Source organism: Geodermatophilus sp. SYSU D00758 (genome assembly GCF_054049955.1).
On sequence record NZ_JBJGYK010000021.1, the window covers coordinates 1 to 56584 of the forward strand.

Genomic DNA, 56584 nt, shown 5'->3' on the forward strand with positions numbered 1-56584 from the left:
CGCGCTCGTCCACCCCCGGACCCCGGCCGGGAGTGGACGAGCGCGCACGCGCCACCGACCCCCTGCGACCGACCTCCCGGCGAGCAGCGGTACCACCGCGGACGCCGACCTGGCTCCTCGCGCCGGTCAGCCGCCGATGCCGCGGGCGCGGGCGGCGGTGACCACCAGCTCCACCACGGTCTCCAGCGGCAGGCAGGTGCTGTCCACCACCAGGTGGTAGCCGCGCGGGTCCGACGGCTCGCACCGGTAGAAGTGGCGCACGTAGGCCTCGCGGGCCGCGTCGTTGCCGGCCATCTCCCGGCGCACCTCCTCCAGCGGCCGCCCGGTCCGCAGCACGGCGAGCTCCAGCCGCCGCTGCGGCGGGCCGTCCAGGCGCACGTGCAGGGCGTCCGGCCGGTCCCCGAGGACGAACGCGGCGGCCCGGCCGAGCACCACGCCACCGGGCCCGTCGGCGATCTCGGCCAGGACCCGCTCGGTCTGCTGCCGGAAGGACCGCTCGTCGGGCAGCGCTGCCACCGGGACCACGCCACCCACCGGGTCCGGCATCGTCCCGAGCGAGGCCACCAGCCGCCAGAGGCCGCGCAGGACCCGCTCGTCGTTGGCCTCGGCCTCGGCGACCGGGACACCGAGGCGCCCGGCCACCTGCGCCGGGATCGCCCGGTCGTGGAAGGTCAGCCCGAGCCGCTCGGCCACCGCCGGGCCGACCTCGGCGCCACCGGACCCGTACGAGGCCGACACCGTCACGACGCCCACGGTCCACCTCCCTCCTGCCCCGCGGGGCGCAGCTCCCGGCCGAGGAACACCGCCCCCGGCGACTCCGCGTACACCCCGTACCCGGGGACCGGGCCGTACCCCAGCGCCGTGTAGAGCGCCAGGGCCTCCGGCTGCCGGTTCCCGGAGTTGAGCACGACCGCGCGGTGGCCCGCCCGCGCCGCGCTGGCCTCCAGCTCGGCCATGAGCACCTGGGCCAGCCCGCGGCGGCGGAACCCCGGCGCCACGTAGACCCGCTTGACCTCCACGACCCCGGGGGTGTGCACCCGCCAGGCCCCGCAGCCGGCCGGCCGGCCCCCGACCTCGGCGACGAGGAAGAGCCCGGCCGGCGGGTCGAACTCCGCCGGGTCGACGACCGCCTCGTCCGGGCCCCCGTAGCGGGTGACGTACTCCTGCTGCACCGCGGCCACCAGGCTGCGCGCCACCGGGTCGTCGTAGGGCACGGCCCGCAGGCGGACGACGTCCCCGCCCGGCAGCAGCGCCTCAGCGGAAGTGGGCATGACCGGTCCCCCCTGCCCCGACGGCCGCGGCGACCGCTGCGGCCGGTTCCCCGTCGACGGTCACCGCGCCGCCGCCCGGCGCCTCCCGCACCGCCCCGACGGCGGCCCAGCCGGCGGGCAGCTCCGTCCCGGCCGGGAAGGTGGCCAGCAGCGCGTGGTCCTCTCCACCGGTCAGCACCCACGCCAGGGGGTCACCGCCGAGCGCGGCCGCCACCTGCTGCAGCGGGCCGGTCGGCTCGAGCGTGGCCCGCACGAGCGCGGCCCGGTCGACGTCCACGACCACACCGCTGCCCTCCGCGAGGTGGCCGGCGTCGGCGAGCAGGCCGTCGCTGACGTCGCACATGGCGGTGGCGCCGGCGCCGGCGGCGGCCGGGCCCGCGCCGTACGGCGGCGTCGGCCGGCGGTGCGCCTGCACGACGGCGACCGGGCTGGAGAAGCCGCGGCGGAGCACCGCCAGCCCGCAGGCCGACCAGCCCAGCCGCCCCGCGAGCGCCAGCACGTCACCGGGGCGGGCCCCGGAACGCAGCACCGGCGCCCGGCCGCCCAGGTCCCCCAGCGCGGTGACCGACAGGACGACGGCGCCGCTGCCCGGCGCGGTCGCGACCGTGTCGCCCCCGACCACGGCCGCCCCGAGCGGTGCGCACTCGGCGGCCAGGCCCGCCGCCACGCCCTCCAGCCAGGTGGTCGCGGTGTCGGCCGGGCAGGCCAGGCCGACCAGCAACGCGGTGGCCACCCCGCCCATCGCCGCGACGTCGGCCAGGTTGGCCGCGGCGGCCTTGTGGCCGATGTCCTCGGGCGAGGACCAGTCGCGGCGGAAGTGCCGGCCCTCGACCAGGACGTCGGTGGTGGCGACCACGCGGCCGTCGGGAGCGCGCAGCACCGCGGCGTCGTCCCCCGGCCCGACCTCGGCGACCCGCGCCCGGCCGGCCCGGGCCACGACCCGGGCGATCACGCCGAACTCCCCGACGACGCGGACGCTGTCGGCCGGGTCGTCGCGGGGCACGAGCGGACGGGGCCGTGTCACCGGCTCCTCCCGCCCGCTGGGGTAGGTTGCCGAGGTGTCCGCCGGCCTGCGCGGACGTCGCACCGGCAGCGCTGCCCGAGGAAGGGTCTCCCGTGGTCCACGCCTACATCCTGATCCAGACCGAAGTCGGCAAGGCCGCCCAGGTCGCCTCCACGATCAGCGGGATCGCCGGGGTGACCAAGGCCGAGGACGTCACGGGCCCCTACGACGTCATCGTGCGCGCCGAGGCCGAGACGGTCGACGAGCTCGGCCGGCTGGTCGTGGCCCGGGTGCAGTCGGTCGACGGGATCACCCGCACGCTGACCTGCCCCGTCGTCAACATCTGACCGCTGAGCGAGCAGCCTCCCCCGGCGCCCGGCGGGCGCGGTCGGCCCGACGACCCGCTGCGCCGGGTGGCGATCGTGGCCCTGGCCGTCAGCCTGCCGCTCGTGCTGGCGCTGGCCGTCCTGCTGCGGATCACCGCGGACGACCCGGAGGACGGCGACGCGCCCGCCGAGGTCGCCGGTGCGCCCGCCACCGAGCGGGCCGACCTGCCACCGCTGGACGTCGAGGTCCCCGAGCTCTCGCCCGAGACCGAGGCGGCCTGCCTCGAGCTCATGGAGGCCCTGCCGTTCGAGCTGGCCGGCGAGGTGTCCCGGCCGGTGCGCTCCGAGCGGCCCGTCGCCTACGCCTGGGGCGACCCACCGGTGGTGCTGGTGTGCGGCGTCGACCGCCCGGAGGGCTTCGTCGCCGACTCGCCGCTGATCCAGATCAACGGCGTCCAGTGGTACGTGGACACCTCCGACCCCGGCGAGATCGTCTGGACGGCGGTCGACCGCCCGGTCTACGTCCAGGTCACCGTCAGCCCCGACACCGACAGCGCCCCCGTGACCGCGCTGGGCCCGGTCATCGCCGGCACGCTGCCCGCCCAGGAGCTCGACCCCGGCCCGTGACTCAGCGGGGCGGCAGCAGCGCCAGCTGCGCCTCCACCACCGCGGTGACCTCCGCCGTGGCCGCCTCCAGCGTCCCGGCCACCGCGCTGACCCCCACGCTGAACACCCCGTGCGCGCACCAGGCGAAGGCCGCCGGGCCGGCCAGGTCCGTCGCGGGCGGCGGCTGGTCCACGGTCAGCAGCGCGCACCCGCCCGGCAGGTGCGGCGGTGACTCCCGCAGCACGCCGTCGTAGTGCTCGGCGTCGTTGCCGGCCAGGTCGGCCGCGTAGGCCCCCGCCCCGGCCCGGGTCTCGAACTGGTCGACGAAGACGCTGGTCAGCTGCTCGGGGCCGGTCCCCCAGAACCGCTCCCAGCCGTGCCGGTAGCCGTAGTCGTGGAGCACCTCCCGCTCCCGCGCGGGGTCGTCGGCGTAGGCGGCGAGGTCCTCGGCGGACTTCTCCCCCGCCGGCGGGTCCAGCTCGGCGTCGGGGATGCGCGGCAGCCCGGAGTGCACGGCGTCGACGATCAGCTCCTCGAGCTCGGCCGGGGCCGCGGGCGGGGGCGCCGGCGGGGCGGCGGTGGCCGAGCCCTCGACGCTGGAGGTGCACCCGGTGAGCAGGGCCGCCAGGACCGGCAGCACCACCCCTGCGCCGACCGCCCCGCGCGGCCGGGTCACCTGAGCGGCGTTCCGTCGGCCGTCGGGAGCCGGCGGGCGAGCGCGGCCGCCACCAGCCGGTCGACCACGGCCGGCGCCTCGACCCCGCTCACCGACCACATCCGCGGGAACATCGAGATCGGCGTGAACCCCGGCATCGTGTTCACCTCGTTGACCACCAGCCGGTCGGCGCCGTCCGGGCCGGTGCCGAGGAAGAAGTCCACCCGCGCCAGCCCCTGGCACTCCAGCGCGAGGTAGGCCCGGCAGGCGGCCTCCTGCACGGCGCGGGTCTGCTCCGGGGTCAGCCGCGCGGGGACGTCGAAGTCGACGGCGTCATCGAGGTACTTGGCGGTGAAGTCGTACCAGTCGGTGCCCGGCCGCAGCCGGATCTCGGCGGGCAGGCTGGCCTCCGGCGGCCCCCCACCCGGACCGGCCAGCACGCCGCACTCGATCTCGCGCCCCGGCACCGCGGCCTCGACGACCACCTTCGGGTCGACGGCGGCGGCGGTGGCCACCGCCTCGGGGAACTGCGCCCAGTCGGTGACCCGGCTGATGCCGATGCTCGACCCGGCCCGGGACGGCTTGACGAACACCGGCAGGCCCAGCCGCTCCCGGGCGGCGTCGTCCAGCGCCGCGGGATCGGCGGAGAGCCCGCCGGAGGCGTCCCGGAGGACGACGTGGTCGCCCTGCGGCAGGCCGGCGGCCGCCAGGAGCTTCTTGGTGACCTCCTTGTCCATCGAGGCGGCGCTGGAGAGGACGCCGGAGCCCACGTAGGGCAGCCCGCTCATCTCCAGCAGCCCCTGGATGGTGCCGTCCTCGCCGAAGGCCCCGTGCAGCACCGGGAAGACGACGTCCACGCGGACCACCGGGCCGCCGTCGAGGGGCAGCAGCCCGCGGCCGGAGGGGTCGCCGACCAGCGTCACCGGGCGCCCGCCGCGCACCTCGGGCAGCTCGCCGTCGACGATCGCCATCCGCTGGCCGGGCTCCGGCAGCACCCACCCGCCGGCGCGGGTGATCCCGACCGGGACGGTCTCGTAGCGGTCCGGGTCCAGCGCGTCGAGGACGGCGCCGGCGGAGACGCAGGAGATGGGGTGCTCGGCGCTGCGTCCGCCGAAGACCACCGCGACGCGCAGCTTGCCTGCCTGTCCGCTCATCGCGGCCGACCCTAGTCGAGGCCGGCGCCGGCCCCGGCGCGACGGGCGGACCCCGGCGGGCCTGTGCGACCCTCGACCCCCATGCACGCTCCCGCCGCCGGGCCGGCCCCGGCTCCGCTCGGGCTGCGCCTGGCCGGTGCGGCGGTCCACGCCTACACGGCCGCCGGCTCGGTCCTCGGCCTGCTCGTCGTGCTCGCCGCCGTCGAGGGCGAGGCGGTGACCGCCCTGTGGCTGCTCCTCGCCGCCCTCGTCGTCGACGGCACCGACGGGACGCTGGCCCGCTGGGCGCGGGTGAAGGAGACGATCCCCTGGTTCGACGGCGCCCGCCTCGACGACATCGTCGACTACCTCACCTACGCCTTCGCCCCCGTCGTGCTGCTGTGGACCACCGGGTCGCTGCCCGGCGGCGCCACCGGGTGGGTGGTGGCGGCGCTGCCCCTGCTGGCCTCCTGCTACCAGTTCTGCCGGGTCGACGCGAAGACCGACGACCACACCTTCCTGGGCTTCCCGAGCTACTGGAACGTGGTCGCCTTCTACGCCGTCGTCCTCGACGTCCCGCCCGGGGTCGTGGCCGCCGTCCTCGTGGTGTGCTCGGTGCTGGTGTTCGTCCCGGTGCGCTACCTGTACCCGTCGCGGACGCCGGTGCTGCAGGGGCTGAGCCTGGTGCTGACCGCGGGCTGGGTGGTCACCTACGTCGTCCTGCTGCTGCAGTACCCCGACCCGTCGCCGGTGGTGGCCGTGCTGTCGCTGGCCTACGTCGCGTACTACCTGGGGGTCAGCCTGTGGCTCACCGCGCGGGCGGCGGCCCGCCGCCGGCAGGAGGACGGGGACCGCGCGGCGTAGGAGGCGGTACCCGCGTCGCCCGGCGCCTGGCGTGGGCAGAGCTTCCCGGGCCGCGGGTCAGCGGGTCAGCGGGTCCAGGGAGCGCGCAGCACCAGCTCGACGTTGCGGTCGGTCGGGCGCCCGGACAGCCCGGCGTCCAGCCCCGACCACGGCACGTTGGCCGCGAGCTCGCGGTGCAGCGACGCCAGCCCGAGCGGCCGGCGCGCCGCCGGCTCGAACGGGCCGGGCGGGCGGGCGGGGCTGTCGTGGTCGACCATCGTGCAGACCAGCGAGAGCGTCCCGTCGCCGTTGTCGAGCAGCTCGACCAGCCGGGCCTGACCGGGCCAGTCGACGACCGCGCAGGTGGTGACCTCCCAGAACCCGCCGCCGGGCTCGCCCGGCGCCGGCCACGGGCGCACCTGGCTGACGTGGGTGTGCCCGTTGAGCCACAGGACCACGTTGGGGTGGCGGTGGAGCACCGCCCGCAGCTCCGCGCCGCCGAGCGCGCAGGCCTCCTCCCCCGGGCGCAGGGGGTCCTCCCGCGCCAGCGTCGAGGACCCGTGGTGCGAGGTCAGGACCACCAGCCGGTCCTCGTTGCCGGTGCGCACGAGGGTCCCGTCGGGGGCCCGGTACGCCGAGGAGACCTCCCGCAGCCGCTCCTCCAGCCAGCGGCCCTGGACGGCGTCCAGCGAGCCGTCCCCGCCCCCGGTGACCCGGGTGGTGTCCAGGCAGATCACGCGGACGCCGGGCAGCCCGTCCCAGGCGTAGTAGGCGGTGCCGTCGCGCAGGTTGTCCCCGGTGAAGCCGTGCCCGGCCGGCTCGCCGCCGTCGGCCAGGTGCGCGGCCACGAACTCGCGCCGGCCGATGAACCGGCGCCCGGCCAGCGCGGCGACCGTGCGCGCCCCGGCCGTGGTGAAGGCCTCCGAGGACCGGGTGAAGAGGGCCAGCGCGTCGTCCAGCTGCACGTCCGGGCCGATCTCGACCGGCTTGCGGCCGGCCGGCAGCAGCTCGGCCAGCGCCGGCGTCGGGACCCCCACCCCGGCGACCAGCGCCTCGTGGTTGCCGTGGCAGCCCAGCCACGGCAACCGCAGCCCCTCGGCGACGAACGGGGCGAAGGCCGCCGCGAGCAGGCCGGGGCGGTGGGGGAAGCCGTACCGGGCACGCCACAGGTCGGGCTCGCCGCCGCCGTCGGGCCGCCAGAACAGGTCGTGCGGCCAGCCCACCGCCTGCACCCCGTCGTAGGCGGTGAGGCCGGCGCCCGGGGAGACGGGGCCGCCGCCGAGCACGTCGAGCAGGAGGGTGAGCTCGTTCCACTGCGCGTTGTCGATGGCGTCCCCCGTGGTGAGCACCACCTGGACCGGGGAGCCGGTCGCGGGGCCGCCGCCGACGCGGTTGAGCGTGCGCACCAGCGCCTCGACGGCGTGCGCGGTGATCGCCTCCTGCGGCCGGTGCATCGGCACGAGCGCGCGCATGCGGGGGTCGGCGAAGTGCCCGTGGAAGTACTCGAACCGGGCCGGTGAGCAGACGTCGGCCAGCTGCAGGTCGGTCACGTGCGCCAGGCAGGCCCGGGCCCGGCGGCCGGTCCGCGGCGGCGTCCAGGTGGGGCCGACGAGCTCCCGGCGGGTCAGGTGCGGCTCGCCCGGGTGCCAGTCGAGCGCGCGGTAGTCGGTGTCGCGGCCGCGGCGCAGCACGGGCCCGGCGCCGAGCACCCGGTCGAGGGTCGTCCCGCTCACGGCGTCAGCGGGGACCGTGGGCGGCGTCGAGCGCGGCGGCGAGGTCGGCGACGAGGTCGGCGGTGTCCTCGATGCCGCAGGAGAGCCGGACGAACCCGGGCGGGACGGCGTCCCCGCCCCACTGCGCCCGGCGGTCCAGGGTGCTGTGCACGCCGCCGAAGCTGGTCGCCGCCGTCCAGAGCCGGCTGGCGGCCAGGAGCCGGCCGACCGCGGCCTCGTCGGCCAGCTCGGCGGAGACCACCCCGTTGGGCCGCAGCATCTGCCGGGCGGCCAGGGCGGACGAGGGGTCCCCGGGCCGCCACGGCCACCGGACGCCGGTCACCGCCGGGTGCCGCGCCAGGAGGTCGGCGACCGCGGCCGCGGTCTGCGCCTGGCGGGCCAGCCGCAGGTCCAGGGTGCTCATCGAGCGGTGGCCGAGCCACGCCTCGAACGGGCCGGGCGTGCCCCCGGTGCGGTCCCGGAAGCCCCTGAGCCGGGCGTGCAGGGCCTCGTCGGCGGTGCTGACGTGCCCGAGCAGCAGGTCCGAGTGGCCGGTCAGGGCCTTGGTGTCGCTGGCGACCGTGATGTCGGCGCCCAGCGCCAGCGGCTTCTGCCCCAGCGGGGTGGCGGTGGTGTTGTCGACGGCCAGCACCGCGCCGGCGGCGCGGGTGGCGGCGGCGACCGCGGCGATGTCGCAGACGTCCAGCAGCGGGTTGCTCGGGGTCTCCAGCAGCACCAGGGCGGCCCCCTCGAGGTCGCCCCGGGCCGCCGCCGCGCCGATCTCGGGCGTCGCGACGGTCTCGACCCGCAGGCCGAGGCGCTCGAGGTCGTCGCGGGCGAGCAGGCGGGTGGCGTAGTAGCCGTCCGCGGGCAGGACGACGCGGTCGCCGGCGCGGACCGTGGCCAGCAGCACCGCGCTGATCGCGGCCATCCCGGTGGCGAAGGACAGGCAGCGGCCGCCGTCGAGCTCACCCACCGCCGCCTCGAAGGCGCGCAGGGTCGGGTGTTCCGTGCGGGCGTAGGCGTCGGCGCCCCCGGCCCGCGGCGGGGCGTCGGCGAGGTGGAAGGGGGCGGCGAACACCGGGGACGGGCGCAGCGGCGCCCCGGCCACGGGGTCCGGCTCGCCCGCGCGCACCGACCGGGTGCCGTCCCCCCAGCCCGGGTCGGTCACCGCTGCTGCGCCAGGTCTCGCGTCCTCACTGCGGCTCCCTCACTCGGGCTTGGCTTCCCGGGACATGATCTCCTTGACCATCTGCGCGGCCGTCGCGCCGTCGTGGCAGACCCGCACGACGGCCTCGGTGAGCGGCATGTCGACCCCGTGCGCGCGGGCCAGGTCGAGCACCGGGCGGCAGCTCTTGACCCCTTCGGCGGTCTGGCGGGTGGCGGCCTGCACCTCCTCCAGCGACATCCCGCGGCCCAGGCGCTCCCCGAAGGTGCGGTTGCGCGACAGCGGCGAGCTGCAGGTGGCCACCAGGTCGCCCAGCCCGGCGAGCCCGGCGAAGGTGGTCAGCTCGGCACCCAGGGCCAGGCCCAGCCGGGCGGTCTCGGCCAGGCCGCGGGTGATCAGCGAGGCGCGGGTGTTGTCACCGAAGCCCAGGCCCTCGGCCATGCCGGAGGCCAGCGCGATGACGTTCTTGACCGCGCCGCCGAGCTCGCAGCCGACCAGGTCCTGGTTGGTGTAGGGCCGGAAGTACGGCGTGTGGCAGGCGGCCTGCACCTGCGCGGCCCGCGCCGCGTCGGCGCACGCGACGACGGTGGCCGCGGGCTGCTCCTCGGCGATCTCCCGGGCCAGGTTCGGCCCCGAGAGGGCCGCCACCCGGTCGGGGCGGGCGCCGGTGACCTCGCCGATCACCTCGCTCATCCGCTTGGTGGTGCCCAGCTCGATGCCCTTCATCAGCGACAGCAGCACCCCGTCGGGGGGCAGCAGCGGCGCCCAGTCGGTCAGGTTGGCGCGCAGCGACTGCGAGGGGACGGCGAGCACCACCAGCCCGGCGCCGTCCAGCGCCTCGGCGGGGTCGCTGGTGGCGCGCAGCCGGCCGGGCAGCCGGATGCCGGGCAGGTAGTCGGGGTTCTCGCCCCGCTCGGTGATCGCCGCGGCCAGCTCCGGCCGCCGGGCGTGCAGCACCACCTCGGAGCCGGCGTCGGCCAGCACCTTGGCGAACGTCGTCCCCCAGGACCCGGCGCCGAGCACCGCCGCCCGGGTCACGCGGCGTCCCCGGGGAGGTCCCCCGGCAGCGCGCGGCCGGGGCGGCGGGCGAAGACCGCCGGGGCCGGCTCGCCGCGCAGCTCGGCGAGCTGGTCGCGCACCTGCACCATCATCCGGTCGGTCACCGCGCGCAGCAGGTCACCGGTCAGCGGGCGACCGGCCCGCACCTCGGCCCGGAGGTCGTCGAGGTCCAGCGGTGCGCCGACGAGGTAGTCGACGGGGGTGCGCAGCCGCAGGTGCAGCCGCTTGGTGTGGTAGTCGTGCAGCCGCTGCGGACCCCACTGGGCCACGGGCAGGACGACGGCGTCGGTGGTCAGCGCCAGCCGGGCGACCCCGGTGCGGGCCTCCATCGGCCACCAGTCGGGGTCCCGGGTGACGGTGCCCTCCGGGTAGATGATCACGACGTTGCCGGCCTCGAGGTCGGCGCGGGCGGCGTCGAGCGACCCGCGGGCGTCGGCGGTCCCCCGAGCGACCGGGATCTGCCCGGCGGCGCGCAGGATGCGCCCGGCCGTCCCCCGGAACACCGAGGCCTTCGCGAGGAAGTGCGGGACCCGGCCGGCGTCCCAGACCAGCCGCGCGCAGGAGAGCGGGTCGAGGACCGACACGTGGTTGGCCACGACGATCACCGGGCCGGTGCGCGGGAAGCGCTCGACGTGCCGGATGCGGAGCCGGAACAGCAGCACGGTCAGCGGGTAGACGACGAGGACGCACAGCCACAGCGCCGGCGGCAGGGGCCGCCGGGTCCGCCACCGGTTCGGCGTCCGCCCACCCCGTGCGACCGGGGGTCGTCCCTGGCTCACCGGCACCTCCTCGCCCACGCGGGCCCGTCCCGGGTGCGGCACCGGGCCCATCGACATCGGGCCCATCATTGGGCCTCACCCGGCCCGAGCGCTGCACCGGGTCCCCCGCGGCCCACGACGTCGGCCACCGGTGTGCTCACATTGTGGCCGTGATCGAGTGGTCGGTCGTCGTCCCGGCGAAGCGGCTGGCGCGCGCCAAGACGCGGCTGGCCCCGCTCACCGACGCCCTGGGCGACCGGACCGGGCGCGCGCACGCCGACGTCGTCCTCGCCCTGCTCGCCGACACCGTGGCCGCGGCGCTGGCCGCGACCGCCGTGGGTGCGGTCCTGGTGGTGACCGACGACCCGGCCGCGGCCGACGTCGCCACCCGGCTGGGGGCCCGCACGGTGCCCGACGAGCCCGACGCCGGCCTCAACCCGGCGCTGGCGCACGGGGCGCGCGCCAGCGGGGCGCGGGCGGTCGCCGCCCTCTCCTCCGACCTGCCCGCGCTGCGCGCGGCCGAGCTGACCGCCGCGCTGGCCGCGGCCGAGGCGGCGCCGCGCTGCTTCGTCGCCGACGCACCGGGCACCGGGACGACGCTGCTCACCGCCCGGGACGCACCGCTCGCGCCGGCGTTCGGGGGGGACTCGGCCACCCGGCACCGGGCCGGCGGCGCCCGGGAGCTCTCCGGGGACTGGCCGGGGCTGGCGCGCGACGTCGACACCCCCGCCGACCTCGAGCAGGCCCTGGCCCTGGGCGTGGGGCGGCACACCGCCGCGCTGCTCGGCGACGCCGACCTGCGCCGATCCGGGCTGCGGCTGCTGCCGTTCACCTGACTGCGGCACGATGACCCCGTGCCTCCTGCCCGCCCGGCCCCGGCCGACCGCTTCATCAACCGCGAGCTGTCCTGGCTCGACTTCAACGCGCGCGTGCTGGAGCTCGCCGAGGACGAGTCGCTGCCGCTGCTCGAGCGGGTGAAGTTCCTCGCCATCTTCGCGAGCAACCTCGACGAGTTCTTCATGGTGCGCATCGCCGGGCTCAAGCGCCGGCACAGCACCGGGCTGACCGTCCGCTCCCCCGACGGGCTCACCATCCGGGAGCAGCTGGCCCGGGTCACCGAGCGGACCCGCGAGCTGGTGCACCGGCACTCCGACGTCTTCACCAAGGACATCACCCCGCGGCTGGAGGAGGCCGGGGTCCGCATCGTCCACTGGGACGAGCTGGCCGACACCGAGGCCAAGCGGCTGCGCGAGTACTTCCGCGACCAGGTCTTCCCCGTGCTGACCCCGCTGGCGGTGGACCCGGCCCACCCGTTCCCCTACATCAGCGGGCTGTCGCTGAACCTGGCGGTGTCGGTGCGCGACCCCGACACCGGGGCGCCCCGGTTCGCCCGCCTCAAGGTGCCCAACAACGTGCCGCGGTTCGTGCCCGTGGGGGCGCCCGACGACGAGGCGACCTTCCTGCCGCTCGAGGACCTCATCGCCGCACACCTGCCGCAGCTGTTCCCGGGCCTCGACGTCATCGACCACCACCTCTTCCGGGTCACCCGCAACGCCGACCTGGAGGTCGAGGAGGACCGGGACGAGGACCTGCTGCAGGCGCTGGAGCGCGAGCTGGCCCGCCGCCGGTTCGGCCCGGCGGTGCGGCTGGAGGTCGCCGAGCCGATGGACCCGCAGATCCTCCAGGTGCTCATGTCGGAGCTGGAGGTGGACCCGGAGGACGTCGTCCACGTGCCCGGGCTGCTGGACCTCGCGGCGCTGTGGGGCCTGTACGACCTCGACCGCCCGGAGCTCAAGGACGAGCCGTTCGTGCCGGCCACCCACCCCCGGCTCTCCGAGGGCGAGACCCCCATGAGCGTCTTCGCCACCCTGCGCGAGGGCGACGTGCTGGTGCACCACCCGTACCACTCGTTCGCCACGAGCGTGCAGCGGTTCATCGAGCAGGCCGCCGCGGACCCGAACGTGCTGGCGATCAAGCAGACGCTCTACCGGACCTCCGGCGACTCCCCGATCGTCAACGCGCTCGTCGAGGCGGCCGAGGCGGGCAAGCAGGTCGTCGTCCTCGTCGAGATCAAGGCGCGCTTCGACGAGGAGGCCAACATCAGCTGGGCACGCGAGCTGGAGAAGGCCGGCTGCCACGTGGTCTACGGCCTGGTGGGCCTCAAGACGCACTGCAAGACCGCGCTGGTCGTGCGCCGCGAGGGCGGGGTGATCCGCCGGTACTGCCACATCGGCACCGGCAACTACAACCCGAAGACCGCGCGGATCTACGAGGACCTCGGCATCCTCACCGCCGACCCCCGGGTCGGCGCCGACCTCACCGACCTGTTCAACACCCTGACCGGCTACTCGCGGCAGACCACCTACCGCACCCTCATGGTGGCCCCGCACGGCATCCGCCAGGGACTCGTGGAGCGGATCCGCCGCGAGGCGCGCAACGCCGCGGAGGGCCGGACCGCCGGCATCCGGATCAAGGTGAACTCGCTGGTCGACGAGGAGATCATCGACGCGCTCTACGAGGCCTCGGCCGCCGGCGTCCCCATCGAGCTGCTCATCCGCGGCATCTGCGCGCTGCGCCCCGGCGTCCCCGGCCTGTCCGAGAACGTGCGGGTGCGCTCGATCGTGGGCCGCTACCTCGAGCACTCCCGGGTCATCAACTTCCGCAACAACGGCGAGGGCGAGTGGTGGCTGGGCAGCTCGGACCTCATGCACCGCAACCTGGACCGGCGCGTCGAGGTCCTGCTGCGGGTCTGCGACGAGTCGACCCAGGCCCAGCTCGAGGACGTCTTCGACGCCGCGATGGCCGACGGGGTCCGCTGCTGGGAGCTCGGGGGTGACGGCACCTGGCGGCGCACCGGCGAGCGGGACTACCAGGCCGCGCTGATGGCGGCGGTCGAGCATGCCGGCTGAGTCCCCGTCCGGGACCCGCCCCGCCCCCGGGACCGTCGTCCGGGCCGGCGGGGGTGCCGTGTGGCGGCCCGGCCCCGACGGGGTCCTGGAGACGGTGCTCGTGCACCGGCCGCGGTACGACGACTGGTCGCTGCCCAAGGGCAAGCTGGAGGACGGCGAGCACGCCCTGGCCGCCGCCGTCCGGGAGGTGGCCGAGGAGACGGGGCTGGCGGTCGTGGCCGGACGGCGCAGCGTGCGCACCGAGTACCCGGTCGAGGCGGGCACCAAGCGGGTCGACTACTGGCTCATGCGGGCTGTCGGCGGCGAGTTCACCCCGTGCGACGAGGTCGACGCGCTGCGCTGGCTGCCGGTCGAGGAGGCCCGCGCGGCGGTCAGCCACGAGGCCGACCGCGCCGTGCTCGACGACCTGACGCGCACCGACGTCCCGCGGGAGCCGGCGCTCCTGCTCGTGCGGCACGCCCACGCCGGCAGCCGCTCGGAGTGGGACGGCCCCGACGAGCTGCGCCCGCTGTCGACCAAGGGCCGGCGGCAGGCCCGGGAGCTCGCCGCGGCCCTGCCGCTGTTCGGGCCGCGGGAGCTGCTCAGCGCCCCGCGCACCCGCTGCCGGGAGACCCTCGAGCCCCTCGCCGAGGCCCTGGGCCTGCCGGTGGGCGAGCTCCCCGAGCTGGGCGAGGAGGAGTTCGCCGCCGACCCGCAGGCGGGGCTCGCGGTGGTCGACCGGCTGCTCGAGCCCCGGACCGACGGCGGGGTGACCGTGGTGTGCAGCCAGGGCGGGGCGATCCCGTCGGTGCTGGTCGGCCTCGGGGTGCGCTTCGCCGGCGTGGGCGGTGCGCTGTGGCCGCCGGCGGCGAAGGGCAGCACGTGGGTGCTCGGCGGCCGCCCGGGCGCGCTGTCGGCGGACTACTACCGCGACTTCGGCCCGGACGGCGACGACCCGGCCCGCTAGCCGCGGGCGGGCAGGGCGGTGGGCAGCCAGGGCCGGCGCGCCGCCTCGTAGGCCTCGATGTCGGCCAGGTGCCGCTCGGTGAGGCCGACGTCGTCGAGCCCCTCCAGCAGCCGCCAGCGGGTGTAGTCGTCGATCTCGAACGGCACCGTCGTCGACCCGTACGCGACGGTCCTCGACCGGACGTCGACGGTCACCGGCGTGGTGGGGTCGGCCTCGACCGCCTGCCACAGCGCCTCGACCTCGGGCTGGGGCAGCAGCACGGTGAGCAGCCCGGCCTTGGTCGAGTTGTTGCGGAAGATGTCGGCGAACCGCGAGCTGATCACCACCCGGAACCCGTAGTCGAGCAGCGCCCAGACGGCGTGCTCGCGCGAGGAGCCGGTGCCGAAGTCGGGCCCGGCGACCAGGATCGAGGCGTCGGCGTGCTCGGGCCGGTTGAGCACGAAGTCCGGCTCGTTGGTCCGCCAGGCGATGAAGCACCCGTCCTCGAACCCGGTCCGGGTGATCCGCTTGAGGTACTCGGCCGGGATGATCTGGTCGGTGTCGACGTTGGTCCGCCGCAGCGGGGCCGCGGTACCGGTGTGCGTGGTGAAGGCGTCCATGGCGAGGGCTCCAGTCGGGGTCAGACGCCGGCGGTGGCCAGGTCGGCGGGCTCGAGGTCGGCCGGGGCGGTGAGCCGGCCGGTCAGCGCGGTGGCCGCCGCGACGGCCGGGCTGACCAGGTGGGTGCGCCCGCCCTTGCCCTGCCGGCCCTGGAAGTTGCGGTTGCTGGTGGAGGCCGAGCGCTCCCCCGGCTTGAGCTGGTCGGGGTTCATGCCCAGGCACATGGAGCAGCCCGCGCCGCGCCACTCGGCGCCGGCGTCGAGGAACACGCGGTCCAGGCCCTCGGCCTCGGCCTGCGACTTGACCGCGACCGACCCGGGGACGACGAGCATGCGGGTGCTCGGGTCGATCCGCTTCCCGCGGAGCAGCTCGGCGGCCACGCGCAGGTCCTCGATCCGGCCGTTGGTGCAGGACCCCAGGAAGACGGTGTCGACCTCGATCTCGCGCAGCGGGGTGCCCGGGGTCAGGCCCATGTAGGCCAGCGCGCCCTCGACGTCGCGGCGGTCGCCCTCGTCGGCGAAGTCGGCCGGGTCGGGCACCCGCCCGGAGATGGGCAGCCCCTGGCCGGGGTTGGTGCCCCAGGTGACGTAGGGCGTGAGCGACGCGGCGTCGATGCGGACCTCGTGGTCGAACACGGCGTCCTCGTCGGTGCGCAGCGTCGACCAGTACTCGACCGCGGCGTCCCAGTCCGCGCCCTGGGGGGCGTGCGGGCGGCCCTTGAGGAAGTCGAAGGTCGTCTGGTCGGGGGCGATCAGCCCGGCCTTGGCGCCGGCCTCGATCGACATGTTGCAGATCGTCATCCGGGCCTCCATCGACAGCTTCTCGACGGCGCTGCCGCGGTACTCGATGACGTGGCCCTGGCCGCCGCCGGTGCCGATCTGCGCGATGACGGCGAGGATGACGTCCTTGGCCGAGACGCCGGGCGGCAGCTCGCCGTCGACGGTGACCGCCATCTGCTTCGGCCGGTACTGGGGCAGCGTCTGCGTGGCCAGCACGTGCTCGACCTCGCTGGTGCCGATGCCGAACGCCAGCGCGCCGAAGGCGCCGTGCGTGGACGTGTGGCTGTCCCCGCACACGATCGTCATGCCCGGCTGGGTCAGCCCGAGCTGCGGGCCGATGACGTGCACGATGCCCTGGTCGCGGTCGCCCATCGGGGCCAGCCGGATGCCGAACTCGGCGGCGTTGCGGCGCAGCGCCTCGACCTGCGCCCGGCTGACCGGGTCGGCGATCGGCGCGAGGATGTCCAGCGTCGGGACGTTGTGGTCCTCGGTGGCCATCGTGAGGTCCGGACGCCGCACCGTGCGGCCGGCGGCCCGCAGCCCGTCGAACGCCTGCGGGCTGGTGACCTCGTGCACCAGGTGCAGGTCGATGAAGAGCAGGTCCGGCTCGCCCTCGGCGCTGCGCACCACGTGGGCGTCGTACACCTTCTCCGCCAGGGTCTTCGGCACGAGGGTCCCCTCCTGGGTCGTCGTCGCGCCCACCGGCTGGCCTTCTCAGACAGTGGGATGCGAGTATTGCTCTGTGGGACAGCCTAACCCCGTCGCCGTGCTCGACAAAGCCGTGTCCATCCTCCGCGCCGTCGCGGCCGAGCCGGCCACCCTCGCCGAGCTGGTCGAGCGGACGGGGCTGCCCCGCGCCACCGCGCACCGGCTGGCGGTGGCGCTCGAGGGCCACCGCCTCGTCCGCCGCACGGCCGCCGGCGCCTGGGCACCCGGACCCGGGCTGGCCGAGCTGTCCCGCGGGGTCGCCGACCTGGCCGACATCGCCGGCCGGCACCTGGTCGTGCTGCGCGACACCAGCGGCGAGAGCGCCCAGTTCTACGTGCGGGACGGCGCCACCCGGGTGTGCGTCGCCGCGGCCGAGCGGGCGCACGGGCTGCGCGACACCGTCCCGGTGGGCGCCCGCCTGCCGATGACCGCGGGCTCGGCAGCGCACGCCCTGCTCGCCTTCGCGCCGGTGGACGAGGTCACCCCGCTGCTGCCCGCGGCCAGCTTCACCGCCCGCACCCTGCTCGACGTCCGGCGCCGCGGCTGGGCGCACAGCGTCGCCGAGCGCGAGGCCGGCGTGGCCTCCCTGTCGGCCCCGGTCCGCGACGCCGCCGGCGGGGTGCTCGGGGCGGTGTCGATCTCGGGACCGGTCGAGCGGCTGGGCCGCCGCCCCGCCCCCGAGGTGGTCGGCGCGGTCCTGGAGGCGGCGGGCGCGATCTCCCGCGCCGCCCGCTGACGAGGGGACCCCGCTCCTCCGCGCCCCGCGGGGCCGGCTCCCGGGGTCAGTGCGCGGGCGGCCGGCCGTCCTCCTGGTCCCCGGTCACGTCGGCGCCCTCGTCGACGACCACCGGCCGCAGCCGCGACCAGAGCGCGAAGGCCAGCGCGAACACGACCATCGCGATCCCGGCCCAGAGGTTGGCGTTCACGTCGCCGGTCTTCTCGCGGTCGGCCGGCGAGTCGGCGAACAGCCCCATGAGGACCAGCACGACGCCGTAGAAGCCGATGAGGGCGGCGATGACGTTGCGGACGTCGAAGGCGCCCGCGGCGCGGGAGCGCCCGCCGCCGTCGTTTCCCGTGGACATGTCCCGAGCTCCTCTCACCGGAAGACCACGTTGAGCGCGACCACCATCACCAGGGAGATCCCGGCGAGCTTGGTGGGCGACTGGTACCAGGGCAGCCGGTGGGCGTCCGGGTCGGTGCGCTGCTCCTTCGGCGTCTCGGAGTAGACCAGGCCGACCAGTTCCCGGGCGGGCTTCGGCCGGGTGACCATCGTGACCGCGACGCTGACGACGATGTCCACGACGAAGGCCGCCCCGGCCGCGACGAACGCCGTCCCCTGGCCCGGCAGGTCGAACACGCCGGTCTCCGAGAGGACGAAGACGACGATCGCGGCCAGCGTGCCCGACACCAGCCCGGTCCAGCCCGCCGTCGGGGTCATCCGCTTCCAGAACATGCCGAGGATGAACGTGGCGAACAGCGGGGCGTTGAAGAAGCCGAACAGCGTCTGCAGGTAGTCCATCAGGTTCTGGTAGCCCGCCGCGATGAGCGCCGTCCCGATGGCGACGACCGTCGCCCCGACCGTGGCCCACCGGCCGACCACCAGGTAGTAGTGGTCGGGCCGGTCCTTGACGACGTAGGTCTGCCAGAGGTCGTAGCTGAAGACGGTGTTGAAGGCCGAGACGTTGGCGGCCATGCCGGCCATGAAGGCCGCCAGCAGCCCGGCGATGGCGACCCCCAGCAGGCCGTTGGGGAGCACGTCGCGGACCAGGCCCAGCAGCGCCTCGTTGTAGGACAGGTCGCTGTCCTGGCCGGCCTTGAGCTGCTGGATCTCCGGCACCAGGATGCCGGCGATCAGGCCCGGGATGACGACGATGAAGGGGACGAACATCTTCGGGAAGGACCCGATCACCGGGGTGCTGCGCGCCGCGGACATCGACTTGGTGGCCATCGCGCGCTGGACCTCGACGAAGTTCGTCGTCCAGTAGCCGAAGGAGAGCACGAAGCCCAGCCCGAAGACGATGCCCACGGTCGACCAGACCGGGCTCTCGAAGCCCGACAGGTCGGTGGCCGGCCAGGAGGACAGCTGCTCGGCGCCGTCGGTGGCCGTGACCTCGTCGATCAGCCCGCCGATCCCCCCGACGCGGTGCAGCCCGATCAGCGTCAGCGGCAGCAGGGCGGCGACGATGACGAAGAACTGCAGCACCTCGTTGTAGATCGCCGCCGACAGCCCGCCGAGGGTGATGTAGCTGAGCACCACCGCGGCGGCGACGATGAGCGAGATCCACAGCGGCCAGCCGAGCAGCGCGTTGACGATGGTCGCCAGCAGGAACAGGTTGATCCCGGCGATGAGCACCTGCGCGAGGGCGAAGGACAGCGCGTTGACCAGGTGCGCCCCCGTGCCGAACCGGCGCCGCATGAACTCCGGGACGCTGCGGACCTTGGACCCGTAGTAGAAGGGCATCATCACGATGCCGAGGAACAGCATCGCCGGGACCGCGCCGACCCAGAAGTAGTGCATGGTCGACATGCCGTACTGGGCCCCGTTGGCCGACATGCCGATGATCTCGACGGCGCCCAGGTTGGCGGAGATGAACGCCAGCCCGGTCACCCAGGCCGGCAGGCTGCGGCCGGAGAGGAAGAAGTCGAGGCTGTCGGAGACCCGTCGTCGGGCGGCGAACCCGATCATCAGGACCACGCCGAAGTAGACGGCGACGAGGAGGTAGTCGACGAACGAGGCGTCGAGGCGGAGCGCGTCCACGGGCGGAGACCTCCGGTGCTGGGTGGTCAGTCGAGTCGGTGGGCCCCCGGAGACGGCGTGACGGCGAAGGTCCGCGGCGCTGTGTACCCCTCCGCGGCGAAACGATCTGTGATCGCGGTCACAATCTCGTCGGTGCGCTCGCGGCGGACCAGCACGACCGCGCTGCCGCCGAACCCGCCGCCGACCATGCGGGCCCCCTCGGCGCCGTGGTCCAGCGCCGTGGCCACGCAGGTGTCGAGCTCCACGGTGGAGATCTCGAAGTCGTCCCGCAGCGAGGCGTGGCCCTCGGTCAGGAGCGGGCCGATGGCGGCCGGGCCGGCGTCCCCGCGCAGCACGCGGACCACCTCGAGCACCCGCGCGTCCTCGGTGACCACGTGCCGGGCCCGCCGCAGCAGCAGCGCCCCCCCGGGCGTGCCGTCGTCCAGCCGGGCCAGGTCGGCGACCGCGGCGACGTCGCGCAGCGCGGCCACGCCCAGCCGCTCGGCGGCCCGCTCGCACTCACGGCGCCGGTCGCCGTAGCCGCCCGTGGCGTGGTCGTGCGTCGTCCCGGTGTCCACCACCAGCAGCTGCATCCCGGCCGCGGCGAGGTCCAGGGGCACCTGCTCGCTGCTGCGGTCGCGGGTGTCGAGGAACAGCGCGTGCCCGGCCGTGCAGAGCAGGGAGGCCGACTGGTCGAGGATCCCGGTCGGGGCGCCGACGAAGTCGTTCTCCGCGCTGCGGGCGACGTCGACCAGGTCGGCGACGGCCAGGTCCGGGGCGGCCAGGTCCCGCAGCGCCAACGCCACCGAGCACGACAGCGCGGCCGACGAGGACAGCCCCATCCCCGCCGGGACGTCGCCGTCGACCAGCACGCTCACCCCGCCCGGCACCCGGTCGCGCAGCGTGTGCACCACCCCGGCCGGGTACCCGGCCCAGCCGGCCGGCCGGCCCGGGGCGAGCTCGGCGACGGCCAGCTCGACCCGCTCCCCGGGGTGCTGCACCGAGACCAGCGCCACCACGCCGTCGTCCCGCCGGGTGACCGCGGCACGGGTCGTGTGCGGCAGGGCCACCGGCAGCACGAAGCCCTCGTTGTAGTCGGTGTGCTCCCCGATCACGTTCACCCGCCCGGGGGCGGCCCAGACCCCCTCGGGCGCGGCACCGAAGGCCTCGGTGAAGGCCCGGCGGGCGCGGTCGGCGGCGTCCGCCCCGGACCCCGGGGCGCTCACGCCAGTGCCCGCAGCTGCTCGGCGACGTCCTCGGGGGTGGTGTCGCTGATGAACGCCCCCATGCCGGACTCCGAGCCGGCCAGGTACTTCAGCTTGCCCGGCGCCCGGCGCAGGCTGAACAGCTGCAGGTGCAGCCACCAGTCCTCCCGGCCGCGGGAGACCGGGGCCTGGTTCCACGAGGAGATGTAGGGCATCGGGGTGTCGAAGCGCCGGGCGAAGCGGCCGAGCACGTCGAGGTAGACCTCGGCCAGCGCATCCCGCTCGTCGCCGTCGAGGGCGGCGAGGTCGGGCACCCGGCGGTGCGGGAAGAGCTGCACCTCGTACGGCCAGCGGGCCGCGGCGGGCACGAAGGCGGTCCAGTGGGCGTTGGCCGCGACCACCCGCGGGCCGGAGCGTTCGGCGGCCAGGACGTCGGCGAACAGGTCCCCGCCGGTGCCGGCGCGGTGGCGGGCGGCCGAGGCGAGCACCTTCCCCACCCGCGGCGCCACGAACGGGTAGGCGTAGATCTGCCCGTGCGGGTGGGAGAGGGTCACCCCGATCTCCTCGCCGGAGTTCTCGAACACGTAGACCTGCTCGACGCCGTCGACGGCCGACAGCTCCGCGGTGCGCTCGGCCCACACGTCGACGACGAGGCGCGCCCGGTCCCGCCCCAGGGTGGCGAACGAGCGGTCGTGCTCGCTGGTGAACACCACGACCTCGCAGCGGCCGAAGCCGGGCCGCAGCTCGGTGAGCGGGGCCCCCGGGGCGGTCGGCGGGACGTCGGTGTCGACGGCCGTGGCCAGGGACGGGAACCGGTTCTCGAAGACGACGACCTGGTAGTCGGCCTCGGGGATCTCGGTGGCCTCCCGCCCGGGGCGGGTCGGGCACAGCGGGCAGAGGTCGGCCGGCGGGAGGAAGGTCCGGGTCTGCCGGTGCGAGGCCAGCACCACCCACTCCCCGAGCAGCGGGTCGAAGCGCAGCTGGGAGCGGGTGCTCACCGGGGGCAGGTCCCGCGGGTCCTCCGCCGTCCGCGCCGGGGCGGTGCCGTCGGCGTCGTAGTAGAGGAGCTCCCGGCCGTCGGCCAGACGGCGACTGGTGCGGATCACGTGCAGGGACGCTAGCCCGCGACCGGTCCCGCCACCGACCCGCCTCCCCCGACGACGGCGGGAGCCCCCGGCCTGGTGGCCGGGGGCTCCCGTCTGCTGTAGCCCCGAAGGGATTCGAACCCTCGCTACCGCCGTGAGAGGGCGGCGTCCTGGGCCGCTAGACGACGGGGCCGTGCGGGCACCATGGTGCCACGCCTCCTCCGGAGGCCCGCGACCGGGGTCCCGCACACGACGGGAGCCCCCGGCCTGGTGGCCGGGGGCTCCCGCCTGCTGTAGCCCCGAAGGGATTCGAACCCTCGCTACCGCCGTGAGAGGGCGGCGTCCTGGGCCGCTAGACGACGGGGCCGTGCGGTCGTGCGGTCGTGCTGAGGAGCACGTCGTCCCAGGACCGACGACGTTCCTCGCTGGGGTACCAGGACTCGAACCTAGACTAACGGAGCCAGAATCCGTCGGGCTGCCAATTACCCCATACCCCAAGGGTGTTGCTGCACCTCGCGGCGCCGCAGACCACCATACCCGACGCCCGGAGGCGGGTCGGGCACCCCCTGGCGTGACGGTGGTCGCAGGTCCTGGGCGGCCGTCAGCGTCTCCGGCTGCAGGCGCCGGCCGGAGCGGGCGACCAGCCACACGTAGGCGGCCATGACCAGCAGGTCCAGCGTCACCACGATCAGCCCGGCACCGGCCGGGATCGAGTCGGTGGTCACCCCTTCCCCGAGCGCGCCGACCAGCAGGAACACCAGCACGTTGTTGACCGCGTGCAGCACGATGGCCGCCTCGAGCCCCCCGGTCAGCCAGACCACCGCGGAGGCGGCCAGGCCGAAGGCGAACCGGTCGAGGAAGGTCCACACGTCCGGGGGCAGGTGGGCGGCGGAGAACAGCGCCGCGGTGAGCACCCCGGCGACCACCGCACCGGTGCGCGGGTCGCGGATCCAGGCGGCGACGGTCTGGCTGAGGTAGCCGCGGAAGACGTACTCCTCGGCGGCCGACTGCAGCGGGGTGGTGAGCAGGACCACGAGCACCAGCCAGCCGTAGGCCGGCGTCGGGCCGGTGACCTCACCGCCGTCGACCCAGAGCCCGGCCAGCAGCGACAGCGCGATGCCCGCGCCGAGGGTGGGCAGGGCCAGCAGCGTGTAGGGCAGGAGCAGCCGCCAGCGCAGCCGGGCGAGAACCGAGGAGGACCAGCCGCGGCGCATGCCGTGCGCGGCGACCCAGGCCAGCCACACGGTCGGGATCGCGACGATCAGCGACAGGTTGGTGATGAGCAGGACGCCGGGGTCGACCAGGTCGAGCAGCTGCAGGTCGGGGAACGCGCCGGTGACGAAGGCGACGAGGACGACGACCGTGGCCGCGACCGTGTACACCACCGTGATCAGGAGCAGCCCGAGCAGCGGCCGCCACCAGCGCCAGTCCCGCGAGCGCATGGCCAGCAGGAAGGGCGTCGGCCGGTCGTGCGGGGGCGTCCCCGGCGGCGGCGACCACGGCACCCCGGGGGCCGGGGCCGGGTACGGCCGCCGGTCGAGCGCCCCACGCTGCCACGACGGCAGGCCCGGCGGGGGCTGCCCGGGGTGGGTGTGCGGGCCCGGCGGCAGGGGCACCGGCCCCAGCGGCCACGCCACCGGGCCGGCGAAGGCGCCGGTGGCCGGGAGCGAGTGGACGCCGTGCAGCGCGCCGGGCACGCGCGGCGGCGCGCCGTAGGGCCCCGTGGGCGGCGGCCCGGTGTAGGGCTCGTCGTCCGGGTCGGGGGCCGGGCCCGCGCCCGGCGGCACCGGCGCGCTCACGGGATCACCCCGGGACCGCGGCCCGTGCCGCCGCCAGCCGGGCCAGCGTGCGCTCCCGGCCGAGCAGCTCGATCGACTCGTACAGCGGCGGGGACACCGTCCGTCCGCTCACCGCGACCCGCACCGGGCCGAACGCCTGGCGGGGCTTGCGCCCGAGCCCGTCGACCAGGGCCGTCTTGAGCGCGGCCTCGACCGCCTCGGTGGTCCAGTCCTCCAGGTCGCGCAGGGCCGTGGCCGCCGCGTCGAGCACCTCGGCCGCCTCGGGCCCGGACAGCTGCTTGGCCGCGGCGGCCGGGTCGATCTCGACGTCCGCCACGAACAGGAACCGCAGCAGCTCGACGGCGTCGGAGAGCACCACCACCCGCTCCTGCGCCATGGGCGCGATCGCCCGCAGCAGCCGCTCCTGCTCCGGCGTGGGGGGGTCGGCGACCAGCCCCGCTCCGGACAGGAACGGGACGACGCGGGTGATGAACTCCTCCACCGGCAGCGCACGCAGGTGCGTGGCGTTGATCGCCTCGGCCTTCTTGAGGTCGAAGCGGGCCGGGTTCGCGCTCACCCGGGTGACGTCGAAGGCCTCGGCCATCTCCGCCATCGAGAACACGTCGCGGTCCTCCGCGATGGCCCAGCCGAGCAGCGCCAGGTAGTTGGCGAAGCCCTCGGGGACGAACCCCCGCTGCCGGTAGACGTCCACGTTGGACTGCGGGTCCCGCTTGGACAGCTTCTTGCTGCCCTCGCCGGTCACGTAGGGCAGGTGGCCGAACCGCGGGGTGCCGGACGCCACCCCGATGTCCTGCAGCGCCGCGTACAGCGCCAGCTGCCGGGGCGTGGAGGGCAGCAGGTCCTCCCCCCGCAGGACGTCGGTGATCCCCATGAGCGCGTCGTCGACCGGGTTCACGAACGGGTACAGCGGCACCCCGTTGGCCCGGACGATGACGAAGTCGGGCACCGACCCCGCGGCGAACCGCACCTCGCCGCGCACCAGGTCGGTCCAGGTGAGGTCCTCCTCGGGCATCCGCAGCCGGAGCACCGGCTCGCGCCCCTCGGCCCGGAAGGCGGCCTTCTGCTCGTCGGTGAGGAACCGGTCGGCGTTGTCGTAGCCGAGCTTCGGGTCCTGTCCCGCGGCCAGCCGGCGCGCCTCGACCTCCTCGTTGGTCGAGAACGACTCGTAGGCGTGCCCGGCCGCCAGCAGCTTCGCCGCGACGTCGCGGTAGACCTCGTGGCGCTGCGACTGCCGGTAGGGGCCGTGCGGGCCGCCGACCTCAGGGCCCTCGTCCCAGTCCAGGCCCAGCCAGCGCAGGCTGTCGAGCAGGTGCCGGTAGGACTCCTCCGAGTCGCGGGCGGCGTCGGTGTCCTCGATGCGGACGACGAAGGTCCCGCCGGTGTGGCGGGCGTGCGCCCAGTTGAACAGCGCCGTCCGCAGCAGGCCGACGTGCACCGTGCCCGTCGGCGACGGGCAGAAGCGGGTGCGCACGCCGCTCGCGGGCGGGGTCACCGCGGGCCCCCGGCGGTCGAGGTGGTGTCCGCGTCGGCGACCGTGTTGGTCAGCGTGCCCAGGCCCTCGATCGTGACCTCGACCCGCTGCCCCGGCGCCAGGGGACCGACCCCCGACGGGGTGCCGGTGAGCACGACGTCCCCGGGCAGCAGCGTCATCACCCGCGAGATGTGGGAGACCAGGGTCGGGACGTCGAACAGCAGCTGGCTGGTGCGGCCGGACTGGCGCAGCTCGCCGTCCACCGTGCAGGTGACCGCGAGGTCGGCGGGGTCCTTGCCCAGGCCGGGGAGGTCCGTCTCGATCCACGGGCCGAGCGGGCAGAAGGAGTCGAAGCCCTTGGCGCGGGTCCACTGCCCGTCCCGCTGCTGCATGTCCCGCTCGGTGACGTCGTTGGCGATCGTGTAGCCGAAGATGCTCGCCGGGACCTGCTCGGGGCTCACGTGCCGGGCCCCGCGGGCCCCGATGACCACGGCCAGCTCGGCCTCGTGGTGCACGTTCGTGCTGCCCGGCGGGATGCGGATGGCGTCGCCCGGGCCGATGACCGACGTGGACGGCTTGAGGAACAGCAGCGGCTCGCTCGGCGCGTCGCCCGTGTTCATCTCCGCGACGTGGGCCGAGTAGTTCTTGCCGACGCACACCACCTTGCTCGGCAGGATCGGCGAGAGCAGCCGCACGTCGGCCTGCGCGTACCGCTGGCCGGTGAACGAGACGGTGCCGAAGGGGTGGCCCTCGATCTGGGCGACCTGGCCGTCCCCGTCGAGGACACCGAAGGACATGCCCGAGGGCGAGGCGAAACGGACGATGCGCACGACGTCGAGGCTACTGACCCGCACCGGCCCCGCTGCGGCCCTACGGTTCCCGGGTGGCCTGCCGACTCAGCGAGATCGTCATCGACTGCCGGGACCCCGAGCGGCTGTCCGCGTGGTGGGCGCGGGTCCTCGGCTACCGGGTGCTCTCCCGGGAGGAGGGAGCCGTGGAGATCGGCCCGGAGGAGGGCTTCGGCGGGCCGGCACCCACGCTGGTCTTCTCGCCGACGCCCGACCCCGCGCCCGGCAGGCCGCGGCTGCACCTGGACCTCTCCCCCACCGACTGGGGCCAGGACGCCGAGCTGCAGCGGCTGCTCGACCTCGGGGCGACACCCGCGGACGTCGGCCAGACCGGCGCGGAGAGCTGGCACGTCCTGGCCGACCCGGAGGGCAACCCGTTCTGCCTGCTGCGGCGCCGGCTGTGAGGGCGACACGGGTCGGCCTACCGGCCTCCGACCGCGGCCGGGTGCCGTCCCCCGCCGCCGCGGAGCCGTGCGCCCGGCTCCCCGGAGTCCCCCGACCGGGTGGTGCGGCCCGGCTCCGCATCGCAGCGCCACGCCGCGGGTAGTGGGTGCGAGCACAGCACCGTCCGCTCGTGCGCAGGGAGACCACCATGGCCGAACCCCGTACCGCCGACCGCCCCAGCCGGATGCGCGTGGCCCGCAGCCGCGGTGCGGTCAGCGGGCTGCTGCTGGTCCTGCTGGGCGTGTGGGGCGCCCTGATCCCCTTCGTCGGCCCGTACTTCGACTTCGCCTACACGCCCGACGACCCCTGGACGTGGACCGCCGACCGCTTCTGGCTCGAGGTGCTGCCCGGGTTCGCCACCGTCCTGGGCGGCCTGCTGCTGGCCACCACGGCCAACCGCGCCGTCGGGGTGGTCGGCGGCTACCTCGCCAGCGCCGCGGGCGCGTGGTTCGTGGTCGGGCCGGTGGTGGGGCAGCTGTGGGCCGGGCCCGGTGGAGCGGCCGGCTCACCGGCGGCCACCGACGAGACGCTGGCCGTGCTCGAGCAGCTGGCCTTCTTCTCCGGGCTCGGGGTGCTGATCGTCTTCCTGGCCGCCCAGGCCCTCGGCCGGTTCACGGTCCGGTCGACGAAGGACGTCCGCGCCGCGGTCCGGGACGCCGAGCGCCGGGCCGTCCAACGGGAGGCCGAGCGGCTCGCCGCCGAGCGCCCGCCGAACGTCGTCGTCGACCAGGCGCCCGTGGCTCCGTCCGGGCCCGGGCCGCAGGGGGCGACGGCGTCCCCCGACCCGACGGGGACCGGGGCCACCCGCCGCGGCTGAGACGGCCGGGGCCCGATCCGCCGGCGTCAGCGCGGGCGGCGGTGGCGGACGGCGTAGGTGAGCGCGTCGACCAGTGCGTGCCAGGAGGCCTCGACGACGTTGTCGTGGACGCCGACCGTCGTCCACTCCCCCACCCCGTCGGTGGTGTCGATGAGCACGCGGGTGGTGGCGCTCGTGCCGCCCTTCCACCCGAGGATGCGCACCTTGTAGTCGGCCAGGGAGACCCCGGCCAGCTCGGGGTAGCGCGACACGAGGGCGGCCCGCAGCGCGTTGTCGAGGGCGTTCACCGGGCCGTTGCCCTCCCCGGTGGAGATGATCCGCTCGCCGTCGACGTGGACCTTGACGGTGGCCTCGCTGACGACCACGCCGTTGCCCCAGTGCTCGACGGAGGTGCGGTAGCTCTCCAGCTCGAACAGCGGGGGCGGGGCGTCGGGCAGCTGGGCGCGCAGCAGCAGCTCGAACGAGGCGTCGGCGGCCTCGAACGACCAGCCGTCGGCCTCGAGGACCTTGACCTGGTCGACGACCCGGGCGATGGCGTCGGGGTGCCCGTCGAGGTCGACGCCGAGCTCGCGGCCCTTCAGCTCGACCGAGGCCCGGCCGGCCATCTCGGTGACCAGGATGCGCATGTCGTTGCCGACCACGGCCGGGTCGAGGTGGTTGTACAGCTCGGGGCTGACCTTGATGGCGCTGGCGTGCAGGCCCGCCTTGTGCGCGAACGCCGAGGCGCCCACGTAGGGCTGGTGCTCGTCGGGGGCGATGTTGGCCAGCTCGGCGATCGCGTGGCTGACCCGCTGCAGCTCGGGCAGGCACTCGGCCGGCACCACCGGCAGCCCCATCTTGGTCACCAGGTTGGCGATGAGCGCGAACGTGTCGGCGTTGCCGGCCCGCTCCCCGTAGCCGTTGGCCGTCCCCTGCACGTGCGTGACGCCCGCCTCCACCGCGGCGAGGGTGTTGGCCACCGCGCAGCCGGTGTCGTCCTGGCAGTGGATGCCGAGCCGGCCGGACACCCGCGACCGGACGTCGGCCACCACCCGGCCCACCCCCATCGGCAGCATCCCGCCGTTCGTGTCGCACAGGACGCCGACCTCGGCGCCGGCGTCGAAGGCCGCCGCCAGCACGCGGACGCCGTAGTCGGGGTCGGCCGCGTAGCCGTCGAAGAAGTGCTCGCAGTCGAGGAACACCCGGCGGCCGTGGCGCACCAGGTGGGCGACGGTGTCGGCGACCATCGCGAGGTTCTCCTCGAGGCTGGTCCGCAGCGCCTCCCGCACGTGCCGGACGTCGGACTTCGCGACCAGGCAGACCACCGGCGTCCCGGCGTCCAGGAGGGCCTGCACCTGGGCGTCGTCCTCCACGCGGACACCGGCCTTGCGGGTGGCCCCGAAGGCGACCAGCTGGGCGTGCCGCAGCTTGAGCTCCGTGCGGGCGCGGGCGAAGAACTCGGTGTCCTTCGGCAGCGCCCCCGGCCAGCCACCCTCGATGTACCCGACGCCGATCTCGTCGAGCAGCCGCGCGACGGCCAGCTTGTCGGCGACGGAGTAGCTCACGCCCTCGCGCTGCGCGCCGTCGCGCAGCGTCGTGTCGAAGACGTGGAAGTCCAGCGGGGCGGACTCGAGCGGCGTGGACATCGGATCTCCTGCGGGTGGGGCGGCCCGAACACGAAAAAGACCCCCCGGGTACGGGAGGTCTGCGCGCAGTCGGGGAGGTGACTGCGCGCTACGCGATAATCAGCGCCGTGGTGATCGGCGCTGCGCTGGCGGTCGAGCCGGTGGGGTGCATCGCCGTCGAGTAAAGCACGCGCGGGCGCCGGGATCGACCGCCGCGACCCACCTCGCGCCCGCGGTGGACACCGGGGGTGATGCCCGACACACTCCGCACGCAGGCTGGAGACGACGACGTCCCACCGGGAGGCGCGGGTGACCGGCACCGCAGCTCGCACGCGGCCCTACCCCTACGACCGCAGCGGCACCGAGGTCGGCCCGGACGGCGTCCGGCGCTACACCGGGCTGCCCCGGAACCTGACCGCGATGCTGCGCGCGGCCGTCGAGGCGCACCCCGACGCCGAGGCGCTCGTCGAGCTCGGCGGCGGGCGGGTGACCTACCGGCAGCTGTGGGACCGCGCGGCACGGGTCGCCGGGGGGCTGCGGGCGGCGGGTGTGCAGCCGGGCGACCGGGTCGCCAACCGGCTGGCCAACGGCAACGACTGGGTGCTCGCGTTCTGGGGCACGCTGCTCGCCGGTGCGGTCGCCGTCCCGGTCAACACCCGCTTCGCCGAGCCCGAGGTCCGCTACGTCGTCGAGGACTCCGGCGCCGCCTACGTCGTCGAGCCCGGGGCCGCGCTGCCCGACGGCGCGCCGGTGGAGGTGACCGACCAGGGGCACACCGACCTGGCCGCGATCTTCTACACCAGCGGGACCACCGGCTTCCCCAAGGGTGCGATGACCACCCACGAGAACTTCCTGTCCAACGTCGAGACCTGCCTGCGCTGCCTGTCCCTCGACCGCGACCAGCGGCTGACCACCCTCGTCTCGGTGCCGCTGTTCCACGTCACCGGCTGCAACTCCCAGCTGCTGGTGGTCACGGCGGTCGCCGGGCGGGCGGTGATCATGCCGGTCTTCGAGGTGCAGGCCTTCCTGCGCGCCATCGCCGACGAGCGCGTCGACGTGCTCACCACCGTCCCGGCGATCTACTGGCTGGCGCTGCAGCAGCCGGAGTTCGCCGAGGTCGACACCTCGTCGGTGCGGGCGCTGAGCTACGGCGGTGCGCCGATCGCGCCGGACCTCGTGCACCGCATCAAGGCGGCGTTCCCGACCGCCCGCGTGGGCAACGGCTTCGGGCTCACCGAGACCTCCTCGGTGTCGACCTACCTGCCCGACGAGTACGCCGCCGAGCACGCCGACTCGGTGGGCTTCCCGGCCCCGGTGGTCGACCTCGACCTCGCCGACCCCGACCCGGCGACCGGCGTCGGCGAGCTGCTGATCCGCGGACCCAACGTCGTCGCCGGCTACTGGCGCAAGCCCGAGCAGACGGCGGAGACCTTCGTCGAGGGCTGGCTGCACAGCGGCGACCTCGCCCGCATCGACGACGACGGGCTGGTCTACGTCGTCGACCGCAAGAAGGACATGATCAACCGCGGCGGCGAGAACGTGTACTGCGTCGAGGTGGAGAACGCCCTGGCCGCGCACCCGGCGGTGGGCGAGGTCGCGGTCGTCGGCGTGGCCGACCCGATGATGGGCGAGAAGGTGGGCGCCGTCGTCGTCCCCCTGCCGGGCCGGGAGGTCGACGCGCAGGACCTGCTGGCCTTCGCCCGCGAGCGGCTGGCCGACTTCAAGGTGCCCCAGTACCTGTCGATCCGCAGCGAGCCGCTGCCCCGCAACCCCGGCGGCAAGGTGCTCAAGCCGCCGCTGCGCGAGCAGGGCGGTTGGCAGCCGGTCCGCTGAGGCCCCACCCCGTCCACCCGCCCGACGCACCCCGAGGAGACCTGTGCCCACCGTCGAGACCGTCCGTGGCCCCGTCGACACCGCCGACCTCGGCGCGACCCTCATGCACGAGCACGTCTTCGTCCTGTCGACCGAGCACGTGCAGAACTACGGGGCCGGGGCCTGGTGGGACGAGGACGAGCGCGTCGCCGACGCCGTGGCGAAGCTCGACGAGCTGAAGTCCCTGGGCATCGACACGATCGTCGACCCGACGGTCTGGGGCCTGGGCCGCTACATCCCGCGGGTGCAGCGGGTCGCCGAGCAGACCGACATCAACATCGTCGTCGCCACCGGGCTCTACACCTACGACGAGATCCCGCACCAGTACGAGCACCGCGGGCCCGGTCTCGCCCTGGACCTGCCCACCGATCCCATGGTCGACGACTTCACCCGCGACATCCGCGACGGCATCGCCGACACCGGGGTGAAGGCCGCGTTCCTCAAGTGCGTGGTCGAGGCCAAGGGCCTGACCCCGGGCGTCGAACGCACCCTGCGCGCCTGCGCGGCGACCCACCGCGCCACCGGGGCGCCGATCACCGTGCACACCTCCTCGCACGACCAGGCGGGCCGGCTGGCCGTCCAGGTGTTCGGCGAGGAGGGCGTGGACCTCACCAAGGTGGTCATCGGGCACGCCGGCGACAGCAACGACCTCGACTACCTCACCGGGCTGGCCGATGCCGGCTGCCTGCTCGGCATGGACCGGTTCGGGCTGGACATCTACAACCCCACGGACGCCCGGGTGGCCACGATCGCTGCGCTGGCCGAGCGGGGGTACGCCGACCGGATGGTGCTCGCGCACGACGCCAGCTGCTTCATCGACTAATTCCCCGACCCCGCGGCCCGGGCCGCGTTCCAGCAGGTCCAGCCGAACTGGAACTTCACGCACATCAGCAAGGACGTCCTGCCGGCGCTGCGCGACCGCGGGGTCACCGAGGAGCAGATCCGGCAGATGCTCGTGGACACGCCCCGGCGCTACTTCGAGTGACCCGCGCCCGTCCGGCCCGACCGCGGCCCCGTCCAGGGCACCGCCCCGAGCGGAGCGGGGGTGGGCAGGACGGGGTGCTCTTCAGCCGCCGGCGAGCGCGGCCAGGCGGTCGCCGACCTCCTGCGTGCGCACGGGGCCCTGCGGGTCCCGCGTGGAGAGGTCGAAGGCGACCGCGGCGTTGACCTTCTTCGCCAGGTCGGCGTGGCCCAGGTGCTCGAGCAGCAGCCCGACCGAGAGCACGGTCGCCGTCGGGTCGGCGACGCCGGTGCCGGCGATGTCGGGCGCCGAGCCGTGCACCGGCTCGAACATGCTCGGGTTGGTGCCCGAGGCGTCCAGGTTGCCGCTGGCGGCCAGCCCGATGCCCCCGGTCACCGCAGCGGCGACGTCGGTGACGATGTCGCCGAAGAGGTTGTCGGTGACGATGACGTCGTAACGGCCGGGGTCGGTGATGAAGAACATCGTCGCCGCGTCGACGTGCTGGTAGGCCACGGTGACGTCGGGGAACTCCGCCGACACCTCCTCGACCACCCGCGACCACAGCGACCCGGCGTGGGTGAGCACGTTGGTCTTGTGGATGAGGGTCAGGTGCCGCCGCGGCCGGGCCAGCGCCCGCTCGAAGGCGTACCGGACGACGCGCTCCACCCCGAAGGCGGTGTTGAGGCTGACCTCGGTGGCCACCTCCTGCGGGGTGTCCTTGCGCAGCACGCCCCCGTTGCCCACGTAGGGCCCCTCGGTGCCCTCGCGCACGCACAGCATGTCGATCGGCCCGGGGTCGGCCAGCGGGCTGCGGACGCCGTCGAACAGCCGGGCCGGGCGCAGGTTCACGTGGTGGTCGAGCTCGAAGCGCAGCCGCAGGAGCAGGCCGCGCTCGAGGATGCCCGGCGGCACCCCCGGGTCCCCGATCGCGCCGAGCAGGATCGCGTCGTGGCCGCGCAGCTCCTCCAGCACGCTGTCGGGCAGCAGCTCGCCGGTCCGCTGCCAGCGCTGGGCACCGAGGTCGTACGGGGTGCTCTCCACGTCGGGGGCCACCTCGCGGAGGACCTTGAGGCCCTCGGCCACCACCTCGGGGCCGATGCCGTCTCCGGGGATCACTGCCAGGCGCATGGGACCAGACCCTAGGTCAGCTGCCGGTGAGGTCCGCGGAGCGGGCCTCGCGCGCGCCGATCCGGCCGGCGATGTCGGCGAGCAGCTCGGCCGGCACCGGGTTGTCCACGGTCACCGCCATGAGCGCCTCCCCGCCCCGGGTGGTGCGGCTGACCTGCGCCCCGGCGATGTTGACCCCGGCCTCTCCGAGCGCGGCACCCACGGCGCCCACCACGCCGGGGCGGTCGGTGTAGACGAAGAACAGCAGGTACCCGGCGGGGTCGAGGTCCATGTCGAAGCCGTTGACGCAGACCAGCTTGGGGACCTGGTTCTTCCCGAAGAGGGTCCCGGACACGGTCACCTCGGTGCCGTCGGCCATCGCGCCGTGCAGCCGGACGAGGTTGCGGTAGTCGGGGCTCTCCACGTCGCTGGTCATGCCGACCTCGAGGCCGCGCTGCTCGGCGAACAGGGGGGCGTTGACGTAGGTGACCTGCTCCTCGACGACCTCGGAGAACACCCCCTTGAGCGCGGCCAGCTGCACCACCGAGGCGTCGAACTCCGCGATCTTGCCGCGGACGTCGACGGTGAGGGACTGGGCCAGGCCGCCGGCCACCGCGGTGAAGACCCGGCCCAGCTTCTCGGCCAGCGGCAGGCCGGGCCGCACGTCCTCGGCGACGACACCGCCCGCCTGCACGTTGACCGCATCGGGGACGAACTCGCCCTGCAGCGCCAGGCGCACCGAGTGCGCGACCGCGGTCCCGGCCTTGTCCTGCGCCTCGGTGGTGGAGGCGCCGAGGTGCGGGGTGACCACGGTGTTGGGCAGCCCGAACAGCGGGCTGTCGGTGCAGGGCTCGGTGGCGTACACGTCGAGGCCGGCCGCCCCGACCTGGCCCGAGCGCAGCGCGTCGGCCAGCGCGGCCTCGTCGACCAGCCCGCCCCGGGCGGCGTTGACGATGATGACGCCGCGCTTGGTGGTGGCCAGCTCCGCGGCGCCGATCAGCCCGAGGGTCTCCGGCGTCTTGGGCAGGTGGATCGAGATGAAGTCCGACTCGCGGAGCAGCTCCTCCAGCGACACCATGCGGACCCCGAGCTGGGCCGCGCGCCCGGGCTGGATGTAGGGGTCGTAGGCGATCAGCGTGACGCCGAACGCGGCCAGCCGCTGGGCCACCAGCTGCCCGATGCGACCCAGGCCGACGACGCCGACCACCTTGTCGGTGACCTCGACACCCATGAACGCCGAGCGCTTCCACACGCCCTGGCGCAGCGAGGCGTCCGCGGCCGGGATCTGCCGGGCGGCGGCCAGCAGCAGCGCGACGGCGTGCTCGGCGGCGCTCACGATGTTCGACGTCGGCGCGTTGACCACCATGACACCGCGCTCGGTGGCCGCCGTGACGTCGACGTTGTCCAGGCCGATCCCCGCGCGGGCGACGACCTTGAGGTTGGGCGCCGCGGCCAGGGCCTCGGCGTCGATCCGGGTCGCGCTGCGGATCATCACCGCGGCCGCGTCGGCCAGCGCGGGGAGGAGCGCCGCACGGTCGGCGCCGTCCACGTGGCGGATCTGGACGTCCCCGCCGAGCACCTCCAGCACGCTCGGGGCCAGTTTCTCGGCGATCAGGACGACGGGGGCGCTCGTGGTCACGGGACCACAGCCTAGGGCGGGCCCGCGCGGCGCCCGGTGCAGACCTCGGGGCGCACCGTCCGTACCCGGGCGGCTCCGAGGCGCCACCCCCCGCCGAAGGGTGGGGCGTGCTTGCCGCGACGGGCGACCTCGCCGATCCTGGCGCGCGCAGAGTCGGCGGAGGGCCGGCGCCTTGCGGAGGGGACCATGAGCAGCAGCGACAACGAGCACGGGTCGAGCGCGAGCGGCCAGCACGGTCAGCCGTCCTACGGCGAGCAGTACGGCCGGCCGCAGCAGTACGGCCAGACCTGGGGCGAGGGTCAGCAGCCGTCCCCCTACGGCCAGCAGGGCCAGGAGCAGCCCGGCTACGGGCAGCAGGGGTACGGGCAGCAGGGGTACGGGCAGCAGCCGGCCTACGGCCAGCAGTACGGCCAGCCGGGCCAGGACCAGCCGGGCCAGGACCAGCCGGGCTACGGGCAGCCGTACGCCCAGCAGTACGGCCAGGGGTACGAGCAGGGGTACGGCCAGCAGCCCGCCTACGGCCAGTACGGGCAGTACGGGCAGTCGGGGACCCCGGCCAAGCCGGGCGGGGTCGTCACCGCCGCGGTCCTCGGGTTCGTCTTCGGGGCGATCGGTGCCCTCTTCAGCCTGGTGTTCATCTTCGCGGGGGCGGTGTTCGGCAGCGCCGGTGACGACTTCGACGCGGAGCTGCCGGGGTTCGAGGGCGTCGCCGGCGCACTGGCCGGGATCGCCCTGGTCATCGGGCTCATCGCCCTGGTGTGGACCGTCGTCATGATCTGGGGGTCGGTGCGTGCGCTCACGGGGCGCAGCCGGGTGATGCTCCTGGTGGGCGGCTCCATAGCGCTGGCCTTCACCACGATCGGCCTGATCGGCAACCTGGCCGACAGCGGCGCGGCCGGGGCGGGCGGGATCATCACCAGCCTGCTGTTCTTCCTGGCCGCGCTGGCGATCGTCGTCCTGCTCTCGATGAAGCAGTCGGCCGCCTACTTCGCCGCGCACCGCGCCCGCCGCGGCCGCTGAGCACCAGCGCGCCCGACCCCGTCGCCGCCGGACGGCCCGACGGCCACGACCCCCGGAGGAACGCGATGTCCACCCCGAGCGGCCCCGACTTCTCGAAGGACGACCGCCCACCCCGGCAGCCCGGGTGGGACCCGGCCCCGCCGCCCCCGCCGGGGGGTTACGGCTCCCCCGCGGCCGGCGGCTGGCCGGGCTCCCCGACCGGCTCCGGCGGTGGCCCGGTGCGGCGGCCGGGGGCCGTCACCGGTGCGGCGGTCGTCGGCATCGTCTGGGGCGGGCTGGGCACCCTGTTCGGCCTCCTCGCGCTGAGCGTGGCCTTCGGCCTGGGCCTGCTCGTCGGCCTGGTCGTGCTCGTCTCGGTCGCCCTCTCCGTCGGTCTGCTGATCGGCGGCATCCGGGTGGTGCGGGGCGAGTCGCCCAGGCTGCTGCTGGTGATCAGCTACGTTGCGATCGGCATCAACCTGCTGTCGCTGGTCATCGCGCTGATGTCCGACGGTGGCTCGGCGGCCAACGGCCTGCTCGGCTTCGTCCTGCCGGGCATCGTGGTCGCGCTGCTGCTGCAGCCGTCGGCCCGGCAGTACTACGCGGCCCGCGGCATCAGCTACTGACGCGGTCCCCCGGGGCCCTCGCAGCCGGCCGGCCGCGGGGGCCCCGGTGCACCAGGGACCGCGGACGCGCACCGCGCCGGGATCCCCCCACGAGACGCCTGCGCGCCCCTACACTCCGCCGCCGGCCGCCAGCCGGGCGGTGACGAACGTGTGGAGGAGCCAGAGATGTCCAGCCCCAGCGGCCCCGACCTGACCAAGGGTGGCGCGACCCCGTCGCAGCCGGGCGGATCGGGTGCCGCGCCGCCCCCACCCGGCCAGCAGCGGGGCGGCGGCTCCCCGTACGGCGGCCCCCCGTACGGCGCGCCCCAGCACGGCGACCAGCCGTACGGCGCCCCTCAGCACGGGGCCCAGCCCTACGGTGCCCAGCCCTACGGTGCCCAGCCCTACGGCGACCAGGCCCACGGCGCCCCGCAGGGCGGGTGGGGCGGCTCCGCCGGTTACGCCCCTGCCCCGCCCTACGCCGGCCCCGTGCCCTCGGCGGCCACGATGAGCCCCGCGGACGCCGTGCGCAGCGTCCTCGCCAGGTACGCCGACTTCTCGGGCCGTGCGCGGCGGGCGGAGTACTGGTGGTTCGTCCTCGCCTACGCCGTCGCGTCGATCGTCGCGTCGATGATCGACGCGGTGCTCGGGTTCCCGGTCCTGGCGCTGGTGCTGGGCCTCGGCCTGCTCGTGCCGAGCCTGGCGGCCGCCGTCCGGCGCCTGCACGACACCGGCAGGTCCGGCTGGTGGCTGCTGCTCGCCCTGATCCCCTTCGGCGGGATCGTCGTGATCGTCTTCCTGGCGACGGAGGGCCAGCCCGGCCCCAACCGGTACGGCCCGTCGACGAAGCACGCGGCCGGCGGCTGGGGTACCGGCGGCTACTGAGCCGGCGCACGGACGCGAACGGGCCCCCACCGCCGAGGTGGGGGCCCGTTCGCGTCCCGGTCGGTCAGCCGCGCGCGGCGGTCCCGGTGTAGTCGTCGGAGGCCGACACCCAGCTCATCAGGCCGCGCAGCTTGCGCCCCGTCTCCTCGATCGGGTGCGCCTCGGCCTCGGCGCGGCGGCGCGTGAAGTCCGGCGCACCGGCGTCCTGGTCGGCGATGAAGCCGGCGGCCCACGAGCCGTCCTTGATCGCGGCCAGGACCTCCTTCATCGACTCCTTGACGCGGGCGTCGATCACCTTCGGACCGGAGGTGTAGTCGCCGTACTCGGCGGTGTCGGACACCGACCAGCGCTGCTTGGCGATGCCGCCCTCGTACATGAGGTCGACGATCAGCTTGAGCTCGTGGAGGCACTCGAAGTAGGCGACCTCGGGCTGGTAACCGGCCTCGGTGAGGGTCTCGAAGCCCGCGGTGATGAGCGCGCTGGCGCCACCGCAGAGCACGGCCTGCTCGCCGAACAGGTCGGTCTCGGTCTCCTCGGCGAAGGTCGTCCTGATGACCCCGGCCCGGGTGCCGCCGATGGCCTTGGCGTAGGACAGCGCCAGCGGCAGGGCCTGCCCGCTGGCGTCCTGCTCGACGGCGACGAGGCACGGCACGCCCTTGCCGTTCTCGAACTCGCGGCGCACGAGGTGGCCGGGGCCCTTGGGGGCGACCATGGCGACGTCCACGCCGGCCGGGGGCTTGATGTAGCCGAACCGGATGTTGAAGCCGTGGCCGAAGAACAGCGCGTCGCCGTCCTGCAGGTTGGGCTCGACCGACTCCTTGTACAGGTTCCGCTGCACGTGGTCGGGCGCCAGGATCATGACCAGGTCGGCCTCGGCGGCGGCCTCGGCCGGGGTCACGACCCGCAGGCCCTCGGCCTCGGCCTTGGCGCGGCTCTTCGAGCCCTCCGGCAGCCCGACGCGGACGTCGACGCCCGAGTCGCGCAGCGACAGCGCGTGCGCGTGCCCCTGGCTGCCGTAGCCCAGGACGGCGACGGTCCGCCCCTGGATGATCGAGAGGTCGGCGTCGTCGTCGTAGAAGATCTCGGCGGCCATGCGGTGGTGCTCCTTCGGAGGTGAGGTGGGCGTGCGGCCCGGTCCCGGGTCCCGCCCCGAGCGCAGCGAGGGGTGGGGGGGACGGGTCCTTTCAGGCGGTGCGGTCGACCGGGCGCAAGGTACCGGCGCCGGTCATCGACCCGGACATCGACCTGGGCCCCCGGCCGAGGGCGACGGTCCCGGACTGGGCCATCTCCTTGATGCCGAGCGGGGCCAGGACGGCGAGCAGCGCCTGGAGCTTGTCGGGGGTGCCCGTCGCCTCCAGGGTCACCGTGTCGGTGTTGACGTCGACCACCCGGGCGCGGAAGAGCTCGGCGGTCTGCAGGACCTGGGTGCGGTCGGCCATGGGGGCCCGCACCTTCACCAGCAGGAGCTCCCGCTCCACCGCGGCCGGGGTCTCCAGCTCGACGATCTTGATGACCTCGACCAGCTTGTTCAACTGCTTCGTGATCTGCTCGAGCGGCGCGCTCTCCGCGTCGGCGACGATCGTCATCCGGGACAGGTCGGGGTTCTCGGTGGGCCCGACGGCGAGGGACTCGATGTTGAAGCCGCGGCGGCTGAACAGCGCCGAGACGCGGGCCAGCACACCGGACTTGTTCTCGACCAGCACCGACAGCGTGTGCCGTGTCATTGCGCAGGGTTCCTTTCGGGGTGGCGACGGAGGCCGGGGGCGGCCCTCGGGACGGGGCGTCCTGCTAGACCTGGCCCTCGCCGAAGACCGGGCGGATCCCCCGCGCGGCCAGGATGTCGTCGTTGCTGGCGCCCGCGGCGACCATCGGCCAGACCTGGGCGTCGTGCCCGACGACGAAGTCGATGACCACCGGGGCGTCGTCGATCGCCATGGCCTTCTCGATCACCGCGTCGACGGCGTCCTTGCTCTCGCAGCGCAGCCCGACGCAGCCCAGCGCCTCGGCCAGCGCCACGAAGTCCGGGATGCGCACGGGCTTGGGCTTCCCGTCCTCGCCCACCGGGTGCAGCTTGGTGTTGGAGTAGCGGCCCTCGTAGAAGAGGGTCTGCCACTGCCGGACCATCCCGAGGTTGCCGTTGTTGATGACGGCGACCTTCACCGGGATGCCCTCGATGGCGCAGGTGGCCAGCTCCTGGTTGGTCATCTGGAAGCAGCCGTCGCCGTCGATCGCCCAGACGGTGGTGTCGGGGCAGCCGTACTTCGCCCCCATGGCGGCCGGGACGGCGTAGCCCATCGTCCCGAGGCCGCCGCTGTTGAGCCAGGTGCCGGGCTTCTCGTAGGAGATGAACTGCGCGGCCCACATCTGGTGCTGGCCGACGCCGGCGGCGTAGATGGCGTCCGGGCCGGCGATCGCGCCGAGCCGCTCGATGACGTACTGCGGCGACAGGGCGCCGTCCTCGGGCCAGTCGTAGCCCAGCGGGTAGCGCTCCCGCCAGCTGTCCAGCTGGGTCCACCACGCGGCGAGGTCCGGCGTGCGGCCGGCCTCGTGCTCGGCGCGCAGCGCCACGACGAGCTCGGCGATCGTCTCGCGGGCGTCGCCCACGATCGGGACGTCGGCCTTGCGGTTCTTGCCGATCTCGGCCGGGTCGATGTCGGCGTGGACGACCTGCGCCTCGGGGGCGAAGGAGGACAGCCGGCCGGTGACCCGGTCGTCGAAGCGGGCGCCGAGGGCGACGAGGACGTCGGCCTTCTGCAGCGCGGTCACCGCGGCCACCGTGCCGTGCATGCCCGGCATGCCCAGGTGCTGCGGGTCGCTGTCGGGGAAGGCGCCGCGGGCCATGAGCGTGGTGACCACCGGGGCACCGGTGAGCCGGGCCAGCTCGGCGAGCTCCTCGGTGGCCGAGGCCTTGAGCACGCCGCCACCGACGTACAGCACCGGCCGGCGGGCCGCGGCGATCAGCGCGGCGGCCTCGCGGACCTGCTTGCCGTGCGGGCGGGTGGTGGGCCGGTAGCCGGGGAGGTCCATCCGCGGCGGCCAGGTGAAGTCCGTGGTGGCCTGCAGCGCGTCCTTGGAGATGTCCACCAGGACCGGGCCCGGGCGGCCGGTGGCGGCCAGGTGGAAGGCCTCGGCGATCCGCTGCGGGATCTCGTCGGCGTCGGTGACCAGGAAGTTGTGCTTGGTGATCGGCATCGTGATGCCGCGGATGTCGGCCTCCTGGAAGGCGTCGGTGCCGATCGAGGCGCTGGGCACCTGGCCGGTGATGGCCACGACCGGGACCGAGTCCATGTGCGCGTCGGCCAGCGGGGTGACCAGGTTGGTCGCGCCCGGGCCGGAGGTGGCCATGCAGACGCCGACCCGCCCCGTGGCCTGGGCGTACCCGGTGGCCGCGTGCCCGGCGCCCTGCTCGTGCCGGACCAGCACGTGCCGCACCGCGGAGTCGAACAGCGGGTCGTAGGCGGGCAGGATCGCCCCGCCCGGGATGCCGAACACCACCTCGACGCCCACGGCCTCGAGCGCGCGGACCAGGCTCTGCGCCCCGGTGATGCCGGTGGCCGGCTCGGCGGCGGCCGCGGCGAGCGAGCGGGCGGTCGTCTCGACCCCCGTCAGCGCGGCGGCGGCCTCTCGGGTGGCGGACTCGCCCGGGGTGGTGCTGTTCATCTCGACGTCTCCTGGGCCCTTCGGGGGCCGTCGTCCTGGTCCCCCCGTGGAGGGGCCGTCGGCTGGGGCGGCGGTGTGCGGCTCGGCTGCCTGCGGGCGCGGGCTCTGGTCCGTCCGCCCGGGGGTGCACGGGGCCCGCAAACGAAAAACCCCTCGTGCCGCAGGCACAGAGGGGTGACGCGCGTCGGTCGGGAGGACCGGCGCGCTAGGCGACTACGAGGAGCGGGCAGGCCGGGCGCACGGGACCACTGTGCGCCCGGCGCGCCCGGACGTCAACCACCGCGTCCCACCAGCTGGACACCCGGGCCCTCGTGCGTGGGACGGAACCCCGGCGCCGGGACGGCGGGGTCCAGGACGGCGGCGTCCAGGACGGCGGCGGCGAACCCGTCGAGCACCGCGGGCAGCTCCGCGGCGGGCACCGGCCGGGCCAGCAGCCAGCCCTGCAGGAAGCGGCAGCCCAGCGACCGGAGGGCGGCCAGCTGGCCCGGCGTCTCGACGCCCTCCGCGACGACGTCCATGCCGAGCGTCCGGCCGAGGTCCACCACGCCGGCGACCAGCGCCCGGGTGCGCGGGTCGGCCTCGATGTGCGCGACGAACGCCCGGTCCATCTTGAGGACGTCGACCGGTACCCGGGCCAGCCGGGCCAGCGTCGAGTACCCCTTGCCGAAGTCGTCGAGGGACAGGACGCACCCGAGCTCGCGCAGGGCGGCGATGTCCCCGTCGATGCGGTCGTCCCCGCCCATGAGCGCCGACTCGGTGATCTCGAGCATCAGCCGGTGCGGCGGCAGACCGGAGGCGGCGAGGGCGTGCGCCACGTCGGCGACCAGGCACCCGGCCTGCAGGTGCCGGACGGAGACGTTCACCCCGAGCTGGAGGTCCCGGCCGGCCGCCAGCAGCGGGGCGACCACGGCGGTCGCCGCGCCGAGCACCCAGCGCTCGAGGGCCACCACCAGGCCGTCGTCCTCGGCGAGCGAGACCAGCTCGTCGGCCGGGACGGCCCCCAGCACCGGGTGCTGCCAGCGCACCAGGGCCTCCACCCCGAGCACCCGGCGCTCGTGCACGCCGACGACGGGCTGGAAGACCAGCCCCAGCCGGCCGCCCTCGATCGCGCCGGGGAGGTCCTGGGCGAGCCGGGCGCGGCGGGAGACCGCGCGGTCCAGGGCCTCGCCCGAGGTCCGCACGCAGTTCTTGCCCGCGGCCTTGGCGGTGCGCAGGGCCAGGTCGGCCCGCCGCACGGCCTCGGTGGGGTCGTCGCCGGGCACGATCTCGGCCAGCCCGACGCTGCCCGAGACGGGGAAGACCGGTCCCGGCTGCGGGCTGCCGTCCGGCGCGGTCGGCCGGTGCGCCTGGTCCAGCACCAGCACCAGCCGCTCGGCCAGGCCGGCGGCCTCCTCCCGGTCCGCCGGGACCAGCAGCGCGAACTCGTCGCCGCCGAGCCGGGCCACGACGTCGTCCTCCCGCGCGGCGGAGCGCAGCTGGTCGGCGACCGCGGCGAGCAGCCGGTCGCCGGCGTCGTGGCCGGCCACGTCGTTGACGGTCTTGAAGCCGTCGAGGTCCACCAGCAGCAGGCACCCGGGGTCGGGCCGCAGCACGGCCTCCTCCAGCGCGGCCATGAACCGGGCCCGGTTGGGCAGGCCGGTCAGGAAGTCGGTGAAGGCCAGCCGCTCGAGCTCGCGCTGCGTGCTGCGCCGGTCGCTGACGTCGCGCAGGTGCAGGACCACGCCGTCGCCGCGGCCGGCGGGAGCGGCGCCGGAGACCTCCAGGTCCCGCCAGCGGCCGGAGCGGGAGCGCAGCCGGACCGTCGCCGGCAGCCCGGGCACCGGCGCACCGGCGGCGACCGCCGCGCGGACCCGGCGGACCAGCCCCCGGTCGCCGGGGTGCAGCAGCGCCTCCAGCGCGCGGGCGGCGAGGTCGGGCTCGGTCCAGCCGAGCTGGTCCTCGACGGGCCCGGAGACCCAGCCCACCCGGCCCCCCTCGTCGAGGACGACCGTCACCGCGTCACCGCTGTCCAGCAGCGCGCGGAAGTAGCTCTCGGTGCGCTGCAGCCGCCGCGTCACCCGGCGGTTGTCGGCCGCCCACAGCGCCGCGCGCAGCGCGGAGAGGACGACGAGGAGCGCCGCGGCGGCGGCCTCGTGCGGCGCCGGGAGCCGGCCGGCGAGCGCGTGCAGGACCAGCAGCAGCAGGGCCGCGTGGGCCAGCCCCTCGGCGACGACCACGCCGCGGAGCGGCACGGCCACGTCGCGGCCCACGGCCGGTGGCCGCGGGGGGTCGGCGGCGGACCCGGCCACCGTGGCGGCGAGCATGGCCAGCCACAGGACGGCGGGCAGCGCGGCCGGTGCGGCACCGGCCGACGCCAGCGCGTCGGCGGTCGCGGCAGCGGCCATGGCGGTGCAGCCGGCCAGCACCCAGCCCGCCGCGCGGCGGCGGGGCGGGGCGACCGCGGTGACCGCGACCAGGCCCACCCCGCAGAGGACCGCGCCGAGGAACGGGTAGGAGGCGACCACGCCCCGGGGCAGCTGGTCGACCGTGGCGAGCACGTCGGCGAGCAGCAGGGAGCCGATCAGCACCACGGCGACGGTGAGCACCGCGCCGTCGAGGGCCACCCGCGACCCCAGCCCGCGCCGGCGCCGCGGGAGGAGCAGGGCCACGGCCACCACCGGGGCCGGGACGCCGGCCAGCGCGAGCAGCCCGCCCAGCACCGGCGGGGTCCCGGCCGCGGCCAGGACCTGCCCGCCGGCCAGGAGCACGCCGCCCAGCGCCAGCAGCCGCCACGGCAGCCCGCGCCGGCCGGGCATGCCGGCACCGGTGCGGTCGAGCACCGCCGCGGCGGCGAGCGCGCCCGCCGCCACGCAGAGCGGGACCAGCCCGGAGGTGGGCGCGACCGCCGCGAGCAGCACGGCGGCGACGGCCAGGACCCCGAGCAGGGCGAGGACCGCGGTCGTCCCCCGCGGCCGGGCCGGGAGCGCGGCCGGGCTGCCCATCACCGCGACCCGACCAGCCCGGGCCACAGCACCCCGGCCCCCGTGTCGAGCAGCGCGGCCAGGGCGGTCGCGGTCATGGGCCGGGCCAGCAGGAAGCCCTGGGCGAAGCCGCAGCCCAGCCCCTGGAGCGCGCCCAGCTGGGCAGGGGTCTCCACGCCCTCGGCCACCACGTCGAGCCCCAGGGCGCGGCCGATGGCCACGACCGACTCGCACAGCGCACGGGCCTTCCGGTCCCGGTCGACCCGCGAGACGAAGGAACGGTCGAGCTTGAGCACGTCGATGGGCAGCCGGGTGAGGTGGGCCAGCGACGACTGCCCGGTGCCGAAGTCGTCGAGGGCCACGTGCACGCCCATGAGCCGCAGCGCCTCGACGTCCAGCCGCACGTACTCGCCGTCGGCCAGCACGGTCGCCTCGGTGATCTCGAGGATCAGCCGCTCGGGGGCCAGGCCCGTGCAGCGCAGCGCCTCCGCGACGTCGCCGACCAGGGTGCGGGCGGCGACGTGCGAGGCGGAGATGTTCACCCCCAGGCGCAACGGTGGCCCGTTCCCCGGCAGCGCCGTCGCCGCGGCGGCGGCCTGGTGCAGCGCCCAGCGCTGGAGGTCGCCGATCACGCCGGCCCGCTCCGCGATGGGCACGAACTCCGCCGGAGGCACCTCCCCCAGCTCCGGGTGCTGCCAGCGCAGCAGCGCCTCGACCCCGACCACCCGGTGCTCCTCCAGGGAGACGACCGGCTGGAACAGCACGGACAGCTCACCGCGGGTCCAGGCGCCGGGCAGGTCGTCGCGCAGCCGGGCGCGGCGTTCCTCGGCGCTGCTCAGCGCGGGGCGGTAGCGGCAGGCGGTGCCCGGGCCCGACGCGGCGGCCGCCCGGACGGCGAGCTCGGCGCGGGCGAGGACCTCGGTGACCGACACCCCGGGGTCCAGCTCGACGACGCCCACGCTGGCACCGAGGTCGAACACCCCGGCCGCGGTGGGGATCGGCTGCTCCAGGACCGCCAGGCAGCGGTCGGCGAGCAGGTCGACGGTGCGATCCGGGCCCTCGGAGAGGACGGCGAACGCGCCGCCGCCGACCCGCGCCACCGCGTCGTCCCCGCGCACGGTGGCCCGCAGCCGCCGGCCGACCTCGACGAGCACGGTGCTGACCACGTCCCGGCCGGCGTGCTCGCGCACCTCGTCCAGGCCGTGCAGCTCGACCAGCAGGATGCTGGCGCACGTCCGGTCCGCGCCCCGCGCGGCGGCCGCCCGTGCGGCGGCGCTCCCCCGCTCGGCAGGTCCCCGCCGGCCGGTGGCGAGCGCGTCCCCCACCAGCCGGGTCCAGCCGGCCCGGTTGGGCAGGCCGGTGACCGGGTCGGTGAAGGCCACCTGCTCGAGGTCCCGCTCGCGGGCCAGCCGCTCGGTGACGTCGCGGCAGTGCAGCACCACGGCGCCGACGTCGGCGTCGCGGGTCAGGTCGGAGACGTTCGCCTCCAGCGCCCGCCACGTGCCGTCGGCCGCCTGCAGCCGCAGGACCAGCGGGGTCGCCGTGCCGGCCGCGCCGCCGGGCCGCAGGGCGCGGCCCACCGGGAGGACGTCGTCCGGGTGGACCAGCTCGAGCAGGTGACGGCCGGTCACCGCCGGTGCGGCCGCGCCCAGGGACGCGGCCAGGCCGGGGGCGGCCCAGGTGACGCGCAGGTCCCCGTCCAGGATGAGCACCGCGTCCCCGCTGGAGTTGACCAGGGACCGGAAGTAGGCCTCGCTGCGCCGCAGACGTGCCGCCAGGGACTGGTCGTCGCGGGTGGTCACCCAGCGGTGCACGACGGCGAGCAGGACGCAGAGCACGGAGCCGGCCACGTCGGTGACACCGGGCAGCCGGCCGCTGAACACGGCGACGGCCGGGACGACGACCGCGACCACCATCGCCACGTGCGGCAGCAGCTGACCGAGCTGCGTCGGGCGGGTCGCGCGCCCGGACGGGCGGGTGCCGGGATCTCCGCCCGCGCCGCTGTCCAGCAGCACGGCCGCGCCCAGCGAGACCAGGCCCCCGACGACGAGGAAGCGGCTGACGTCCTCGACCGCCCAGGCGCCGTACAGCGCCGCGGAGGTGGCCAGGGCGCGGCCGGTCACCAGCAGCGCCGCCCCGCCGAGCAGGGCCAGCGCCATGGGCTGGCGCCGCTCCTCGACGCTGCCCAGGACCACCAGGGCCGCCGCCATGGCGGCGGAGGTGACGAGCACGGCGGCGGCCAGCAGGAGGCCCGTGCCGGCGCCCAGGGAGGGCCAGCTGCGCCCGGGGCCGACCACGAGCAGCTGGACGACGACGAGGCAGGCGACCCAGAACAGGGCCAGCTCCACCACCGCGCGGCGGCCGCCGCCGAGTCGCCGGCAGCTGACCAGGGTGAGCAGGCCAGCGACGGCGAGCAGGTAGCCGGGGACGGTGGGCAGCCACCGCAGGACGACGGCCTGCACCGGGTCGGCCGGCTGCACCACCGCGGTGAGCCCGTACCCGGCGACCGGGAACAGGGGCGCGACCGCGATCAGCCGCCAGCCGCGCGCGCCGGCCTGGCGCCGCCGTCCGACCGCCCAGACGAGGGCCGCGGTCGCCACGCCGAGCGCCGCCACCGCGAGATCGGCCGGCCGGCCCGGGCCGAGCGTGGCCGCCGGCACCGCGCAGGCGAGCCCGGCGGGCACGGCGCTGCCGAGGAGCCACCACCTGAGCCTGTCCACACCCCGGGCTTCGGCAGGCCGCGGCCGGCGGCACAGCCGACGGGGGCCGGGGCTCACCCGATGGGGTGGGCCCCGGCCCGGCCCCCTCGCAGGGGCCCGCCCCGAGCCTGCGAGGGGTCGCGCGGCCCGTCCCGGGCACCGCCCCGAGCCTGCGAGGGGTCGCGCGGCCCGTCCCGGGCACCGCCCCGAGCCTGCGAGGGGTCGCGCGGCCCCGTCCAGGGCACCGCCCCGAGCTTGCGAGGGGCGGGGAGGACGGGGTCCTTCCAGGGGTCCTTCCGGGGTCCTTCCGGGGGTCCTTCCACGGCGGGGGGCGAGGGGTCCTCTCTCAGCCGCAGATGGCGCCCTGCGCGGCCGAGCCGACCAGCCTGGCGTACTTGCCCAGCACCCCGGTGGTGTAGCGCGGGGGCAGTGGCTGCCAGCCCTGGCGGCGCCGGTCGAGCTCCGCCGGCTCGACCAGCAGGTCGAGGGTGCGCGCGGCGAGGTCCAGCCGGATCCGGTCGCCGTCCTGCACCAGCGCGATCGGCCCGCCCTCGGTGGCCTCGGGGGCGACGTGGCCCACGCACAGGCCCGTCGTCCCGCCGGAGAACCGGCCGTCGGTCAGCAGCAGCACGTCCTTGCCGAGGCCGGCGCCCTTGATCGCGCCGGTGACGGCCAGCATCTCCCGCATGCCCGGGCCGCCCTTGGGGCCCTCGTAGCGGATGACGACGACGTCCCCGGCCTGCAGCGTGCCGTCGGTGACGGCGTCCATGGCCCCCTGCTCGCCGTCGAAGACGCGCGCGGTGCCCTCGAAGACGTCGGCGTCGAAGCCCGCGGACTTCACCACCGCACCGTCCGGCGACAGCGAGCCGCGCAGGATGGTCAGGCCCCCGGTCCGGTGGATCGGGTCGGCCATCGCGTGGATGATCGCGCCGTCGGGGTCCGGCGGGGCGATCTCGGCCAGGTTCTCGGCCATCGTCCTCCCCGTGACGGTGAGCGCGTCGCCGTGCAGCAGCCCCGCGTCGAGCAGCGCGCGCAGCACGACGGGGACGCCGCCGACCCGGTCGACGTCGGTCATGACGAACCGGCCGAAGGGCTTCACGTCGGCCAGGTGCGGCGTCCGGTCGCCGATGCGGTTGAAGTCCTCGAGGGTGAGGTCGACCCGCGCCTCGTGGGCCATCGCCATGAGGTGCAGGACGGCGTTGGTCGACCCGCCCAGGGCCATGACCACCGTGATCGCGTTCTCGAAGGCCTCCCGGGTCATGATCTGCCGCGCGGTGATCCCCTTGCGCAGCAGGTTGACCACGGCCTCCCCGGAGGCCACCGCGAAGGCGTCGCGCCGGGAGTCCGGCGCTGGCGGGGCGGCGCTGCCGGGCAGGGCCATCCCGAGCGCCTCCGCGACGCTGGCCATCGTGTTGGCGGTGTACATGCCGCCGCAGGAGCCCATCCCGGGGCAGGCGGCCTTCTCGATGGCGTCCAGCTCCTCGCGGCTGATCAGGCCGCGGGCGCAGGCCCCGACGCCCTCGAAGACGTCGATGATCGTGAGGTCGCGGTCGCCGAGCTTCCCGGGCAGCGTGGAGCCGGAGTAGAGGAAGACGCTGGCCAGGTCCAGCCGGGCGGCGGCCATGAGCATGCCCGGCAGGGACTTGTCGCAGCCGGCCAGCAGCACGGTGCCGTCGAGGCGCTCGGCGAACACCACCGTCTCCACCGAGTCGGCGATGACCTCGCGGCTGACGAGGGAGGCGCGCATGCCCTCGTGGCCCATGGAGATGCCGTCGGACACCGAGATGGTGCCGAACTCGAGCGGGAAGCCGCCGGCGGCGTGCACGCCCTCCTTGGCCCGCTTGGCCAGCCGGTCCAGGGACAGGTTGCAGGGGGTGATCTCGTTCCACGACGACGCGACGCCGACCTGCGGCTTGTCCCAGTCGTCGTCGCCCATGCCGACCGCGCGCAGCATCGCGCGGGCGGGGGCCCGGGTGATGCCGTCGGTGACCTCGCGGCTGCGGGGCTTGACGTCGGCGGCGGTGGTGCGGGGGTCCTCGACGGTCGTCACTCGTTCTCCTCGCTGGCGCTCGCCGACGTCGCGCCGACGGGCCGTGCTCTCGTTCCTGCGAGAGGGCGCGCCCGCGCGCCCCCCGCGAGGAGGGTAGGCGCGCCGGACGGCGTCCCCCAGACGCCGGTGATACTGGTACCGACACCACCACGCGCCCGGAGCCGCCCGTGCCCACCCCCGCCCGCCGCGAGCTGGCCGAGTTCCTGCGCTCGCGCCGCCGCCAGGTCGACCCCCGGTCGGCCGGGCTGCCCGCCGGGGGCGTGCGCCGGACCCCCGGACTGCGCCGCGAGGAGGTCGCGCTGCTGTCGGGGGTGAGCCACACCTGGTACACGTGGCTCGAGCAGGGGCGCGACATCCACCCCTCCCGGCAGGTGGTCGACGCGCTCGCCCGGACGCTGCGGCTGTCGGCCGCCGAGCACGAGTACGTGCTGCGGCTGGCCGGCCACGACGGCGCCTCCCCGGCCGGCGCGGACGACGGCATGCCCGCCCACGTGCAGCGGCTGCTCGACGCCCTCGGCCCCTCCCCCGCCTACGCCATCACCGCCGGGTGGTCCATCGTCGGGTGGAACCGCGCCTACGAGCGGCTCTACCCGGGGGTGGCCGCCGTGGCCCCGGCCGACCGGAACCTGCTGTGGCTGGTGTTCACCGACCCGGCGGTGCGCCGGCTGCTGGCCGACTGGCCGGGCGACAGCCGGCGCTTCCTCGCCCAGTTCCGCGCCGAGGTCGGGCCCCGGCTGGCCGACCGGGAGGTCACCGACCTGGTGGCTCGCCTGGAGGCGGCCAGCCCGGAGTTCCGCGCCGGGTGGGCCAGCCACGACGTCGACCGCTTCAGCTCCGCCGAGCGCCGCTTCGAGCACCCCGAGGTCGGCACCCTCCTCCTGGAGCACCACCAGGTGACGCCGTCCGACGCCCCGGGCCTGCAGCTGGTCGTCTACACCGCGGCCGAGGGCGGCGACGCCGCGGCCAAGCTCACCGCGCTGGCCGGTGGAGCCGCACCCCCGGGCTGGGAGACTCGGCAGGCGTGGCCCTCCCTGCCCGACTCCGGATGAGCCGGACCGCCCTGCTGCCCGTCGTCGTCCTCGCCGTCTGCACCGTCCCCCTGGCCTCCGCCGCGCCCTGGGCCCTGGTCGTCCTCGTCGTCCCGCTGGTGGCCGCCGCCTGGGTGCTGCGGACCGGTGTCGACGTCACCACCGACGGCATCACCGTCCGCTCGCTGGCCGGGCACCGGCACGTGCCCTGGGCCCAGCTGGCCGGCATCCGCGTGGGCGACCGGGGTGCGCTGTGGCTGGTGACCACCCGCGGCACGCAGCTGCGCCTGCCGGTCCTGCGGGCCGGGGACCTGCCCCGGCTGTCCGCCCTCTCGGACGGCCGCATCCCCGACCCGGCGGCCTGACAGCGGCACCCGGTCCCGGGTGGGCTCCGCCCCGCCGGCACGCCGCCGGCCCACGATCGGGGCACCGGTCGTCCCGGGGGCTCGGAACCCGATCCCGGGCCGTGCCGCACGTACTGTTGCCGGGGTGAGCCGGCGGTGCGTGCGAGGGGCCTCCCGGGGGGTGGCCGCCGCGCTGCTCGCCGTCCTGCTGGCCGGCTGCGGCTCGGACGGCTACGAGGCGGCCGGCCCGTGGCAGCCCCTGCCCGAGGACCCGCCGCCGCAGGTCGGCCCGCCGGCCGAGACCACGCCGCCCCCGCAGCCGGGCCAGCCCGCCGACCCGAACGCCGAGGACCAGGGCGGGGACCCCAACGTGGTCGCCTCGGGCCTCGTCGTCCCCACCGGCCTCGTGGTGCTGCCCGACGGCACCGCCGTCGTCGGCGAGCGGGAGACCGGCCGGCTGCTGCAGGTCTTCCCCGACCGCTCCCCCGCCCGCGAGCTCATGACCGTGCCGGGCATCGACACCGCGGGGGACGGCGGGCTGCTCGGGCTGGCGCTGTCGCCGACCTTCGACCAGGACGGCCTCTTCTACGCCTACGTCTCCACCCCGACGGACAACCGGGTGGTCCGCTTCCCGATGGGCGGCACGCCCAACCCGGTGCTCACCGGCATCCCGCGCGGCGAGGTGCACAACGGCGGCGGGCTGCTGTTCGCCCCCGACGGCACGCTGTACGTCGGCACCGGGGACGCCGGGAACCCGGCGCTGGCCCAGGACCCCGCCTCCCTGGGCGGGAAGGTGCTGCACGTCGACGTCTTCGGCCGGCCGGTGGGCGGGGACCCGGTGCACAGCCGCGGCCACAGCGACGTCACCGCGCTGTGCCTCGGCGGCGACGAGACGCTGTTCGCCACCGACGAGTTCGCGCAGGGGCCCGACGAGCTCAACGCCGTCCGGCCCGGCACCGACCACGGCTGGCCGGCCCCGGGGCCGGACGCCACGGCACCGCTGCTGGAGATCGAACCGGCCGCCGGTGGCCTGGGCGGGTGCGCCGTCGCCGGCCGCACCGTGTACCTCGGGGCCCTCGACGGCCGGCGGGTCCACGTCGTCCAGCTCGACGGCGGCGGCGCCGTCGAGGGCGAGCTCGAGCAGTTCCTCGCCGACCGCTACGGCCGGCTGCGCACCGTCGTCCTGGACGCCGAGGGCGCGCTGTGGATCACCACGTCGAACCGCGACGGGATCGGCAGCCCCGCCGAGGACGACGACAAGGTGCTGCGGATCCTGCCGCCGGGTGGGGCCAGCGACTCCCCGCTGTGACATCACGGTCCTGCGGACCGCCCGGAGACATCACGGTCCTGCGGACCGCCCGGAGACATCACGGTCCTGCGGACCGCCCGGAGACATCACGGTCCTGCGGACCGCCCGGATCCCGTGCCCGCCCGGCGGGGAGCCTCCGGGCCCGCTCGCCCGGCCGGCGACCTCGCCGCGGGGCCGCCGTCCTCGCGGCGTACCGCGAGGACGGCGCCCCGGGGGTGAGGACGGGCCGCCCCGACCGCGCGCGGCTCAGCCGAGCACGCGCTCCTCGAGCATCCGCTTGACGGTGGGCGCGTCGGCCTTGCCGCGGGTCGCCTTCATGACCTGGCCGACGAGCGCGCCGAGGGCCTGGACCTTGCCGCCGCGGACCTTCTCCACGACGTCGGGCGCGCCGGCGATCGCGGCGTCGACCGCGGCCACGAGCTCGTCGGACTCCCCCATGACCGCCAGCCCGCGGGCCTGCACGACCTGCGCGGGATCGCCTTCGCCGGCCAGGACCCCGTCGAGCACCTGGCGGGCCAGCTTGTCGTTGATCGTCCCCTCGCCGACCAGCCGGGCGAGCTCGGCCACCTGCGCCGGGGTGACGGCGAGGTCGGCCAGCTCGACGCCGGTGTCGTTGGCCCGGCGGGCCAGGTCACCGAGCCACCACTTCCGGGCCTCCGCGGGGGTGGCCCCGGCGGCGACGGTCTCCTCGACCAGGCCGAGCGCCCCGGCGTTGACCAGCCAGGTCATCTCGGTGGCCGACAGCTGCCACTCCCCCTGCAGCCGCCGGCGCCGGGCCGCCGGCAGCTCGGGCAGCTCGGCCCGGAGCCGCTCGACCCAGTCGGCGTCCGGGGCGACCGGCACCAGGTCCGGCTCGGGGAAGTACCGGTAGTCGGTGGCCTCCTCCTTGCTGCGCCCGGGCGAGGTCGACCCGGTGTCCTCGTGGAAGTGCCGGGTCTCCTGGAGCACGCGGCCGCCGGCGTCGAGGACCGCGGCCTGGCGGCGCATCTCGTAGCGGACCGCCCGCTCGACGCTGCGCAGCGAGTTCACGTTCTTCGTCTCGGTGCGGGTACCCCACTCGAGGCTCCCGATCGGCGCCAGCGAGGTGTTCACGTCGCAGCGCAGGCTGCCCTGCTCCATCCGGACGTCGGAGGCCCCGAGCGTCTGGATGATGTCGCGCAGCTCGGTGACGTAGGCCCGGGCCACCTCGGGGGCCTTGGCGCCGGCGCCGGCGACCGGGCGGGTGACGATCTCCACCAGCGGGATGCCGGCGCGGTTGAAGTCGACCAGCGAGTGGTCGGCACCGTGGATCCGCCCGGTGGCCCCGCCGACGTGCAGGTTCTTGCCGGTGTCCTCCTCGAGGTGCACCCGCTCGATCTCCACCCGGTAGGTCTCGCCGTCGACCTCGACGTCGAGGTGACCGGCCGTGCACAGCGGCTCGTCGTACTGGCTGGTCTGGAAGCCCTTGGGGATGTCCGGGTAGAAGTAGTTCTTCCGCGCGAAGCGGCACCAGGAAGCGATCCGGCAGCCCAGGGCCAGGCCGATCCGGATGGTCGCCTCGATCGCCGCGGCGTTGGCCACCGGCAGCGACCCGGGCAGGCCCAGGCACACCGGGCAGGTCTGGGTGTTGGGCTCGGCGCCGAAGGTGGTGGCGCACCCGCAGAACATCTTCGACGCGGTGCCCAGCTCGACGTGGGTCTCCAGCCCGATCACCGGCTCGTAGCGGGTGAGGACCTCGTCGAAGTCGACCAGCCGGTCGCCGGTCTGCGTGACGGTCATGGGCGCTTGCCCTCCTTCGGGCCGGTGCGGCCGGTGAACCACGCGCCGAGGGCGGTGAGCACGCCCAGGACGATGAAGACGGCGAAGAACGCCTCGCCGGTGACGAGCCAGCCGACCAGGCCCACCAGGACGACGAACGCCGTCAGGGCCCAGGCGGCCTTGAGGGCGCCGTTCACGAGGCCACCGGGCGCCGGTCGAGCTCGTCGAGCAGCCGGTGCCCGCGGGCGTCGTCCAGGGCCGCCTCGACGGCCGCGGCGACCCGGTAGCAGCGGTCGTCGGCCAGCGTCGGGGCCATGACCTGCAGCCCGACCGGCAACCCGTCGGACAGGCCGGCCGGCACCGAGATCGCCGGCACGCCGGCGAGGCTGGCCGGCAGCGTGCACAGGTCGGCGGCGTACATGGCCAGCGGGTCGTCGACGCGGGCGCCGATCGGCCAGGCCACGGTGGGGCTGGTCGGGCTGACCAGGACGTCGACGTCCTCGTAGGCGGCGGTGAAGTCGCGGCTGATGAGGGTGCGCACCTTCTGGGCCTGGCCGTAGTAGGCGTCGTAGTAGCCGGCCGACAGCGCGTACGTGCCCAGGATGATCCGCCGCTTGACCTCCGGGCCGAAGCCCTCCTCGCGGGTCAGGGACATGACCTCCTCGAGCGACCGGGACCCGTCGTCCCCCACCCGCAGGCCGAACCGCATGCCCTCGAAGCGGGCGAGGTTGGACGACGCCTCGCTCGGGGCGATCAGGTAGTAGGCCGGCAGGGCCAGGTCGAAGGCCGGGCAGGAGATCTCGCGGACCTCGGCACCCAGGCGCTCCAGGAGGGCCACCGCCTCCCGCACCCGCGCGAGGACGCCCGGCTCGTAGCCGTCGGTGTGCCCCTCGCCGCCGAGCTCGCGGACCACGCCGACGCGCAGGCCGGCCAGGTCCCCGCCGGCGCCGCGGCGGGCGGCCTCGGCGAGCACCGGGACCGGTGCGTCGATGCTCGTCGAGTCGCGCGGGTCGTGCCCGCCGATCGCCTCGTGCAGCAGCGCGGCGTCGAGCACCGTGCGGGCCATCGGGCCGGCCTGGTCGAGGCTGGAGGAGAACGCGATCATCCCGTAGCGGGAGACGCCGCCGTAGGTCGGCTTGTGCCCCACCAGGCCGGTGAGCGCCGCCGGCTGGCGGATCGACCCGCCGGTGTCGGTGCCCAGCGCCCAGGGCGCCAGCCCGCCGGCGACCGCGGTCGAGGACCCGCCGGACGAGCCGCCGGGGACCCGGTCGGGGTCCCACGGGTTGCGCGTCGGTCGGTACGCGGAGTTCTCGGTGGAGGAGCCCATCGCGAACTCGTCCATGTTCGTCTTGCCCAGCAGGACGGTCCCGGCCGCCTTGAGCCGGGTGGTGACCGTCGCGTCGTAGGGCGGGCGCCAGCCCTCGAGGATGCGCGAGCCGCTGGTGGTGGGGACGCCCTCGGTCACGAAGACGTCCTTGAGCGCCACGGGCACCCCCGCCAGCGGGCCGAGCTCCACCCCGGAACCCCGGGCGGCGTCGATCTCCGCCGCCCGGGCGAGCGCCGCGTCGCCGTCGACGTGCAGGTAGGCCCCGAGGCCGGCGTCGCGCTCGGCGATCCGGTCGAGGAAGGCACGGGTCAGGTCGACCGAGGTCAGCTCGCCGGCCGCCAGGCGGCGGCCGAGCTCGACGGCGTCGAGGGTGGTCGGGTCGGTGTCCACCGGGGTCACTCCTCCTCGCCGAGGATCTGCGGCACGCGGAACCGGTCGTCCTCGGCCGCGGGGGCCTGGGCGAGGACGACGTCACGCGGCAGGCTCGGGGTCACCACGTCGGGTCGCGACACGTTGGTCAGCGGGACGGCGTGGGTGGTCGGCGGGACGTCGGCGACGTCGGCGCGGCCCACCTGCGCCACCGCGTCGAGGACGGCGGACAGCTGGCCGGCGAAGGCGTCGAGCTCCTCCTCGCGCAGCGACAGGCGGGCCAGGCGGGCCAGGTGCGCGACGTCCTGGCGGCCGAGCCCGGCGGTGTCATGGCGCCCGGGTCCGGCGGTGTCACGGCGCCCGGGTCCGGCGGTGTCACGGCGCCCGGGTCCGGCGGTGCCACCGCGGTCGTCGACGTCCTGGGGGGCGGGGCTGCTCACAGCGGCAGGGACTCCACTTCGACCGGGGACGGGCGGCCCTGTCCGGGCCGGAGGACCAACCTCGCCACTGTACGTGGGACCGGTCGCCCGCCCGTCCCGGCGGAGGGGCACCTCGACCGGCGGAGCGGCGATGGGGGAAGCTGGTCCGACCGCGATCGACGGAGATCGGCCCGCACCCAGAGCGCTTCCCGCGGAGGGACCGTGTCCTACCTCCTCCGGCTGGTCGTCCCCGACCGGCCCGGCATCCTCGGGGCCGTCGCGACGGCGCTGGGCCTCGCCGGGGTCGACATCGTCTCGGTCGACGTGCTCGAACGCGGCGGTGGCGTCGCGGTCGACGACATCGTGGTCGACCTGCCCCCGGACCGGCTCCCCGACAGCCTCATCACCGCCGCGCACGCGGTGGAGGGCGTCCAGGTCGAGTCGCTGCGCCCCTTCGCCGGGCCGCTGGACACCCACCGCGAGCTCGACCTGCTCGAGGCGCTGTCCCGGGCGGCCACCACTCCTCCCAGCACGCTGCCGGTCAAGGTGCTGGCCGCCGAGCTGCCGCGCGTCTTCCACAGCGGGTGGGCCGCCGTGCTGCACGGGACGGCGGACTCCCCGTGCGAGGTGCTGGCCGCCTCCGACGCCGCCCCGGCCCTCGACGGCATGACGCTGCCCTGGCTGCCGCTCGAGACCCCTCGGCTGCTGCCCAGCGAGGACGCGTGGCTGCCCGAGCGGTGGCGGGAGATGGCCATCGAGATGATGGCCGCCCCGTTCGGCAGCCCCTGGACGGCGGTGCTGCTCGGCCGCTCCGGTGGACCGGCGTTCCGCCGCTCGGAGCTGCTGCGCTTGGTCCACCTGACCGGGATCGCCGCCGCCGTCGCCCACCTGCCCCCCGACTGAGAGAGGACCCCCTTCCTCCCCACCCCTCGCAGGCTCGGGGCGGGCCCCTGGAAGGGGACCGTTCCGGTCCGTCACCCGCTGGGGGGCCCCGGGACGGGGGCCGCTGCTACTGCTCCGCGGGCTCGCTGCCGTCGCCGACGGTGGCCACGGCGCGGGCGGCCTCCGGCCCCTCGTCGAGCAGGACGCGGAACCCGTCGTCGTCCAGGACCGGCACCCGGACCTGCACGGCCTTGTCGTACTTGCTGCCCGGGTCGGCGCCCACGACGACGAAGCCGGTCTTCCTGCTCACCGAGCCGGTCACCTTGCCCCCGCGCTCCTGGATCGCGGCGGTGGCCTGGTCCCGGCTGAAGTCCCGCAGCGAGCCGGTGACCACGACGGTGACCCCGGTCAGCGGGCCGGGCCCGGTGTCCTCACCCTCGTCGGCCATGCGGACCCCCGCGGCCCGCCACTTCTCGACCACCTCCCGGTGCCAGTCCACGGCGAACCAGTCGCGGACGCTCGCGGCGATGGTGGGCCCGACGCCGTCCGCGGCGGCCAGCTCCTCCTCGCTCGCCCCGGCGATGCGGTCGAGCGAGCGGAAGTCGCGGGCCAGGGCCTGCGCCGCCGTCGGGCCGACGTGCCGGATGGAGAGGGCGACCAGCACCCGCCACAGCGGGACGTCCTTGCGCGTCTGCAGGTTGGCCAGCAGCTTCTGGCCGTTGGCCGACAGGGCGCCGTCCTTCCTGGTGAAGAACGCGGTGCGGCACAGCGCGTCCCCGTCGAGGGAGAACACGTCCCCCTCGTCCTGCAGCAGCCCGCCCTGCAGCAGTGCGACCGCGGCCTCGTAGCCGAGGTTCTCGATGTCGAAGGCGCCGCGACCGGCGACGTGGAAGACCCGCTCCCGCAGCTGGGCCGGGCACGACCGGGCGTTGGGGCAGCGGATGTCGGCGTCCCCCTCCTTCTCGTACCGCAGCTCGGTGCCGCACTCGGGGCAGTGGGTCGGCATCGTGAAGGGCCGCTCCCCGCCGGTGCGGGCGGCGACCACGGGGCCGAGCACCTCGGGGATGACGTCGCCGGCCTTGCGGATGACGACGGTGTCCCCGATCAGCACGCCCTTGCGCTGCACCTCGGAGGCGTTGTGCAGCGTGGCCAGCTGCACGGTGGACCCGGCGACCTTGACCGGCTCCATGAAGGCGAACGGGGTGACCCGGCCGGTGCGGCCGACGTTGACCCGGATGTCGAGGAGT

The 56584-nt window shown here is 75.6% G+C and carries 49 protein-coding genes, 3 tRNA genes and 1 pseudogene (1 of these 53 cut by a window edge); 18 read left to right on the top strand and 35 right to left on the bottom strand.

Going from position 1 to position 56584, the window contains the following annotated elements; translation table 11 throughout:
- Positions 1 to 126 precede the first annotated feature (126 nt).
- The 3 genes from ACI8AC_RS16075 to ACI8AC_RS16085 are packed head-to-tail and all read right to left on the bottom strand — an operon-like array spanning position 127 to position 2295.
- Positions 127 to 753, bottom strand: a complete 627-nt coding sequence (locus tag ACI8AC_RS16075) for a cytidylate kinase-like family protein (RefSeq protein WP_456898805.1) — start codon at positions 751 to 753, stop codon at positions 127 to 129.
- Positions 741 to 1271: a GNAT family N-acetyltransferase gene (locus ACI8AC_RS16080; protein ID WP_456898807.1), complete on the bottom strand. Its 531-nt coding sequence runs from the start codon at positions 1269 to 1271 to the stop codon at positions 741 to 743. The genes ACI8AC_RS16075 and ACI8AC_RS16080 overlap by 13 nt, the downstream gene beginning before the upstream one ends.
- Entirely contained in the window at positions 1255 to 2295 is a 1041-nt protein-coding gene (locus tag ACI8AC_RS16085) for a thiamine-phosphate kinase (protein ID WP_456898809.1), read from the bottom strand. Before ACI8AC_RS16085 ends, ACI8AC_RS16080 begins: the two co-directional genes overlap by 17 nt.
- A 92-nt stretch (positions 2296 to 2387) precedes the next feature.
- Between ACI8AC_RS16085 and ACI8AC_RS16090 the strand changes: the two genes are divergently transcribed.
- Together ACI8AC_RS16090 and ACI8AC_RS16095 are read left to right on the top strand one after the other, a co-directional pair.
- Positions 2388 to 2621: an Lrp/AsnC ligand binding domain-containing protein gene (locus ACI8AC_RS16090; RefSeq protein ID WP_456898811.1), complete on the top strand. Its 234-nt coding sequence runs from the start codon at positions 2388 to 2390 to the stop codon at positions 2619 to 2621.
- A 66-nt stretch (positions 2622 to 2687) separates the two neighbouring features.
- Positions 2688 to 3227, top strand: a complete 540-nt coding sequence (locus tag ACI8AC_RS16095; RefSeq protein WP_456898813.1) for a DUF3515 domain-containing protein — start codon at positions 2688 to 2690, stop codon at positions 3225 to 3227.
- 1 nt (position 3228) lies between these two features.
- On the opposite strand, the gene ACI8AC_RS16100 is transcribed toward ACI8AC_RS16095, so the two are convergent.
- A complete protein-coding gene (locus ACI8AC_RS16100; protein WP_456898814.1) occupies positions 3229 to 3882 on the bottom strand; it encodes a DUF7373 family lipoprotein in 654 nt (217 codons plus the stop codon).
- On the bottom strand, positions 3879 to 5015 hold the full coding sequence (locus ACI8AC_RS16105; protein WP_456898815.1) for a D-alanine--D-alanine ligase family protein: 1137 nt from the start codon (positions 5013 to 5015) through the stop codon (positions 3879 to 3881). Before ACI8AC_RS16105 ends, ACI8AC_RS16100 begins: the two co-directional genes overlap by 4 nt.
- Before the next feature lie 81 nt (positions 5016 to 5096).
- Between ACI8AC_RS16105 and ACI8AC_RS16110 the strand changes: the two genes are divergently transcribed.
- Positions 5097 to 5858 (top strand): CDP-alcohol phosphatidyltransferase family protein, encoded by a 762-nt coding sequence (locus ACI8AC_RS16110; protein ID WP_456898817.1) that lies wholly within the window; start codon positions 5097 to 5099, stop codon positions 5856 to 5858.
- Positions 5859 to 5923: 65 nt separating this feature from the next.
- Here ACI8AC_RS16110 and ACI8AC_RS16115 read toward each other — a convergent pair whose 3' ends face one another.
- Genes ACI8AC_RS16115 through ACI8AC_RS16130 form a run of 4 tightly spaced genes read right to left on the bottom strand, consistent with a single transcriptional unit; the run spans position 5924 to position 10555 of the window.
- A complete protein-coding gene (locus tag ACI8AC_RS16115; RefSeq protein WP_456898819.1) occupies positions 5924 to 7570 on the bottom strand; it encodes a TIGR03767 family metallophosphoesterase in 1647 nt (548 codons plus the stop codon).
- A gap of 4 nt (positions 7571 to 7574) precedes the next feature.
- Positions 7575 to 8720, bottom strand: coding sequence for a cystathionine gamma-lyase (locus ACI8AC_RS16120; protein ID WP_456898821.1), 1146 nt, complete (start codon positions 8718 to 8720; stop codon positions 7575 to 7577).
- A gap of 39 nt (positions 8721 to 8759) precedes the next feature.
- The gene (locus ACI8AC_RS16125) at positions 8760 to 9755 is read right to left on the bottom strand and encodes an NAD(P)H-dependent glycerol-3-phosphate dehydrogenase (protein ID WP_456898823.1); all 996 of its coding nucleotides are present in this window, start codon (positions 9753 to 9755) and stop codon (positions 8760 to 8762) included.
- Positions 9752 to 10555, bottom strand: coding sequence for a lysophospholipid acyltransferase family protein (locus ACI8AC_RS16130; RefSeq protein ID WP_456898825.1), 804 nt, complete (start codon positions 10553 to 10555; stop codon positions 9752 to 9754). The genes ACI8AC_RS16125 and ACI8AC_RS16130 overlap by 4 nt, the downstream gene beginning before the upstream one ends.
- Positions 10556 to 10704: 149 nt before the next feature.
- On the opposite strand from ACI8AC_RS16130, the gene cofC reads away from it, so the two are divergent.
- Genes cofC through ACI8AC_RS16145 form a run of 3 tightly spaced genes read left to right on the top strand, consistent with a single transcriptional unit; the run spans position 10705 to position 14389 of the window.
- Positions 10705 to 11370 (top strand): 2-phospho-L-lactate guanylyltransferase, encoded by a 666-nt coding sequence (cofC, locus tag ACI8AC_RS16135; RefSeq protein WP_456898827.1) that lies wholly within the window; start codon positions 10705 to 10707, stop codon positions 11368 to 11370.
- Positions 11371 to 11388: 18 nt separating this feature from the next.
- Entirely contained in the window at positions 11389 to 13443 is a 2055-nt protein-coding gene (locus ACI8AC_RS16140) for an RNA degradosome polyphosphate kinase (protein ID WP_456898829.1), read from the top strand.
- Positions 13433 to 14389 (top strand): NUDIX hydrolase, encoded by a 957-nt coding sequence (locus tag ACI8AC_RS16145; RefSeq protein ID WP_456898831.1) that lies wholly within the window; start codon positions 13433 to 13435, stop codon positions 14387 to 14389. Before ACI8AC_RS16140 ends, ACI8AC_RS16145 begins: the two co-directional genes overlap by 11 nt.
- Here ACI8AC_RS16145 and leuD read toward each other — a convergent pair.
- Positions 14386 to 14988 carry a 3-isopropylmalate dehydratase small subunit gene (gene leuD, locus ACI8AC_RS16150; protein WP_456898832.1) on the bottom strand — a complete coding sequence of 201 codons (603 nt, stop codon included), beginning with the start codon at positions 14986 to 14988 and terminating at the stop codon, positions 14386 to 14388. The two genes, ACI8AC_RS16145 and leuD, sit on opposite strands and share 4 nt — an antisense overlap.
- Positions 14989 to 15008: 20 nt before the next feature.
- A complete protein-coding gene (leuC, locus tag ACI8AC_RS16155; protein ID WP_456898834.1) occupies positions 15009 to 16469 on the bottom strand; it encodes a 3-isopropylmalate dehydratase large subunit in 1461 nt (486 codons plus the stop codon).
- A gap of 64 nt (positions 16470 to 16533) precedes the next feature.
- Between leuC and ACI8AC_RS16160 the strand changes: the two genes are divergently transcribed.
- A complete protein-coding gene (locus ACI8AC_RS16160; RefSeq protein WP_456898836.1) occupies positions 16534 to 17211 on the top strand; it encodes an IclR family transcriptional regulator in 678 nt (225 codons plus the stop codon).
- A gap of 46 nt (positions 17212 to 17257) precedes the next feature.
- Here ACI8AC_RS16160 and ACI8AC_RS16165 read toward each other — a convergent pair whose 3' ends face one another.
- The 10 genes from ACI8AC_RS16165 to ACI8AC_RS16210 all read right to left on the bottom strand — a co-directional run bounded on the left by ACI8AC_RS16165 (position 17258) and on the right by ACI8AC_RS16210 (position 25602).
- Positions 17258 to 17557, bottom strand: a complete 300-nt coding sequence (locus ACI8AC_RS16165; RefSeq protein WP_456898838.1) for a hypothetical protein — start codon at positions 17555 to 17557, stop codon at positions 17258 to 17260.
- A gap of 14 nt (positions 17558 to 17571) precedes the next feature.
- Positions 17572 to 19233, bottom strand: a complete 1662-nt coding sequence (locus ACI8AC_RS16170) for a sodium:solute symporter family protein (RefSeq protein WP_456898839.1) — start codon at positions 19231 to 19233, stop codon at positions 17572 to 17574.
- A gap of 26 nt (positions 19234 to 19259) precedes the next feature.
- The gene (galK, locus tag ACI8AC_RS16175) at positions 19260 to 20438 is read right to left on the bottom strand and encodes a galactokinase (protein ID WP_456898841.1); all 1179 of its coding nucleotides are present in this window, start codon (positions 20436 to 20438) and stop codon (positions 19260 to 19262) included.
- Complete coding sequence (galT, locus tag ACI8AC_RS16180) at positions 20435 to 21523, bottom strand: galactose-1-phosphate uridylyltransferase (protein WP_456898843.1); 1089 nt, start codon at positions 21521 to 21523, stop codon at positions 20435 to 20437. The genes galK and galT overlap by 4 nt, the downstream gene beginning before the upstream one ends.
- Before the next feature lie 99 nt (positions 21524 to 21622).
- Positions 21623 to 21695: transfer RNA gene (locus ACI8AC_RS16185), tRNA-Glu, on the bottom strand.
- A 101-nt stretch (positions 21696 to 21796) separates the two neighbouring features.
- Positions 21797 to 21869: transfer RNA gene (locus ACI8AC_RS16190), tRNA-Glu, on the bottom strand.
- Between the two features lie 58 nt (positions 21870 to 21927).
- A tRNA-Gln gene (locus ACI8AC_RS16195) sits at positions 21928 to 21999 on the bottom strand.
- Positions 21985 to 23301, bottom strand: a complete 1317-nt coding sequence (locus ACI8AC_RS16200) for a CPBP family intramembrane glutamic endopeptidase (protein ID WP_456898845.1) — start codon at positions 23299 to 23301, stop codon at positions 21985 to 21987. Before ACI8AC_RS16200 ends, ACI8AC_RS16195 begins: the two co-directional genes overlap by 15 nt.
- A gap of 4 nt (positions 23302 to 23305) precedes the next feature.
- On the bottom strand, positions 23306 to 24793 hold the full coding sequence (gltX, locus tag ACI8AC_RS16205; RefSeq protein WP_456898847.1) for a glutamate--tRNA ligase: 1488 nt from the start codon (positions 24791 to 24793) through the stop codon (positions 23306 to 23308).
- The gene (locus tag ACI8AC_RS16210; protein WP_456898849.1) at positions 24790 to 25602 is read right to left on the bottom strand and encodes a fumarylacetoacetate hydrolase family protein; all 813 of its coding nucleotides are present in this window, start codon (positions 25600 to 25602) and stop codon (positions 24790 to 24792) included. The genes gltX and ACI8AC_RS16210 overlap by 4 nt, the downstream gene beginning before the upstream one ends.
- Positions 25603 to 25655: 53 nt before the next feature.
- Between ACI8AC_RS16210 and ACI8AC_RS16215 the strand changes: the two genes are divergently transcribed.
- Together ACI8AC_RS16215 and ACI8AC_RS16220 are read left to right on the top strand one after the other, a co-directional pair.
- Entirely contained in the window at positions 25656 to 26024 is a 369-nt protein-coding gene (locus ACI8AC_RS16215; protein ID WP_456898851.1) for a VOC family protein, read from the top strand.
- A gap of 188 nt (positions 26025 to 26212) precedes the next feature.
- Positions 26213 to 26881 carry a hypothetical protein gene (locus ACI8AC_RS16220; RefSeq protein WP_456898852.1) on the top strand — a complete coding sequence of 223 codons (669 nt, stop codon included), beginning with the start codon at positions 26213 to 26215 and terminating at the stop codon, positions 26879 to 26881.
- Positions 26882 to 26907: 26 nt separating this feature from the next.
- On the opposite strand, the gene cimA is transcribed toward ACI8AC_RS16220, so the two are convergent.
- Complete coding sequence (gene cimA / locus ACI8AC_RS16225) at positions 26908 to 28506, bottom strand: citramalate synthase (RefSeq protein WP_456898854.1); 1599 nt, start codon at positions 28504 to 28506, stop codon at positions 26908 to 26910.
- Between the two features lie 288 nt (positions 28507 to 28794).
- Between cimA and ACI8AC_RS16230 the strand changes: the two genes are divergently transcribed.
- Both ACI8AC_RS16230 and ACI8AC_RS16235 read left to right on the top strand, forming a co-directional pair.
- Complete coding sequence (locus ACI8AC_RS16230) at positions 28795 to 30318, top strand: class I adenylate-forming enzyme family protein (protein WP_456898856.1); 1524 nt, start codon at positions 28795 to 28797, stop codon at positions 30316 to 30318.
- A gap of 103 nt (positions 30319 to 30421) precedes the next feature.
- Positions 30422 to 31342 (top strand): annotated as a pseudogene (locus ACI8AC_RS16235) (phosphotriesterase family protein).
- An 81-nt stretch (positions 31343 to 31423) separates the two neighbouring features.
- On the opposite strand, the gene ACI8AC_RS16240 reads toward ACI8AC_RS16235, so the two are convergent.
- Both ACI8AC_RS16240 and serA read right to left on the bottom strand, forming a co-directional pair.
- Entirely contained in the window at positions 31424 to 32446 is a 1023-nt protein-coding gene (locus ACI8AC_RS16240) for a 3-isopropylmalate dehydrogenase (RefSeq protein ID WP_456898858.1), read from the bottom strand.
- A 16-nt stretch (positions 32447 to 32462) separates the two neighbouring features.
- Entirely contained in the window at positions 32463 to 34064 is a 1602-nt protein-coding gene (serA, locus tag ACI8AC_RS16245) for a phosphoglycerate dehydrogenase (RefSeq protein WP_456898860.1), read from the bottom strand.
- Positions 34065 to 34250: 186 nt separating this feature from the next.
- Here serA and ACI8AC_RS16250 point away from each other — a divergent pair, with 186 nt between their 5' ends.
- The 3 genes from ACI8AC_RS16250 (at position 34251) to ACI8AC_RS16260 (ending at position 36553) form a co-directional block, all read left to right on the top strand.
- Entirely contained in the window at positions 34251 to 35084 is an 834-nt protein-coding gene (locus ACI8AC_RS16250) for a hypothetical protein (RefSeq protein WP_456898862.1), read from the top strand.
- 65 nt (positions 35085 to 35149) lie between these two features.
- Complete coding sequence (locus ACI8AC_RS16255; RefSeq protein WP_456898864.1) at positions 35150 to 35689, top strand: hypothetical protein; 540 nt, start codon at positions 35150 to 35152, stop codon at positions 35687 to 35689.
- 165 nt (positions 35690 to 35854) lie between these two features.
- Positions 35855 to 36553 (top strand): DUF805 domain-containing protein, encoded by a 699-nt coding sequence (locus tag ACI8AC_RS16260; protein ID WP_456898865.1) that lies wholly within the window; start codon positions 35855 to 35857, stop codon positions 36551 to 36553.
- Positions 36554 to 36617: 64 nt separating this feature from the next.
- On the opposite strand, the gene ilvC is transcribed toward ACI8AC_RS16260, so the two are convergent.
- The 6 genes from ilvC to ilvD form a co-directional block, all read right to left on the bottom strand.
- Positions 36618 to 37646: a ketol-acid reductoisomerase gene (ilvC, locus tag ACI8AC_RS16265; RefSeq protein ID WP_456898866.1), complete on the bottom strand. Its 1029-nt coding sequence runs from the start codon at positions 37644 to 37646 to the stop codon at positions 36618 to 36620.
- Positions 37647 to 37737: 91 nt separating this feature from the next.
- Positions 37738 to 38277 carry an acetolactate synthase small subunit gene (gene ilvN, locus ACI8AC_RS16270; protein WP_456898867.1) on the bottom strand — a complete coding sequence of 180 codons (540 nt, stop codon included), beginning with the start codon at positions 38275 to 38277 and terminating at the stop codon, positions 37738 to 37740.
- 64 nt (positions 38278 to 38341) lie between these two features.
- Positions 38342 to 40213 (bottom strand): acetolactate synthase large subunit, encoded by a 1872-nt coding sequence (locus ACI8AC_RS16275; RefSeq protein WP_456898868.1) that lies wholly within the window; start codon positions 40211 to 40213, stop codon positions 38342 to 38344.
- Positions 40214 to 40485: 272 nt separating this feature from the next.
- The gene (locus tag ACI8AC_RS16280; RefSeq protein ID WP_456898869.1) at positions 40486 to 43194 is read right to left on the bottom strand and encodes a putative bifunctional diguanylate cyclase/phosphodiesterase; all 2709 of its coding nucleotides are present in this window, start codon (positions 43192 to 43194) and stop codon (positions 40486 to 40488) included.
- Entirely contained in the window at positions 43194 to 45893 is a 2700-nt protein-coding gene (locus tag ACI8AC_RS16285; RefSeq protein WP_456898870.1) for a putative bifunctional diguanylate cyclase/phosphodiesterase, read from the bottom strand. The genes ACI8AC_RS16280 and ACI8AC_RS16285 overlap by 1 nt, the downstream gene beginning before the upstream one ends.
- Positions 45894 to 46218: 325 nt before the next feature.
- Positions 46219 to 47922: a dihydroxy-acid dehydratase gene (gene ilvD, locus ACI8AC_RS16290; protein ID WP_456898871.1), complete on the bottom strand. Its 1704-nt coding sequence runs from the start codon at positions 47920 to 47922 to the stop codon at positions 46219 to 46221.
- A 167-nt stretch (positions 47923 to 48089) separates the two neighbouring features.
- Here ilvD and ACI8AC_RS16295 point away from each other — a divergent pair, with 167 nt between their 5' ends.
- From ACI8AC_RS16295 to ACI8AC_RS16305, 3 genes are all read left to right on the top strand, one after another.
- On the top strand, positions 48090 to 48971 hold the full coding sequence (locus ACI8AC_RS16295; RefSeq protein ID WP_456898872.1) for a helix-turn-helix transcriptional regulator: 882 nt from the start codon (positions 48090 to 48092) through the stop codon (positions 48969 to 48971).
- Positions 48968 to 49315, top strand: coding sequence for a PH domain-containing protein (locus ACI8AC_RS16300; protein WP_456898873.1), 348 nt, complete (start codon positions 48968 to 48970; stop codon positions 49313 to 49315). The genes ACI8AC_RS16295 and ACI8AC_RS16300 overlap by 4 nt, the downstream gene beginning before the upstream one ends.
- 160 nt (positions 49316 to 49475) lie before the next feature.
- The gene (locus ACI8AC_RS16305) at positions 49476 to 50603 is read left to right on the top strand and encodes a PQQ-dependent sugar dehydrogenase (RefSeq protein ID WP_456898874.1); all 1128 of its coding nucleotides are present in this window, start codon (positions 49476 to 49478) and stop codon (positions 50601 to 50603) included.
- Positions 50604 to 50849: 246 nt separating this feature from the next.
- Here ACI8AC_RS16305 and gatB read toward each other — a convergent pair whose 3' ends face one another.
- From gatB to gatC, 4 genes are read right to left on the bottom strand one after another with little or no spacing between them, the layout of a single operon-like run.
- Positions 50850 to 52361 (bottom strand): Asp-tRNA(Asn)/Glu-tRNA(Gln) amidotransferase subunit GatB, encoded by a 1512-nt coding sequence (gatB, locus tag ACI8AC_RS16310; RefSeq protein ID WP_456898875.1) that lies wholly within the window; start codon positions 52359 to 52361, stop codon positions 50850 to 50852.
- Positions 52358 to 52537, bottom strand: a complete 180-nt coding sequence (locus tag ACI8AC_RS16315; RefSeq protein WP_456898876.1) for a hypothetical protein — start codon at positions 52535 to 52537, stop codon at positions 52358 to 52360. Before ACI8AC_RS16315 ends, gatB begins: the two co-directional genes overlap by 4 nt.
- Positions 52534 to 54057, bottom strand: coding sequence for an Asp-tRNA(Asn)/Glu-tRNA(Gln) amidotransferase subunit GatA (gene gatA, locus ACI8AC_RS16320; RefSeq protein WP_456898877.1), 1524 nt, complete (start codon positions 54055 to 54057; stop codon positions 52534 to 52536). Before gatA ends, ACI8AC_RS16315 begins: the two co-directional genes overlap by 4 nt.
- Before the next feature lie 5 nt (positions 54058 to 54062).
- On the bottom strand, positions 54063 to 54476 hold the full coding sequence (gene gatC / locus ACI8AC_RS16325; protein ID WP_456898878.1) for an Asp-tRNA(Asn)/Glu-tRNA(Gln) amidotransferase subunit GatC: 414 nt from the start codon (positions 54474 to 54476) through the stop codon (positions 54063 to 54065).
- A 201-nt stretch (positions 54477 to 54677) separates the two neighbouring features.
- Here gatC and ACI8AC_RS16330 point away from each other — a divergent pair, with 201 nt between their 5' ends.
- Positions 54678 to 55358, top strand: a complete 681-nt coding sequence (locus tag ACI8AC_RS16330; protein ID WP_456898879.1) for an ACT domain-containing protein — start codon at positions 54678 to 54680, stop codon at positions 55356 to 55358.
- A 106-nt stretch (positions 55359 to 55464) separates the two neighbouring features.
- Here ACI8AC_RS16330 and ligA read toward each other — a convergent pair whose 3' ends face one another.
- Positions 55465 to 56584, bottom strand: partial view of an NAD-dependent DNA ligase LigA gene (ligA, locus tag ACI8AC_RS16335; protein WP_456898880.1) — the 3' portion only. It continues 1034 nt past the right edge of the window; the window shows 1120 of its 2154 coding nt (coding positions 1035-2154); its start codon lies beyond the right edge, outside the window; the stop codon is at positions 55465 to 55467.

What these genes read in the sequence shown, in the direction of transcription:
- ACI8AC_RS16080 (WP_456898807.1), bottom strand. Translation starts at nt 1,271, where the DNA reads ATGCCCACTTCCGCTGAGGCGCTGCTGCCGGGCGGGGACGTCGTCCGC.
- ACI8AC_RS16105 (WP_456898815.1), bottom strand. Translation starts at nt 5,015, where the DNA reads ATGAGCGGACAGGCAGGCAAGCTGCGCGTCGCGGTGGTCTTCGGCGGA.
- ACI8AC_RS16110 (WP_456898817.1), top strand. Translation starts at nt 5,097, where the DNA reads ATGCACGCTCCCGCCGCCGGGCCGGCCCCGGCTCCGCTCGGGCTGCGC.
- ACI8AC_RS16145 (WP_456898831.1), top strand. Translation starts at nt 13,433, where the DNA reads ATGCCGGCTGAGTCCCCGTCCGGGACCCGCCCCGCCCCCGGGACCGTC.
- leuD (WP_456898832.1), bottom strand. Translation starts at nt 14,988, where the DNA reads ATGGACGCCTTCACCACGCACACCGGTACCGCGGCCCCGCTGCGGCGG.
- ACI8AC_RS16165 (WP_456898838.1), bottom strand. Translation starts at nt 17,557, where the DNA reads ATGTCCACGGGAAACGACGGCGGCGGGCGCTCCCGCGCCGCGGGCGCC.
- ACI8AC_RS16220 (WP_456898852.1), top strand. Translation starts at nt 26,213, where the DNA reads ATGGCCGAACCCCGTACCGCCGACCGCCCCAGCCGGATGCGCGTGGCC.
- cimA (WP_456898854.1), bottom strand. Translation starts at nt 28,506, where the DNA reads ATGTCCACGCCGCTCGAGTCCGCCCCGCTGGACTTCCACGTCTTCGAC.
- ACI8AC_RS16240 (WP_456898858.1), bottom strand. Translation starts at nt 32,446, where the DNA reads ATGCGCCTGGCAGTGATCCCCGGAGACGGCATCGGCCCCGAGGTGGTG.
- ACI8AC_RS16250 (WP_456898862.1), top strand. Translation starts at nt 34,251, where the DNA reads ATGAGCAGCAGCGACAACGAGCACGGGTCGAGCGCGAGCGGCCAGCAC.
- ACI8AC_RS16255 (WP_456898864.1), top strand. Translation starts at nt 35,150, where the DNA reads ATGTCCACCCCGAGCGGCCCCGACTTCTCGAAGGACGACCGCCCACCC.
- ACI8AC_RS16260 (WP_456898865.1), top strand. Translation starts at nt 35,855, where the DNA reads ATGTCCAGCCCCAGCGGCCCCGACCTGACCAAGGGTGGCGCGACCCCG.
- ilvC (WP_456898866.1), bottom strand. Translation starts at nt 37,646, where the DNA reads ATGGCCGCCGAGATCTTCTACGACGACGACGCCGACCTCTCGATCATC.
- ilvN (WP_456898867.1), bottom strand. Translation starts at nt 38,277, where the DNA reads ATGACACGGCACACGCTGTCGGTGCTGGTCGAGAACAAGTCCGGTGTG.
- ACI8AC_RS16275 (WP_456898868.1), bottom strand. Translation starts at nt 40,213, where the DNA reads ATGAACAGCACCACCCCGGGCGAGTCCGCCACCCGAGAGGCCGCCGCC.
- ACI8AC_RS16280 (WP_456898869.1), bottom strand. Translation starts at nt 43,194, where the DNA reads ATGGGCAGCCCGGCCGCGCTCCCGGCCCGGCCGCGGGGGACGACCGCG.
- ACI8AC_RS16300 (WP_456898873.1), top strand. Translation starts at nt 48,968, where the DNA reads ATGAGCCGGACCGCCCTGCTGCCCGTCGTCGTCCTCGCCGTCTGCACC.
- gatB (WP_456898875.1), bottom strand. Translation starts at nt 52,361, where the DNA reads ATGACCGTCACGCAGACCGGCGACCGGCTGGTCGACTTCGACGAGGTC.